63 protein-coding genes, 1 other RNA gene and 1 pseudogene (2 of these 65 only partly in view) are annotated in these 56350 nt (G+C 46.5%); 59 read left to right on the top strand and 6 right to left on the bottom strand.

Annotated elements, in window-relative coordinates; genetic code table 11:
• The 27 genes from mtrB to JNUCC22_RS10480 form a co-directional block, all read left to right on the top strand.
• Positions 1-226, top strand: partial view of a trp RNA-binding attenuation protein MtrB gene (gene mtrB / locus JNUCC22_RS10610; RefSeq protein ID WP_094031808.1) — the 3' portion only. It extends 2 nt beyond the left edge of the window; only the last 226 of its 228 coding nucleotides appear in the window; its start codon straddles the left edge of the window (only 1 of its three bases is visible, at position 1); its stop codon occupies positions 224-226.
• A gap of 156 nt (positions 227-382) precedes the next feature.
• Positions 383-1138, top strand: coding sequence for a heptaprenyl diphosphate synthase component 1 (hepS, locus tag JNUCC22_RS10605; RefSeq protein WP_007409455.1), 756 nt, complete (start codon positions 383-385; stop codon positions 1136-1138).
• 5 nt (positions 1139-1143) lie between these two features.
• Entirely contained in the window at positions 1144-1845 is a 702-nt protein-coding gene (gene menG / locus JNUCC22_RS10600; protein ID WP_003153453.1) for a demethylmenaquinone methyltransferase, read from the top strand.
• 28 nt (positions 1846-1873) lie between these two features.
• Positions 1874-2836: a heptaprenyl diphosphate synthase component II gene (hepT, locus tag JNUCC22_RS10595; RefSeq protein WP_003153454.1), complete on the top strand. Its 963-nt coding sequence runs from the start codon at positions 1874-1876 to the stop codon at positions 2834-2836.
• 120 nt (positions 2837-2956) lie between these two features.
• Positions 2957-3403 carry a nucleoside-diphosphate kinase gene (gene ndk / locus JNUCC22_RS10590; protein WP_012117865.1) on the top strand — a complete coding sequence of 149 codons (447 nt, stop codon included), beginning with the start codon at positions 2957-2959 and terminating at the stop codon, positions 3401-3403.
• A 189-nt stretch (positions 3404-3592) separates the two neighbouring features.
• Entirely contained in the window at positions 3593-4363 is a 771-nt protein-coding gene (locus JNUCC22_RS10585) for a protein-glutamate O-methyltransferase (protein WP_012117864.1), read from the top strand.
• A 71-nt stretch (positions 4364-4434) separates the two neighbouring features.
• A complete protein-coding gene (gene aroC / locus JNUCC22_RS10580; protein WP_003153459.1) occupies positions 4435-5607 on the top strand; it encodes a chorismate synthase in 1173 nt (390 codons plus the stop codon).
• Entirely contained in the window at positions 5607-6695 is a 1089-nt protein-coding gene (gene aroB / locus JNUCC22_RS10575; protein ID WP_216061706.1) for a 3-dehydroquinate synthase, read from the top strand. The genes aroC and aroB overlap by 1 nt, the downstream gene beginning before the upstream one ends.
• Positions 6692-7075: a chorismate mutase gene (aroH, locus tag JNUCC22_RS10570; protein ID WP_003153463.1), complete on the top strand. Its 384-nt coding sequence runs from the start codon at positions 6692-6694 to the stop codon at positions 7073-7075. The genes aroB and aroH overlap by 4 nt, the downstream gene beginning before the upstream one ends.
• A 223-nt stretch (positions 7076-7298) precedes the next feature.
• Positions 7299-8846, top strand: coding sequence for an anthranilate synthase component I (trpE, locus tag JNUCC22_RS10565; protein WP_216061705.1), 1548 nt, complete (start codon positions 7299-7301; stop codon positions 8844-8846).
• Positions 8818-9834 (top strand): anthranilate phosphoribosyltransferase, encoded by a 1017-nt coding sequence (trpD, locus tag JNUCC22_RS10560; protein WP_216061704.1) that lies wholly within the window; start codon positions 8818-8820, stop codon positions 9832-9834. The genes trpE and trpD overlap by 29 nt, the downstream gene beginning before the upstream one ends.
• Positions 9827-10579 (top strand): indole-3-glycerol phosphate synthase TrpC, encoded by a 753-nt coding sequence (gene trpC / locus JNUCC22_RS10555; protein WP_012117859.1) that lies wholly within the window; start codon positions 9827-9829, stop codon positions 10577-10579. Before trpD ends, trpC begins: the two co-directional genes overlap by 8 nt.
• Positions 10580-10583: 4 nt before the next feature.
• A complete protein-coding gene (locus JNUCC22_RS10550) occupies positions 10584-11237 on the top strand; it encodes a phosphoribosylanthranilate isomerase (protein ID WP_012117858.1) in 654 nt (217 codons plus the stop codon).
• On the top strand, positions 11218-12420 hold the full coding sequence (gene trpB, locus JNUCC22_RS10545; RefSeq protein WP_015240101.1) for a tryptophan synthase subunit beta: 1203 nt from the start codon (positions 11218-11220) through the stop codon (positions 12418-12420). The genes JNUCC22_RS10550 and trpB overlap by 20 nt, the downstream gene beginning before the upstream one ends.
• Complete coding sequence (trpA, locus tag JNUCC22_RS10540) at positions 12413-13210, top strand: tryptophan synthase subunit alpha (protein ID WP_007409464.1); 798 nt, start codon at positions 12413-12415, stop codon at positions 13208-13210. The genes trpB and trpA overlap by 8 nt, the downstream gene beginning before the upstream one ends.
• An 11-nt stretch (positions 13211-13221) precedes the next feature.
• On the top strand, positions 13222-14304 hold the full coding sequence (gene hisC, locus JNUCC22_RS10535; protein ID WP_043021738.1) for a histidinol-phosphate transaminase: 1083 nt from the start codon (positions 13222-13224) through the stop codon (positions 14302-14304).
• 51 nt (positions 14305-14355) lie between these two features.
• The gene (locus tag JNUCC22_RS10530) at positions 14356-15471 is read left to right on the top strand and encodes a prephenate dehydrogenase (protein ID WP_033574764.1); all 1116 of its coding nucleotides are present in this window, start codon (positions 14356-14358) and stop codon (positions 15469-15471) included.
• A gap of 11 nt (positions 15472-15482) precedes the next feature.
• A complete protein-coding gene (gene aroA, locus JNUCC22_RS10525) occupies positions 15483-16769 on the top strand; it encodes a 3-phosphoshikimate 1-carboxyvinyltransferase (protein WP_064107560.1) in 1287 nt (428 codons plus the stop codon).
• Positions 16770-17084: 315 nt separating this feature from the next.
• Complete coding sequence (locus JNUCC22_RS10520) at positions 17085-18356, top strand: tetratricopeptide repeat protein (protein ID WP_085342147.1); 1272 nt, start codon at positions 17085-17087, stop codon at positions 18354-18356.
• A 73-nt stretch (positions 18357-18429) separates the two neighbouring features.
• Positions 18430-18969 carry a ReoY family proteolytic degradation factor gene (locus tag JNUCC22_RS10515; protein WP_003153482.1) on the top strand — a complete coding sequence of 180 codons (540 nt, stop codon included), beginning with the start codon at positions 18430-18432 and terminating at the stop codon, positions 18967-18969.
• Positions 18970-19023: 54 nt separating this feature from the next.
• Complete coding sequence (locus tag JNUCC22_RS10510; protein ID WP_216061703.1) at positions 19024-19470, top strand: YpiF family protein; 447 nt, start codon at positions 19024-19026, stop codon at positions 19468-19470.
• A 137-nt stretch (positions 19471-19607) separates the two neighbouring features.
• A complete protein-coding gene (locus JNUCC22_RS10505; protein WP_003153484.1) occupies positions 19608-20111 on the top strand; it encodes a Rieske (2Fe-2S) protein in 504 nt (167 codons plus the stop codon).
• 1 nt (position 20112) lies between these two features.
• The gene (qcrB, locus tag JNUCC22_RS10500; protein ID WP_003153485.1) at positions 20113-20787 is read left to right on the top strand and encodes a menaquinol-cytochrome c reductase cytochrome b subunit; all 675 of its coding nucleotides are present in this window, start codon (positions 20113-20115) and stop codon (positions 20785-20787) included.
• 31 nt (positions 20788-20818) lie between these two features.
• The gene (locus tag JNUCC22_RS10495; RefSeq protein ID WP_007409471.1) at positions 20819-21586 is read left to right on the top strand and encodes a menaquinol-cytochrome c reductase cytochrome b/c subunit; all 768 of its coding nucleotides are present in this window, start codon (positions 20819-20821) and stop codon (positions 21584-21586) included.
• A 107-nt stretch (positions 21587-21693) separates the two neighbouring features.
• On the top strand, positions 21694-22287 hold the full coding sequence (locus JNUCC22_RS10490; protein WP_020954210.1) for a lipoprotein heptaprenylglyceryl N-acetyltransferase LhaT: 594 nt from the start codon (positions 21694-21696) through the stop codon (positions 22285-22287).
• Positions 22288-22354: 67 nt separating this feature from the next.
• A complete protein-coding gene (ypjB, locus tag JNUCC22_RS10485; protein WP_007612217.1) occupies positions 22355-23137 on the top strand; it encodes a sporulation protein YpjB in 783 nt (260 codons plus the stop codon).
• 29 nt (positions 23138-23166) lie between these two features.
• A complete protein-coding gene (locus tag JNUCC22_RS10480) occupies positions 23167-24342 on the top strand; it encodes an oxalate decarboxylase family bicupin (protein ID WP_039063261.1) in 1176 nt (391 codons plus the stop codon).
• Positions 24343-24365: 23 nt separating this feature from the next.
• Here JNUCC22_RS10480 and JNUCC22_RS10475 read toward each other — a convergent pair whose 3' ends face one another.
• Positions 24366-25238 (bottom strand): YitT family protein, encoded by an 873-nt coding sequence (locus tag JNUCC22_RS10475; RefSeq protein ID WP_003153493.1) that lies wholly within the window; start codon positions 25236-25238, stop codon positions 24366-24368.
• Positions 25239-25380: 142 nt separating this feature from the next.
• On the opposite strand from JNUCC22_RS10475, the gene JNUCC22_RS10470 reads away from it, so the two are divergent.
• The 18 genes from JNUCC22_RS10470 (at position 25381) to JNUCC22_RS10385 (ending at position 41597) form a co-directional block, all read left to right on the top strand.
• Positions 25381-25716: a nucleotide pyrophosphohydrolase gene (locus tag JNUCC22_RS10470; RefSeq protein ID WP_003153495.1), complete on the top strand. Its 336-nt coding sequence runs from the start codon at positions 25381-25383 to the stop codon at positions 25714-25716.
• 8 nt (positions 25717-25724) lie between these two features.
• Positions 25725-26528 carry a 4-hydroxy-tetrahydrodipicolinate reductase gene (gene dapB / locus JNUCC22_RS10465; RefSeq protein ID WP_003153497.1) on the top strand — a complete coding sequence of 268 codons (804 nt, stop codon included), beginning with the start codon at positions 25725-25727 and terminating at the stop codon, positions 26526-26528.
• Positions 26529-26551: 23 nt separating this feature from the next.
• Positions 26552-26965 (top strand): methylglyoxal synthase, encoded by a 414-nt coding sequence (gene mgsA, locus JNUCC22_RS10460; protein ID WP_003153499.1) that lies wholly within the window; start codon positions 26552-26554, stop codon positions 26963-26965.
• Positions 26958-27671 carry a bacillithiol biosynthesis deacetylase BshB1 gene (gene bshB1, locus JNUCC22_RS10455; RefSeq protein WP_032866298.1) on the top strand — a complete coding sequence of 238 codons (714 nt, stop codon included), beginning with the start codon at positions 26958-26960 and terminating at the stop codon, positions 27669-27671. Before mgsA ends, bshB1 begins: the two co-directional genes overlap by 8 nt.
• On the top strand, positions 27668-28801 hold the full coding sequence (bshA, locus tag JNUCC22_RS10450) for an N-acetyl-alpha-D-glucosaminyl L-malate synthase BshA (protein ID WP_015240093.1): 1134 nt from the start codon (positions 27668-27670) through the stop codon (positions 28799-28801). The genes bshB1 and bshA overlap by 4 nt, the downstream gene beginning before the upstream one ends.
• Before the next feature lie 4 nt (positions 28802-28805).
• Positions 28806-29996 carry a CCA tRNA nucleotidyltransferase gene (locus JNUCC22_RS10445; RefSeq protein ID WP_216061702.1) on the top strand — a complete coding sequence of 397 codons (1191 nt, stop codon included), beginning with the start codon at positions 28806-28808 and terminating at the stop codon, positions 29994-29996.
• Positions 29981-30958: a bifunctional biotin--[acetyl-CoA-carboxylase] synthetase/biotin operon repressor gene (locus JNUCC22_RS10440; protein ID WP_012117846.1), complete on the top strand. Its 978-nt coding sequence runs from the start codon at positions 29981-29983 to the stop codon at positions 30956-30958. The genes JNUCC22_RS10445 and JNUCC22_RS10440 overlap by 16 nt, the downstream gene beginning before the upstream one ends.
• Positions 30959-31202: 244 nt before the next feature.
• Positions 31203-32036 (top strand): 3-methyl-2-oxobutanoate hydroxymethyltransferase, encoded by an 834-nt coding sequence (panB, locus tag JNUCC22_RS10435; RefSeq protein WP_033574717.1) that lies wholly within the window; start codon positions 31203-31205, stop codon positions 32034-32036.
• Between the two features lie 3 nt (positions 32037-32039).
• Complete coding sequence (panC, locus tag JNUCC22_RS10430) at positions 32040-32900, top strand: pantoate--beta-alanine ligase (protein ID WP_216061701.1); 861 nt, start codon at positions 32040-32042, stop codon at positions 32898-32900.
• A 1-nt stretch (position 32901) separates the two neighbouring features.
• Positions 32902-33285: an aspartate 1-decarboxylase gene (panD, locus tag JNUCC22_RS10425; protein WP_216061700.1), complete on the top strand. Its 384-nt coding sequence runs from the start codon at positions 32902-32904 to the stop codon at positions 33283-33285.
• 121 nt (positions 33286-33406) lie between these two features.
• Entirely contained in the window at positions 33407-36193 is a 2787-nt protein-coding gene (gene dinG, locus JNUCC22_RS10420; RefSeq protein WP_216061699.1) for an ATP-dependent DNA helicase DinG, read from the top strand.
• Positions 36194-36340: 147 nt separating this feature from the next.
• Positions 36341-36511 (top strand): YpmA family protein, encoded by a 171-nt coding sequence (locus JNUCC22_RS10415; protein WP_003153512.1) that lies wholly within the window; start codon positions 36341-36343, stop codon positions 36509-36511.
• A 9-nt stretch (positions 36512-36520) separates the two neighbouring features.
• Positions 36521-37006, top strand: a complete 486-nt coding sequence (gene tseB / locus JNUCC22_RS10410) for a cell wall elongation/penicillin-binding protein regulator TseB (RefSeq protein WP_007409483.1) — start codon at positions 36521-36523, stop codon at positions 37004-37006.
• Between the two features lie 22 nt (positions 37007-37028).
• The gene (locus JNUCC22_RS10405; protein WP_007612190.1) at positions 37029-38210 is read left to right on the top strand and encodes a pyridoxal phosphate-dependent aminotransferase; all 1182 of its coding nucleotides are present in this window, start codon (positions 37029-37031) and stop codon (positions 38208-38210) included.
• Positions 38211-38344: 134 nt separating this feature from the next.
• The gene (gene asnS / locus JNUCC22_RS10400; protein WP_012117840.1) at positions 38345-39637 is read left to right on the top strand and encodes an asparagine--tRNA ligase; all 1293 of its coding nucleotides are present in this window, start codon (positions 38345-38347) and stop codon (positions 39635-39637) included.
• A 95-nt stretch (positions 39638-39732) separates the two neighbouring features.
• The gene (dnaD, locus tag JNUCC22_RS10395; RefSeq protein WP_003153516.1) at positions 39733-40431 is read left to right on the top strand and encodes a DNA replication protein DnaD; all 699 of its coding nucleotides are present in this window, start codon (positions 39733-39735) and stop codon (positions 40429-40431) included.
• An 18-nt stretch (positions 40432-40449) separates the two neighbouring features.
• Positions 40450-41109: an endonuclease III gene (gene nth, locus JNUCC22_RS10390; RefSeq protein ID WP_007612187.1), complete on the top strand. Its 660-nt coding sequence runs from the start codon at positions 40450-40452 to the stop codon at positions 41107-41109.
• Positions 41106-41597: a YpoC family protein gene (locus JNUCC22_RS10385; protein ID WP_007612186.1), complete on the top strand. Its 492-nt coding sequence runs from the start codon at positions 41106-41108 to the stop codon at positions 41595-41597. The genes nth and JNUCC22_RS10385 overlap by 4 nt, the downstream gene beginning before the upstream one ends.
• A gap of 75 nt (positions 41598-41672) precedes the next feature.
• Here JNUCC22_RS10385 and JNUCC22_RS10380 read toward each other — a convergent pair whose 3' ends face one another.
• Both JNUCC22_RS10380 and recU read right to left on the bottom strand, forming a co-directional pair.
• Positions 41673-44456: a PBP1A family penicillin-binding protein gene (locus JNUCC22_RS10380; protein WP_216061698.1), complete on the bottom strand. Its 2784-nt coding sequence runs from the start codon at positions 44454-44456 to the stop codon at positions 41673-41675.
• A gap of 38 nt (positions 44457-44494) precedes the next feature.
• Positions 44495-45103, bottom strand: a complete 609-nt coding sequence (gene recU / locus JNUCC22_RS10375) for a Holliday junction resolvase RecU (protein WP_216061697.1) — start codon at positions 45101-45103, stop codon at positions 44495-44497.
• A gap of 41 nt (positions 45104-45144) precedes the next feature.
• On the opposite strand from recU, the gene JNUCC22_RS10370 reads away from it, so the two are divergent.
• The gene (locus JNUCC22_RS10370) at positions 45145-46107 is read left to right on the top strand and encodes a DUF2515 domain-containing protein (RefSeq protein WP_014418234.1); all 963 of its coding nucleotides are present in this window, start codon (positions 45145-45147) and stop codon (positions 46105-46107) included.
• A 43-nt stretch (positions 46108-46150) separates the two neighbouring features.
• Here JNUCC22_RS10370 and sspM read toward each other — a convergent pair whose 3' ends face one another.
• Positions 46151-46255: an acid-soluble spore protein SspM gene (gene sspM, locus JNUCC22_RS10365; RefSeq protein ID WP_003153525.1), complete on the bottom strand. Its 105-nt coding sequence runs from the start codon at positions 46253-46255 to the stop codon at positions 46151-46153.
• 205 nt (positions 46256-46460) lie between these two features.
• Here sspM and JNUCC22_RS10360 point away from each other — a divergent pair, with 205 nt between their 5' ends.
• Both JNUCC22_RS10360 and JNUCC22_RS10355 read left to right on the top strand, forming a co-directional pair.
• Positions 46461-46706, top strand: coding sequence for a DUF5446 family protein (locus JNUCC22_RS10360; protein ID WP_012117836.1), 246 nt, complete (start codon positions 46461-46463; stop codon positions 46704-46706).
• Positions 46707-46751: 45 nt separating this feature from the next.
• A complete protein-coding gene (locus tag JNUCC22_RS10355; protein WP_007409492.1) occupies positions 46752-47120 on the top strand; it encodes a YppE family protein in 369 nt (122 codons plus the stop codon).
• Between the two features lie 38 nt (positions 47121-47158).
• Here JNUCC22_RS10355 and JNUCC22_RS10350 read toward each other — a convergent pair whose 3' ends face one another.
• Positions 47159-47341 carry a YppF family protein gene (locus JNUCC22_RS10350; protein ID WP_003153532.1) on the bottom strand — a complete coding sequence of 61 codons (183 nt, stop codon included), beginning with the start codon at positions 47339-47341 and terminating at the stop codon, positions 47159-47161.
• Between the two features lie 186 nt (positions 47342-47527).
• Between JNUCC22_RS10350 and JNUCC22_RS10345 the strand changes: the two genes are divergently transcribed.
• Entirely contained in the window at positions 47528-48061 is a 534-nt protein-coding gene (locus JNUCC22_RS10345) for a YppG family protein (RefSeq protein ID WP_216061696.1), read from the top strand.
• Positions 48062-48090: 29 nt separating this feature from the next.
• On the opposite strand, the gene JNUCC22_RS10340 is transcribed toward JNUCC22_RS10345, so the two are convergent.
• Entirely contained in the window at positions 48091-48504 is a 414-nt protein-coding gene (locus tag JNUCC22_RS10340; RefSeq protein WP_017418017.1) for an Hsp20/alpha crystallin family protein, read from the bottom strand.
• A 138-nt stretch (positions 48505-48642) separates the two neighbouring features.
• On the opposite strand from JNUCC22_RS10340, the gene JNUCC22_RS10335 reads away from it, so the two are divergent.
• The 10 genes and pseudogenes from JNUCC22_RS10335 to JNUCC22_RS10290 all read left to right on the top strand — a co-directional run.
• On the top strand, positions 48643-49149 hold the full coding sequence (locus tag JNUCC22_RS10335; protein WP_088461041.1) for a PTS sugar transporter subunit IIA: 507 nt from the start codon (positions 48643-48645) through the stop codon (positions 49147-49149).
• A 98-nt stretch (positions 49150-49247) separates the two neighbouring features.
• The gene (locus JNUCC22_RS10330; RefSeq protein WP_216061695.1) at positions 49248-51494 is read left to right on the top strand and encodes a DEAD/DEAH box helicase; all 2247 of its coding nucleotides are present in this window, start codon (positions 49248-49250) and stop codon (positions 51492-51494) included.
• A gap of 19 nt (positions 51495-51513) precedes the next feature.
• Entirely contained in the window at positions 51514-52752 is a 1239-nt protein-coding gene (locus JNUCC22_RS10325; RefSeq protein ID WP_216061694.1) for a ribonuclease H-like domain-containing protein, read from the top strand.
• A gap of 121 nt (positions 52753-52873) precedes the next feature.
• A pseudogene (locus JNUCC22_RS10320) lies at positions 52874-52981 on the top strand (hypothetical protein); the annotation flags it as partial.
• An 83-nt stretch (positions 52982-53064) separates the two neighbouring features.
• Positions 53065-53301, top strand: a complete 237-nt coding sequence (gene cotD, locus JNUCC22_RS10315) for a spore coat protein CotD (protein WP_003153539.1) — start codon at positions 53065-53067, stop codon at positions 53299-53301.
• 88 nt (positions 53302-53389) lie between these two features.
• Positions 53390-53938, top strand: a complete 549-nt coding sequence (locus JNUCC22_RS10310) for an SLOG family protein (RefSeq protein ID WP_038458945.1) — start codon at positions 53390-53392, stop codon at positions 53936-53938.
• A gap of 79 nt (positions 53939-54017) precedes the next feature.
• Positions 54018-54317: a cell division regulator GpsB gene (gene gpsB, locus JNUCC22_RS10305; protein ID WP_003153541.1), complete on the top strand. Its 300-nt coding sequence runs from the start codon at positions 54018-54020 to the stop codon at positions 54315-54317.
• A gap of 55 nt (positions 54318-54372) precedes the next feature.
• Positions 54373-54754, top strand: an RNA gene (gene rnpB, locus JNUCC22_RS10300) — RNase P RNA component class B.
• A 97-nt stretch (positions 54755-54851) separates the two neighbouring features.
• Positions 54852-56000 carry a THUMP domain-containing class I SAM-dependent RNA methyltransferase gene (locus tag JNUCC22_RS10295; protein ID WP_012117829.1) on the top strand — a complete coding sequence of 383 codons (1149 nt, stop codon included), beginning with the start codon at positions 54852-54854 and terminating at the stop codon, positions 55998-56000.
• Between the two features lie 345 nt (positions 56001-56345).
• Positions 56346-56350: the 5' end (the start) of a hypothetical protein gene (locus JNUCC22_RS10290; RefSeq protein ID WP_041482202.1), read on the top strand. It continues 442 nt past the right edge of the window; 5 of the gene's 447 nt are visible here — the first part of the coding sequence; the start codon lies at positions 56346-56348; its stop codon lies off the right edge, out of view.

Below are 56350 nucleotides of genomic sequence, written 5' to 3'. Positions count from 1 at the left end.
GAATTCAAAGCATTCAAGTGATTTTGTCGTCATTAAAGCGGTCGAGGACGGCGTGAACGTTATCGGTTTAACGAGAGGAACGGATACGAAATTTCACCATTCCGAAAAACTGGACAAAGGCGAAGTGATTATCGCTCAGTTTACTGAGCATACCTCTGCCATCAAAGTGAGAGGCAACGCCCTCATCCAGACCGCTTACGGAGAAATAAACAGCGAAAAAAAATAAGCCGGCTGTTTCCCGCTTTTGCCAAATGCCCGCAAACGGCGGGAGAATACAGCCAATTTCTTTTTTTTATGCTATAATGATACCTGCGTATAATAATGGCGAGTAAATCTCATACATATTAGAATAAATGTGAATTTGGGGACAAGGGTGATATTTTTGCAAGACATCTACGGAACTTTAGCGAATCTAAATACGAAATTAAAACAAAAGCTGTCTCATCCTTATTTAGCGAAACATATTTCTGCGCCTAAAATCGATGAGGATAAGCTTCTTCTTTTTCACGCTTTGTTTGAAGAGGCGGACATTAAGAACAACGACAGAGAAAATTACATAGTAACTGCGATGCTTGTCCAAAGCGCCCTTGATACCCACGATGAAGTGACAACAGCCAGAGCGTTAAAGCGAGACGAAAATAAAAACCGGCAGCTCACCGTGCTTGCCGGCGACTATTTCAGCGGACTGTATTATTCGCTTTTATCTGAAATGAAGGATATCTATATGATTCGGACGCTCGCTACGGCAATTAAAGAAATCAATGAGCATAAAATCCGTCTGTACGATCGGTCTGTCAATGACTTGAATCAATTGATCGAAAGCATGGCGATTGTGGAAGCGGCCCTGTTTCACAGAGTGTCAGACCACTTTAATCTTCCGCGCTGGAAAGAGCTGGCGAGTGATTTTTTTGTATATAAGCGGCTGATGAACGGCAATGCTATATTTCTCGATGTCATCGGCAATATTGTAAAGTCAGGGAAATCAAAGGCTGACATAATGGAAGATAGCTTCCGAAAGGCAAAGCAAAGCATTGAAACGCTGCTGCCGCTCAATTCACCAATCCAAAACCTAATGCTGAACCGGCTTAAAGCGATCAGCCAGGACAAAACATATCATCAGAAAGTGGAAGAAGGGTAATCAACATGCAGGAGTCAAAAGAACAGCGCGTACACGGCGTGTTTGAAAAAATCTATAAAAATTATGACCAAATGAACTCTGTTATCAGTTTTCAGCAGCATAAAAAATGGCGCGATAAAACGATGCAGATCATGAATGTAAAAGAAGGCGCAAAAGCGCTGGATGTCTGCTGCGGAACTGCTGACTGGACGATTGCCCTCGCAGAAGCGGCCGGAAAAAGCGGCGAAATCAAAGGACTGGATTTCAGCAAAAATATGCTGAGCATCGGTGAGAAAAAAGTGAAAGAGGGCGGTTACAGCCAAATTGAGCTTTTGCACGGAAATGCGATGGAGCTTCCTTTCGCTGATGATTCTTTTGATTTTGTCACCATCGGCTTCGGGCTGCGGAACGTTCCCGACTATCTGACCGTGCTGAAAGAAATGCGGCGGGTCGTCAAACCGGGCGGACAGGTCGTATGTCTGGAAACATCCCAGCCGGAAATGTTCGGATTCAGACAGGCATATTTTCTTTATTTTAAATACATCATGCCTTTCTTCGGAAAAATGTTTGCGAAGAGCTATAAAGAATATTCTTGGCTTCAAGAATCGGCAAGAGAATTTCCCGGTATGAAAGAACTTGCCCGTCTGTTTGAAGAAGCGGGCCTGACGAATGTCAAATACCATTCGTTTACCGGCGGAGTGGCTGCTACGCATATCGGTTGGAAATAATGAATATACAGATGTTTGGGTGAATGATATGAAATTTAAAATGGCCTATTCTTTTTTAAATGACGATATTGATGTGATCGAAAGGGAGCTTGAGCAAACGGTGCGGTCAGACTATCCCTTGCTGAGTGAAGCCGGGCTCCACCTGCTCCAGGCGGGCGGCAAGCGGATCCGCCCTGTTTTCGTATTGCTTTCCGGCATGTTCGGCGACTATGACATTAATAAAATAAAATATGTTGCGGTGACGCTGGAAATGATTCATATGGCGTCCCTCGTGCATGACGACGTCATTGATGACGCCGAGCTGCGGAGGGGAAAACCGACCATCAAAGCCAAGTGGGACAACCGCATCGCCATGTATACCGGTGATTATATGCTTGCGGGCTCACTTGAGATGATGACGAGATTGGATGAGCCGAAAGCCCACCGGATCCTGTCCAAAACCATCGTAGAAGTATGCCTCGGAGAAATTGAACAGATCAGAGATAAATACAATATGGAACAAAACCTCAGAACCTATTTGCGCCGCATCAAACGGAAAACGGCTCTTCTCATTGCCGTCAGCTGCCAGCTCGGCGCCATCGCTTCGGGAGCTGATGAGAAGATTCACAAAGCATTATATTGGTTCGGTTATTACGTGGGCATGTCCTATCAGATTATTGACGACATTCTTGATTTCACTTCAACGGAAGAGGAACTGGGAAAACCGGTCGGAGGGGATCTGCTGCAAGGAAATGTCACTCTGCCCGTTTTGTACGCGCTCCGTCAGCCTGAATTGAAAAATCAGCTGAAATTAATTAACAGTGAAACAACACAGGAGCAGCTCGCCCCCATTATTGAAAATATTAAACGCACAGACGCGATTGAAAAATCAATGGCCGTCAGTGACAGGTACTTAAAAAAAGCGTTTGAAAAACTGAATACACTGCCGAGAGGACGTGCGCGCTCATCATTGGCCGCCATCGCCAAATATATCGGCAAACGGAAATTTTAAATTCCTTTTACGAACAAGATGTGAACATTCTCCGCCCTGGATTGATTAATTGTCAGAAAGATGTTACGATTTCGGTGTGCAACTTGAAAGCCTATACATAATGATGGGGTGGAGAATCTTATGGAAAAAACTTTTATCATGGTAAAACCGGACGGCGTACAGCGCCAGCTGATCGGAGAGATTTTATCCAGATTTGAGCGTAAGGGCTTACAATTGGCAGGAGCCAAGCTAATGCAAGTTTCAGAACAGATGGCTGAAACCCATTATGCTGAACATAAAGGGAAGCCGTTTTTCGGCGAGCTTGTGGAATTCATTACATCAGGACCCGTATTTGCAATGGTATGGGAAGGGGAAAATGTAGTAGAGATCACAAGACAGCTGATCGGAAAAACGAACCCGAAAGATGCACTGCCGGGCACAATCCGCGGTGACTATGGCATGTTTGTCGGCAAAAATATCATTCACGGTTCAGACTCCTTAGAAAGCGCTGAGCGGGAAATTCACATTTTCTTTAAACAGGAAGAGCTTGTACCGTATCAAAAATTAATGGCCGACTGGGTGTACTAAGCCGTCAGCCTTTCTTTTTCTCGTATTATGAAAAGGTTTACATCATTTATGAAAGACAGAGGCTGCGCTGCCCTGTCTTTTCGTTTCTTACAAATCAGCCCGCGGGCTGATTTTTTTATTGAAATCGTACAATTTCGACAGAAAACAGGCTATACTAGGACAAAAGACAGCGAGATTGGGAGAGAAGCAATGGAGCCTTACGACATTTTTATCACCAAGTGGAAACAAATAACCGGCGTTGATTTATCTTTATACAAAGAAGCACAGATGAAAAGGCGGCTGACGTCCCTTTATGAAAAGAAGGGGTTCAGAGATTTTCAGGAATTTGCCGCCGCTTTGGAAAAGGACAAGCTTTTATTAAACGAAACATTGGACAGAATGACGATCAATGTTTCTGAATTTTACCGAAATTATAAACGGTGGGAAGTTCTTGAAACCTCAATTCTCCCATTAATAAAGCATAACAAACCGTTAAAAATATGGAGTGCGGCCTGTTCAACGGGAGAGGAGCCCTATACTTTGGCGATGATTCTCAATCAGCAGACGGGACTGGCCGGATTTGATATATTGGCGACAGATATTGATGAAAAGGCGCTAAGCAAAGCCAAGCGGGGCATCTATCAGGAACGCTCGCTGCAAGAGGTGCCGGCTTCCGTGAAAAGCCGTTATTTCACTAAGCAGGCTGACAACAGTTATCAAGTAAAACAAGAGATTCAGAACAACATCCGGTTTAAGCGGCACAACCTGCTTGCCGACAGCTATGAACAGGATTTTGATCTGATCGTCTGCCGCAACGTCTTTATTTATTTTACTGAAAAAGCAAAAGAAGAGCTGTATGTGAAAATGGCGGGCAGTCTGAAAAAGAACGGAATTCTGTTTGTCGGCAGTACAGAACAAATTTTCAGCCCGGAAAAATTCGGCCTTGAGAGCACTGATACATTTTTTTATCAAAAAAGATAGAAGACATTTAATGAAAACTTGTGGTATAGTTTTACTTAAAAGCGTTAATGCGATGAAGGGAGAAGAAAGAAATGAGATACTTAACAGCCGGAGAATCACACGGTCCGCAGCTGACGACAATTATAGAAGGTGTGCCTGCGGGGCTTTATATAACTGAAGAAGACATTAATTTTGAGCTTGCCAGACGTCAAAAAGGGCACGGCCGCGGACGCCGCATGCAGATTGAAACGGACAGAGCGAAGATCACAAGCGGCGTGCGGCATGCCCGGACACTCGGTTCACCGATCGCGCTCGTTGTAGAAAATAAAGACTGGACCCACTGGACAAAAATTATGGGCGCCGCACCGATTACAGAAGAAGAAGAAAGTGAAATGAAACGCCAGATTTCAAGACCGAGACCGGGACACGCAGATTTGAACGGTGCTATTAAGTATAATCACCGTGATATGAGAAATGTGTTAGAACGATCTTCCGCGCGTGAGACAACGGTTCGCGTGGCTGCCGGAGCCGTCGCTAAAAAGATTTTAGCTGAGCTTGGCATTAAAGTCGCCGGACATGTCCTGCAAATCGGCAGCGTAAAAGCAGAGAAAACCGATTACACATCCATTGAGGATCTCAAACGGGTAACGGAAGAATCACCGGTCAGATGCTACGATGAAGAAGCAGGCCGTCAAATGATGGCAGCCATTGATGAAGCGAAGGCAAACGGCGACTCGATCGGCGGAATCGTTGAAGTGATCGTCGAAGGCATGCCGGTCGGTGTCGGAAGCTATGTCCACTATGACCGTAAGCTGGACAGCAAGCTCGCTGCTGCCGTTCTGTCGATTAACGCGTTTAAAGGCGTAGAGTTCGGCATCGGTTTTGAAGCGGCCGGCAAAAACGGCAGTGAAGTTCATGATGAAATCGTATGGGATGAAGAGAAAGGCTATACACGCGCCACAAACAGGCTCGGAGGATTAGAAGGCGGTATGACGACGGGAATGCCGATTGTCGTCCGCGGCGTTATGAAACCGATCCCTACTTTGTACAAGCCGCTGAAAAGCGTCGACATTGAAACGAAAGAACCGTTTACAGCGAGCATTGAACGTTCAGACAGCTGCGCGGTTCCGGCAGCAAGTGTAGTGGCTGAAGCAGCAGTGGCCTGGGAAATCGCAAATGCCGTCGTAGAACAATTCGGGCTTGACCAGATCGACCGAATTAAAGAAAATGTTGAAAACATGAAAAAATTATCGAGGGAATTCTGATGAAAGAGCTTGAGGTTCGGACAGCTTCCTCCGCATATCCCGTGTATATCGGTGAAGGTATAAGGAAACAGGCCGCTGCCCTTTTGTCTTCACTGAACAGGCCGCTGACAAAGATCCTTCTCATCATTGATGCTGAAGTTGACCGGCTTTACGGTGATGAGATATTCCGGCTTTTAAACGAAACATGGCCCGTGAAAAAAGTGATCGTTCCAAGCGGAGAAGAAGCGAAATCTCTAAAAGAGTATGAACGGATTCAAACGGAAGCGATCGCTTTCCATATGGACCGCTCCTCATGTATGATTGCCTTCGGAGGCGGCGTGACGGGTGATTTGGCCGGCTTTTGCGCAGCAACTTTTATGCGCGGAATTGATTTCATTCAAATGCCGACAACACTGCTTGCCCATGACAGCGCGGTCGGCGGCAAGGTGGCCGTCAATCATAAACTCGGAAAGAACTTAATCGGCGCGTTTTATCAGCCGAAAGCGGTGATTTACGATACGGAGCTACTGAAAACCCTGCCGGAACAAGAGCTGAGATCGGGCATGGCTGAAGTGATCAAACACGCGTTTATCGCCGATCATGCTTTTTTAGAAAAACTTCTCACGTTTGACACGTTGCAAGGACTGACAAGCGCTGAGCTGAATGAAATGATTTATAAAGGAATTTCAATCAAATCGGCCGTCGTGCGTGAGGACGAAAAGGAAGAGGGGATAAGAGCTTTTCTGAATTTCGGCCATACGCTCGGCCATGCCGTTGAGGCGGAATACGGCTACGGACGGATTACACATGGAGATGCGGTCGCCCTCGGCATGCAGTTTGCCCTTTACGTGAGTGAACAGGTTGCGGGTTGCAAGATGAACAGGAAAGAACTTACACAATGGCTGATTGGGCTCGGCTACCCGGGAAGCATCAGACAAGATATTGAAACGCCGGTTCTCTCCGCCCGGATGATGAATGATAAAAAAACGCGCGGAGGCATGACACAGTTTATCGTGTTAAAGGAATTAGGCGAAGCGCGGGACTGCATGCTTTCAAAAGATGAGCTCGAAAATTTGCTGAACAAATGGCGAATGGAGGAAACAGCATGATGATACGCGGCATTCGCGGAGCAACAACGGTGGAACAAGACACCGAACAAGAAATTTTAGAAAAAACACAGCAGCTGCTTGAAAAAATCATTGAACAAAATGGATGCAAGCCGGAAGACGTTGTACAGATCCTGTTATCCGCCACGCCTGATATCCATTCCGTATTTCCGGCAAAAGCGGTCCGCCGCCTTTCCGGGTGGCAGTACGTCCCGGTGACGTGCATGCAGGAAATGGATGTTACCGGCGCTCTGCAAAAGTGTATCCGTGTCCTGATGACGGTTCAGACGGATACGCCTCAGGATGAAATCAAGCATGTCTATTTAGAAAAAGCCGTTGTGTTAAGGCCGGATTTATCATTGACAAAAAATACTGACATGTAATACGATAAACAAAGCTTAGAAATACACAAGAGTGTGTATAGAGCTGGTAAGTAAGATATTGAACAGTTGAGTTTAGAATAGGGTAGCAGAGAATGAGTTTAGCTGAGCTGAGATAAACACGTTTTTATTCTGCCCAAAAGAAGCCTTTCTTTTGGGTTTATTTCTTATACGCAAGACTCCTCTCACTCTTCATCTCATTCTCCTTACCGTAAGGAGGAGAATCATGAATTTACAATCGGATGTTTCTTTATTTTTAAAGGACAGTCTGACACACCGCACCATTCCAATCGCAGAGACTTTTACGGTCGACACGATCACACCCATTCAGATGGTTGAAAAACTGGACAGAAACATTACGTATCTTTTAGAAAGCAAGGATGAGTCGTCAAGCTGGTCGAGATACTCTTTTATCGGCCTCGATCCTTTTATCACCATTAAAGAGAGTCATAACACATTCACTGCCGCTGATCCAAACGGGCATACGCTGTTTAAAGCCGGAGAATTAAAAGCCGTGCTTGACTGGATGAATGAGAGCTTCCGCATTAAAACACCCGAGCTTGATATCCCATTTTCGGGAGGGGCGGTCGGTTATCTGAGCTATGACATGATTCCTTTGATTGAGCCTTCCGTGCCAAGCCACGCGAAAGTAACAGATTTCGAAAAATGTATGCTGTTTGTCTGTCGGAAAATCATCGCGTACGACCACGAAATGAAACAAGTGCATTTCATTCAATATGCGGCGCTTAACGGCCGGGAGACGGAGGAAGAAAAGCGGGCCGTTTTTAAAGAAAATTGCGCGGAGCTTCGTAAGCTTATCGGTATTTTGACAGAATCGAAAGATATGAAAGAGCCGTTTTTTTCTAAAGAAACGTTTGACACGCCAAGTTTTGCCGCTGTGACATCCAATTATACGAAAGAAGAGTTTATGGCCGGCGTCAATAAACTGAAAGAATATATAAAAGCGGGAGACATTTTTCAAGGGGTGCTTTCGCAAAAGTTTGACATTCCGGTATCCAGACATTCATTTGAACTGTACAGGGTGCTCCGCATCGTCAATCCTTCACCTTATATGTACTATATCAAACTGCCTGACAGAGACATTGTCGGGAGTTCGCCTGAACGTCTGATCCGCGTGCATGACAGGCACCTGGAAATTCATCCGATTGCCGGAACGAGAAGAAGGGGCGCCGGAAAAGAAGAGGATGAACGCCTGAAAAAAGAGCTGATGAATGACGAAAAAGAAAAAGCTGAACATTACATGCTCGTCGATCTTGCGCGCAATGACATCGGCAGAGTTGCGGAGTACGGTTCCGTAGCCGTTCCGGAATTCACAAAGGTCGTTTCTTTTTCACATGTGATGCACATCATCTCTGTTGTAACCGGCCGTTTAAAACAGGGCGTCCATCCCGTTGACGCGCTGATGTCAGCATTCCCGGCAGGAACACTCACGGGCGCTCCGAAAATCCGCGCGATGCAGCTTTTAAATGAATTAGAACCGACTTCCAGAGAAACCTACGGCGGATGTATCGCTTATATCGGATTTGACGGGTCGATTGATTCGTGTATTACCATCCGCACCATGAGTGTCAAAAACGGTACGGCGTCGGTGCAGGCGGGCGCGGGAATAGTCGCCGATTCCGTCCCGGAAGCCGAATATGAAGAAAGCTGTAACAAAGCGGGGGCGCTTTTAAAAACGATTCAAATCGCAGAAGACATCTTTTCTGGCGGGGAGGAGAAGACGGATGAACAAATTTCTGCAATCGTGCGTTAATGGCCGTACGCTGAAAACCGGAGAAGCCGAAAAGCTGATGGAGATGATGATGAACGGGGACATGTCGCAGTCTGAGATCGGCGGGATTTTATCGGTGTTAGCCCACCGAGGTGAAACGGCGGAGGAGCTTGCCGGATTTGTAAAAGTGATGCGGGCGCGGGCACAGACATCAGGTGGCTTGGCGGATGTCGTTGATACGTGCGGAACAGGCGGAGACGGGATTTCTACGTTTAACATATCCACGGCAGCGGCAATTACAGCTTCTGCCGCCGGAGCTAAAGTTGCCAAGCACGGAAATCGCTCCGTTTCGTCTAAAAGCGGCAGCGCGGATGTGCTGGAAAAGCTGGGGGTTTCCATTCAAGCCACTCCAGAAAGCGTTAAACGCAGCATTGAAATGAAACAAATGGGGTTTTTGTTTGCGCCGCTGTTTCATTCGTCAATGAAGCACGTCGCCGCCGCAAGAAAAGAGCTTGGCTTCCGAACCGTATTTAATCTGCTGGGCCCGCTCAGCAACCCGCTGCAGGTGAAGCGGCAGGTGATCGGCGTCTATTCATTAGATAAAGCGCGCCTGATGGCAAGCGCGTTGGAACAATTTGATGTCAGACACGTCATGCTTGTGTCGGCCCGTGACGGATTAGATGAACTGTCCATCTCAGCACCGACCGATATCATTGAACTGAAAAACGGTGAACGTCTGGAATATTCCGTTTCACCTGAACAATTCGGTTTTACAGAAGGTTCACTAAAGGATATTCAAGTGAGTTCATCGGAAGAAAGCGCGCTCCTCATTCAGAATATTTTTGCAAATAAAGCTCCGTCATCCGCTCTGCATATTACCGCCTTAAATGCGGGCGCGGCCATTTATACGGCAGGTCTTGCAAACGATCTGAAAGAAGGAACGAAAACCGCCTTAGAAGCGATTCAAAACGGAGATGCCAAAAGGCAGCTCGAACGTCTGAAACAGAAAGAGGAAGAAATGTATGCTTGATCAAATCATTCAGCAGAAAAAAGAAGAAATCAAATCCATCGTGCTGCCGGAAACCTGTCAAATTGAACGGAGATCCTTTAAAAAAGCGCTCCAGAACCCGAACCGTTTTATCGGGCTGATTGCCGAAGTGAAAAAAGCTTCGCCGTCTAAAGGATTGATTAAAGAGCATTTTGTTCCGGAAACGATTGCGGCGGATTATGAAGCGGCTAAAGCCGACGCCCTTTCAGTTCTCACGGATACCCGTTTTTTTCAGGGGAGAAATCAATTTCTGACAGATGTTAAACAAACCGTGTCTCTTCCCGTGCTGAGAAAAGATTTTATTATTGATTCCCTTCAGGTGGAGGAATCGTTCAGGATCGGCGCCGATGCCATTTTGCTGATCGGGGAAGCGCTGGAACCTTCAGAGCTTCATGAGCTTTATCTGGAAGCCCGCGAGAAGGGCATGGACGTTCTCGTTGAAGTCCATGATGAAACTGTGCTTGAACGGATTTTACAAGTGTTTCAGCCGGACATTCTCGGCATAAACAACCGGGACTTAAAAACGTTCCGTACTTCTGTTTCGCAAACGGAAAAAATAGCGCAGCTTGTACCGGACGGCTGTCTGCTGGTCAGCGAAAGCGGCATCGGTTCTTTGGCTGACCTGCAATTCGTCAACAAGCACGGGGCGCAGGCTGTATTGGTCGGAGAATCCTTAATGAGAGAGGATTCGCAGCAAAAGGCGATCCGCGGACTGTTCGGGGAGTGACGATATGAAAAAGCCTGAGGTAAAGTACTGCGGAATACGATCGAAGCGTGATTACGAACTTGCGGCAGCTTCAGGAGCGGATTATCTGGGATTTATTTTTGCCGCAAGCAAACGGAGAGTAACGCCGGGTGAGGTCAGGAAATGGAAAGAGAAGGTCCTGACAGACAAGAAACATGTCGGTGTATTTGTAAATGAAACGATAGAAAACATCGCGCAAATCGCCTCTGATCTGGCACTTGACGTCATCCAGCTTCACGGTGATGAATCGCCTGAGGATGCCCGCCGCCTCCGTCCGCTTGTGCGCTCGGAAATATGGAAAGCGCTCCATCACGGGGAAGGGACGCTTCGTCAGATGGCTCAATTTGCACCTGCTGTCGACGGCTATGTCATTGATTCTTCAGTAAAAGGAATGAGAGGCGGCACGGGAATCGCGTTTTCATGGGCTCGTGTCCCCTTGTACCGAAAGCAGGCTCAAAATGCAAACAAGCGCTGTTTTATCGCGGGCGGCGTTAATCCTGAAACGATTACCGGCTTACTGAGATCGCGTCCGTGCGGTATAGATCTTGCCAGCGGAATTGAAAAAAACGGACAAAAGGATCAAACACTGATCCGGCTTTTAGAAGAAAGGATGAACCACTATGTATCCATATCCAAATGAAATCGGAAGATACGGCGAATTCGGCGGCAAATTTGTCCCTGAAACATTGATGCGGCCCCTTGAGGAAATCGAAACGGCTTTCAAAGAATTAAAGAATGATCCCGTTTTTCATGCCGAATATAAAAAGCTATTGTTTGATTACTCCGGAAGACCGACCGCATTAACGTTCGCAGACAGGGTGTCAGAGTATTTGGGAGGGGCGAAAATCTATCTGAAAAGAGAAGATTTAAACCATACCGGCTCTCATAAAATTAACAACGCGTTAGGCCAGATTCTGCTTGCCAAAAAGATGGGCAAAACGAAAATCATCGCCGAAACCGGTGCGGGACAGCACGGTGTGGCTGCCGCAACAGCCGCTGCAAAATTCGGTTTTAAGTGTACGGTTTTTATGGGTGAAGAAGACGTTGCGCGCCAGTCGCTGAACGTATTCCGGATGAAACTGCTCGGCGCGGAAGTGGTGCCGGTCACAAGCGGCAACGGCACGCTGAAAGATGCGACGAATGAGGCGATCAGGTATTGGGTCCAGCATTGTGAAGATCATTTCTACCTTATCGGTTCTGTAGTGGGGCCGCATCCGTATCCGTATATCGTTCGCGAATTTCAGAAAATCATCGGCGAGGAAGCGAAAGAACAGCTCCGCCGGGTTGAAGGAACACTCCCGGACAAGGTTGTTGCATGTGTCGGCGGCGGAAGCAATGCGATGGGCATATTTCAGGCCTTTTTAGACGAAGATATTGAGCTGATCGGCGCCGAGGCGGCGGGAAAAGGAATTGATACGCCGCTGCATGCGGCAACGATCGCAAAAGGGACGCTCGGGGTGATTCACGGTTCAATGACCTATTTAATACAAGATGAATACGGGCAGATTATCGAACCGTATTCCATTTCAGCCGGCCTTGATTACCCGGGGATCGGCCCTGAGCACGCCTATCTGCATAAAAGCGGCCGTGTAACGTACGAAAGCGTGACAGACGATGAAGCGATTGCCGCGTTACGTCTGCTTTCTGAAACAGAAGGTATTCTTCCGGCTATTGAATCTGCCCACGCCCTGGCAAAAGCGTTTAAAATGGCAAAAGACATGGATAAAGACAAAATCATTCTCGTCAGTTTATCAGGAAGAGGAGATAAAGATGTTCATACGCTGATGAATGTTTTGGAAAACGGGGTGGAGACACATGTTTAATCTGCGAGATTCTGAAAAATTATTTATCCCTTTTATTACGGCTGGCGATCCGCTTCCTGACATTTCTGTTGAGCTGGCAATATCATTGCAGAATGCAGGCGCTTCTGCCCTTGAAATCGGCGTTCCTTACACAGATCCGCTTGCGGACGGACCCGTCATACAACGGGCTTCAAAACGGGCTCTGGAAAACGGAATGAATATCGTAAAAGCAATTGAACTTGGCGGCAAAATGAAAAAAAACGGCGTTCATATTCCAATTATCCTCTTTACGTATTATAATCCTGTGTTACAATTAGAAAAAGAATACTTTTTCGCTTTACTGCGGGAAAACGACATAGACGGTCTGCTTGTACCCGACCTTCCATTAGAGGAAAGCGCCCTTTTGCAAATGACATGCAAAAAGGAGAACATCGCTTATATCTCACTGGTTGCGCCGACAAGTGAAGACCGTTTGAAAATAATTACTGAACAGGCCTGCGGCTTTGTGTATTGTGTATCCTCTTTAGGAGTGACGGGCGTACGCAGCGAATTCGATCCGTCTGTATACTCTTTCATACGTAAGGTGAAAGAATTCAGCCCCGTTCCGGTGGCGGTCGGTTTTGGCATTTCAAACCGCAAACAGGTTGACGGGATGAATGAAATATCTGACGGTGTTGTTGTCGGCAGCGCGCTTGTCAAAAAAGTTGAAGAGCTTAAAACAAAGCTTGTGAATCCCGGAACAAGAGCTGATGCGCTTCTTGAATTTGAAGAATACGCAAAGACGTTCGGACGACTGTACAGTGTAAAATGAGGTGACTGGATTTGCAGATTAAAGAACAGCTGCGGCAGCTGAAACCGTATCAGCCGGGCAAACCAATAGAAGAAGTGAAAATGGAATACGGGCTTGAGAAAGTAGTAAAACTCGCTTCTAACGAAAATCCGTTCGGCTGTTCACAGGCCGCTAAAGATGCGCTGCATCAGGAGATTGAGCAGCTTGCGCTGTATCCCGACGGTTACAGTGCCGCTTTGAGAACACGGCTCAGTGAGCATCTGCAGGTCAGTGAATCTTCGATCATTTTCGGCAACGGCTCTGATGAGCTTGTGCAGATTATCTGCCGTTCTTTATTAAATGATCAGGCAAACACGATTACCGCCGCCCCGACTTTCCCGCAATACAGACACAATGCGGTGATTGAAGGCGCTGAGGTGCGCGAGGTTCCGCTCCGCAGTGACGGCGCTCATGATTTGGACCGGATGCTGGAAGCAATTGACGGCGAGACGAAAGTCATATGGGTATGCAACCCCAATAATCCGACGGGGACATATACTTCTGAGCAAGAGCTAATTGCCTTTTTAAACAGAGTTCCCGAGCATATACTCGTTGTACTTGATGAAGCTTACTACGAGTATGTTACGGCGGAAGATTACCCAGAAAGCATTCCGCTTTTAAAGCAATATCCGAATGTTATGATCCTCCGCACCTTCTCTAAAGCGTACGGACTTGCCGCGCTGCGCGTCGGATACGGCATTGCGGACGAAGCACTGATCCGCCAGATTGAACCGGCGAGAGAGCCGTTCAATACGAGCAGAATCGGTCAGGCTTCGGCACTGGCAGCGCTTGATGACCAGACATTTATTCAGGAATGCGTCGAGAAAAATAAAGCAGGCCTTAAGCAGTATTATGATTTTGCAGAAACTCACGGATTAACTTGTTATCCTTCACAAACCAACTTTGTGCTCATTGATTTTAACCGCCCGGCGGATGAACTGTTCCAAGCCCTGTTGGAAAAAGGATATATCGTCCGCTCAGGACAGGCGCTCGGATTTCCGACAGCGTTAAGGATTACGGTCGGTACGAAAGAGCAGAATGAGGAAATTCTCACAATTTTAGCTGAAATATTATAAGAGGTGATCAGGCATCACCTCTTTGCTCTATTAAAATAGTTGAAAAAGGAAATGAGTGAAATGAAGGATACTATATTGCTTGCGGGGATCGGGCTGATTGGCGGATCGATCGCATTGGCCATCAAAAAGGAGCATCCGCATAAACGGATTATCGGTGTGGATATTTCGGAAGAACAGCTCACTGCCGCGCTGAAGCTCGGAATTATTGACGAGCGGGCCGGCTCATTTACGGAAGGGGCGCAGCAAGCGTCTGTTGTCATTATCGCCACGCCTGTCGCCCAAACGCTGAAAATGCTCGATGTGCTGGCCGCATCAGACATCACCCATGAACTCCTGATTACGGATGTGGGCAGCACGAAACAGAAAGTCGTCAGCTACGCCGACAAAGTGCTTCCGGCTCACTATCAATTTGTCGGCGGCCATCCGATGGCGGGATCTCATAAATCCGGGGCCGCTGCCGCGAAAGAATTTTTATTCGAAAATGCGTTTTATATTTTAACACCCGGAAAATCAACTTCTAAAGAGTCAGTAACGCATCTGAAGGAACTTTTGAAAGCGGCAAACGCCCACTTTGTGGAGATGACCCCCGAGGAGCATGACGGCGTAACGAGCGTCATCAGCCATTTCCCTCATATCGTTGCTGCAAGCCTCGTACATCAGGCTCATCATGCTGAAGAAGATTATCCGTTTTTGACACGTTTCGCAGCCGGCGGTTTTCGGGACATCACCAGGATCGCCTCAAGCAGTCCGGCGATGTGGAGGGACATACTTCTTCATAACAAAGATAAACTGCTTGACCGCTTCAAAGAATGGAAACGGGAGATTGACACGATCGAGTCTTATGTAGAAAATGAAGATGCGGACAGCCTGTTCGGATATTTTAAAAAAGCGAAAGATTATCGCGACGGTCTGCCGCTCCGTCAAAAAGGAGCGATCCCGTCCTTTTATGACCTTTATGTCGATGTTCCCGATCATCCGGGGGTCATTTCGGAAATTACGGCGATATTGGCAGAAGAAAAAATCAGTATCACCAACATCCGCATTATCGAAACAAGAGAAGATATTAACGGAATTCTCAGAATCAGTTTCCAGACTGATGATGACCGGAAGCGTGCGGAAACCTGCATTCAATCCCGCGCCAAATATGACACATTTTACGCTGACTGAGGTGGAAAACATTGAAAAGAGAAAAAGTGACGTCTTTAAACGGTGAAATTCATATTCCGGGGGATAAATCCATCTCCCACCGTTCTGTTATGTTCGGAGCGCTTGCGGAAGGAACCACAACGGTAAAAAACTTTTTGCCCGGAGCCGATTGTCTGAGCACCATTGCCTGCTTCAGAAAAATGGGTGTCTCCATTGAACAAAACGGAAGTGATGTAACGATATACGGGAAGGGCATTGACGCACTTTGTGAGCCTGACAGCCTTCTTGATGTCGGAAATTCCGGCACGACCATCCGCCTGATGCTCGGCATTTTAGCCGGACGCCCATTTCACAGTACGGTAGCGGGCGACGAAAGTATTGCAAAGCGCCCGATGAAGAGGGTGACGGAGCCTTTAAAACAGATGGGAGCCGCGATTGACGGAAGAGCGGACGGAGGATTTACGCCTTTATCCGTAAGAGGCGGACAATTGAAAGGCATTGATTACGTCTCCCCTGTTGCAAGCGCGCAGATCAAATCCGCCGTGCTGCTTGCCGGATTGCAGGCTGAAGGAACGACGACCGTCACTGAGCCTCATAAATCAAGAGACCATACGGAACGGATGCTGAACGCTTTTGGCGCCGAGCTTGCGGAAACGGAGACGAGCGCCTCCGTAACGGGCGGTCAGAAGCTTCGGGGGGCTGATATTTTCGTGCCCGGCGATATTTCTTCAGCAGCCTTTTTCCTCGCGGCAGGCGCTGTCGTTCCCGGAAGCCGGATTGTGCTGAAAAACGTCGGCCTGAACCCGACACGCACGGGAATGATTGATGTCTTAAAGCAAATGGGGGCTTCACTTGAAGTGATTCCTTCAGAAGCGGACAGCGCAGAGCCTTACGGAGACCTGGTTATTGAAACTTCAGATCTGAAAGCGGCAGAAATCGGCGGAGAAATCATTCCCCGTTTAATTGACGAGATCCCGATTATCGCCCTTTTGGCAACGCAGGCTGAAGGCACAACTGTCATTAAAGACGCTGCGGAGCTGAAGGTGAAGGAAACGAACCGGATCGACACCGTCGTATCAGAGCTCCGGAAAATCGGCGCAGACATTGAACCGACTGAAGACGGCATGAAAATACACGGCAAAAAAACGCTTGCGGGCGGAGCCGATGTGTCAAGCCACGGTGACCACCGCATCGGCATGATGCTCGGTGTCGCTTCATGCCTGACAGAAGAGCCGATTGACATCCGTGATACTGAGGCAATCCATGTCTCATATCCGACATTTTTTGAGCATTTAGATCAATTAGCCAAAAAAGCCTGAAGAGATTCTTCGGGCTTTTTTCTTCATGTGTCATAAAACTTTGGGCTTTGACATAGCTTGTCTTAAACAGAAAATAACAGAAAGGGGGAATGCGTTTTCGTTACAGAAACAGCCGGAACAAATTGCGCTGTTTGCGTATAAAGATGCCGTCCCCTTTTTTGCCGTTTTCCTCTTAAGCATTTTCTGATAAACTATAATGCCGGGTGAAGCATCTTATTTGCGGGCAGGCCCTGTCTGAATTATGATAAGAATAACCCGAATAAAAACCCTTTTCATTGGTTGATGAGGTATAGGAAAAGAAAGGACCGGTCTGATTTGAATACATTGATCCAAGAAGCCATAAAATTAGTTGAAGCAGGTGAAACCGAAAAGGGACTCAAAGCGCTTTCAAAAGCTGAAACGCAGCTTCATGACGAAGACAAAGCCATTGCAGCCCAGCTCTACTATGAATGGGGAAACGCCGAAAAAGCGTTAGCGCTGATCAGTGATCTGCATGACCTTTATCCGGATGAGTCTGAGCTGACGAATTTTTACGCCGAATTGTTAATAGATATTGATGAAGAAGAAAAAGCTCTAGAGGTGCTGGAGACGATTTCTCCGGAAGACCCGTCTTACGCGGAAAGCCTTCTTTTAATGGCTGATCTGTATCAGATGCAGGGCTTATTTGAAGTAAGTGAGCAAAAGCTGTTACAGGCGAAAGCGATGTTACAAGATGAACCTGTTATTGATTTCGCTCTGGGGGAATTATACTTCACTCAGGGATCATACGCAAAAGCCGTTCCTTACTATGAAGAGACGGCAAAAGAACGGCACGAAATCGGCGGCGTAAATGTTCATCAGAGGCTGGCTGAGTCATTGAGCGCGGCGGGTGAATTTGAGGAAGCGATTTCATGGTATGAAAAAGCGGCGGCAGAACATACAGAACCGAATACGATTTTCGGGTACGGGTTCACAGCCTATCAGGCGGGAATGGTCAAAACAGCCATCAAGCAGCTGTCTGATTTAAAAGGGCTTGATCCTTCCTATTCATCGCTTTATATGCCGCTTGCAAAAAGCTACGAGGCAGAAGGCATGTATGAAGATGCATTAAAAACCGCTAAAGAAGGTATTACTTACGATGAATACAATAAAGAGCTTTTTCTCTATGCGGCGAAAATGGCGTTAAAGCTCGGCAGCGAAGAGGAAGGCAAAAAGCTTCTTCAGGAAGCGCTGGCGCTCGATCCGGGTTACGTGGAAGCGCTCCATACGCTTTTAGCCGTCTATCATAAAGAAGAAAGCTTTGAAGAGATTATTGATCTGATTCAGGAAGTCCGCGGCTACGGAGAAGAAGATCCGAAATACAATTGGTATTTGGCGGGTGCTTATACAGGCCTTGAGCAATACGCTGAAGCGAAAAAAAGCTTCGAAGCTGCGTATCTCCATTATCAGGATGATCGGGATTTCTTATATGAATACGCTCACTTCTTATTGGAAGAGGGTCTCCAGAAAGAAGCGCTGCCGCTTTTAAAACAAGTGCTTTCAATGGATGGAACAAACGAAGAGCTTGAAGAAACAATCTTACGGATAGAGGATGAATTTTTAAGATAAGCAGGATTTTGGACCATGCTTGCTGAATGTATAAGTGATGTCAGATTATACGATCGATAGAGGAGGGAATTACATGCAGACCCCTGTTTCTGTCAATGAAAAAAAGGATTTTATCCGTTGGTTTTTAAATCATTATCAGCTTAAACGCCGGGAGTGCGTCTGGATTTTAAATTATTTAATGAGTCATGATTCATTAATGGAAAAAGTCCATTTTGTAGAACAAGCCGAATTTTGCCCGAGAGGCATTATCATGTCTACTCATTGCGTTGATGAGGTGCCGTTTAGGTTTTACAAAGAAAATGTCATGACTACGGACGCTGAAAAATCTTTTCACGACATCCGGTTAAATAAACAGCAGGATTTATTTATCCAGCTGAATTTCCGTTCGGCCTACAGCTCACCGGAATATGCCGCTGTTCTTGAATCAAATCCGCATCTGCCGAAAGACCTGTTTGAAAATAAACAGGATCAGGGGATGGCCGAAAAAATATTAGAACATGCCATTTCCACTTTCCAGCGGGAAAAGCTGCTTAAAGATATCGACGAGGCGCTGGACCGCCACGACAAAGAAACATTTGAAAAGCTTTCCCGCCAATTGAATCAGCTCACATAAATGACAGCCTTGCAGAATATGCAAGGCTTGTTGCGTAAAGAGGAGGAACGAGACATGAGATGGAGGGCCGCTGATGCCGATGCCTATTTACAATCTGCGGATTACATTGATACCGCTGTCATTCCGTTAATTTCCATAAAATCTTCAGGAGGCTTAAAAGAGGCCGTTGAACAGGGGGAAAGCACCCAATTGCTTTCTGAAGAGCTTGAGCGCCAATTGAAGGGACGGGTATATTTATTCCCCTCTTATACATATGTTGATATAGACCAATCACAAATCGCCCTGCTTCAAAAACTCAAAGACGAAGTGATGACCAACTTTCGGCACGTCTTGTTCCTGACGGCAGACGAAAAATGGAAGGATTCTGAAATAGGGTCTGATGTCATATACATACCTGCCGTTCCGTTTGAACATATGAAAGACTCTTTAAAGAGAAAAATAGCGGATGACAAGTGCGGAGAAATTTTGAACGTTTTGTTACAGAAGTGGAACAATTCTTAAAAACACCAGGCATCCCGCAAAACACCCGTTTTGCCTCTGTTGACCTTGCTGAAAGATTCATATATTATGAGGGTGTCAAATCTCAGAATTATTTTCTATTTTAGTTAATTTTTGGTCAATCTTTAGGGGGGGAAGAGATGGGCGGAAAACAAGATATATCAAGAAGACAATTTTTAAACTATGCGCTCACCGGCGTGGGGGGATTTATGGCCGCCAGTGCGCTTATGCCCATGGTCCGTTTTGCGCTGGACCCGGTATTAAAACCGACGGGAGATCAAAAAATGGTGCAGGTTGTCAGTGTGGATGAGCTGACGAAGGAGCCGAAGCGGTTTGACTTTAAAATTCATCAAGTCGACGCCTGGTACGAATCGGAAGAATCCAGGTCAGCCTGGGTTTACAAGCATGGGGATGAAATTATAGCGCTTTCTCCGATCTGTAAGCATTTGGGCTGCACCGTAAACTGGAACAATGATCCTAAAAATCCGAACAAGTTCTTTTGTCCCTGCCATTACGGGCTGTATGAAAAAGACGGCACGAACGTTCCGGGCACGCCGCCGCTCGCGCCTCTTGACCGTTATGAGCAAAAAGTAAAGGACGGCTTTTTGTATCTTGGAAAAGCAAAGCCTAGGGGGGAAGGGTGACATGCTGAACAAAATTTATGACTGGGTGGATGAACGTCTCGATATTACGCCGATGTGGCGGGATATCGCCGACCATGAAGTGCCGGAACATGTAAATCCCGCTCACCATTTCTCGGCTTTTGTCTATTGTTTCGGCGGTTTGACGTTTTTTGTAACCGTTATCCAAGTGTTGTCCGGGATGTTTTTAACGATGTATTATGTGCCGGATATAAAAAACGCGTGGGAATCTGTGTATTATTTGCAGAATGAAGTCGCTTTCGGGCAGATTGTAAGGGGTATGCACCATTGGGGTGCAAGTTTAGTCATTGTGATGATGTTTTTACATACGCTGCGGGTTTTCTTTCAGGGAGCTTATAAAAAGCCTCGGGAATTGAACTGGATCGTCGGTGTTCTGATCTTTTTTGTGATGCTCGGTCTCGGTTTTACAGGGTATCTGCTTCCATGGGATATGAAGGCGCTGTTTGCGACAAAGGTAGGTCTTCAGATTGCGGAGGCGACGCCATTGATCGGAGCGCAGGTGAAAACTCTTCTTGCCGGCCACCACGATATTGTCGGCGCCCAAACGCTGACGAGATTTTTTGCGATTCACGTATTTTTTCTCCCTGCCGCTTTGTTTGCGCTCATGGGCGCCCACTTTGTCATGATCCGCAAGCAGGGAATTTCAGGACCGCTTTAATACAAATCTGATATAAAAGGGAGGGGATGACATGCACCGGGGGAAAGGAATGAAGTTTGTAGGAGATTCAAGGATACCGGCTGAAAAAAAACCGAATATACCGAAAGACTATTCAGAGTATCCTGGAAAGACAGAGGCGTTTTGGCCGAACTTCCTGCTGAAAGAATGGATGGTCGGGGCCGTTTTCCTCGTCGGATTTCTCGTTTTAACGATTGTGCACGAGCCGCCTTTGGAACGGGTGGCGGACCCGACGGATACAGGGTATATTCCGCTGCCGGATTGGTATTTTCTATTTTTATACCAGCTATTAAAATATGAATATGCCGCAGGGAGCTACACCGTTATCGGCGCGATGATTATACCGGGTCTTGCCTTCGGGTCGCTGCTTTTGGCTCCGTTTCTCGACAGGGGGTCTGAAAGAAGGCCGTGGAAGCGTCCGGTTGCGGTCGGCATGATGCTTTTGGCGCTTTGCGCTACGGTCTTTTTAACGTGGCAGTCAGTCGCGACGCATGACTGGGCGAAGGCGGAGGAGCAAGGGAAAATCAAAAAAGAAGCCGCCATTGATACTGAATCAGACGGTTATAAGGTATTTAAAGAACAAGGCTGTATTTCCTGTCACGGGGATAATCTTCAAGGCGGAAGCGCCGGTCCGTCCCTGGTCGATAACGGGCTGAGCCCGGAAGAAATTAAAAAAATCGCCGTCAAAGGGAAAGGGCAGATGCCAGCCGGTATTTTTAAAGGGAATGACAAACAGCTTGATCAGCTGGCGAAGTTCATTTCTGAAACGACAGCGAAATAACGTATTGTGAAGTAGACAATAGCAGGATATACTTTTATGAAAAGAGCTGACCGGATGTCAGCTTTTTTTGCATGATACATACTTTTTACGGACTGAGAGTTGATGGTATGAGGTGGATTTCTTATCTTTTAGGGTTGCGCGGCATGCTTCTGCTTGTTCTTGCCGTTAATTTTATCGGTACGGTGTACGGCTATTATTGGTATGTGCCTCAGCTTGCGGACACGCCGTTCCGATTTCTGATATTTGTGCCTGACAGCCCGACGGCGACGTTTTTCTTCCTGTTCGTGCTTCTGGCATTTCTCATGGGAAGAAACGCGCCGCTGTTTGAAGCGCTGGCTCTTGTAACCCTTGTAAAATACGGGCTGTGGGCGGTCGGAATGAATGTCTTTGTGCTGGTCAAAATGGGGCAGATGCCTTTGGAAGGGTACATGCTGATTGCTTCACATTTTGCCATGGCCGTTCAAGGCGTTTTATACAGCCCGTATTTTCGGTTCCGGTTATGGCATCTTGCCGTTGCCGCTGTTTGGACGCTTCATAATGATGTCATTGATTATCTTTTCGGCATGATGCCCCGCTACTCAATGCTCAATGACTATATGCAAGAGATCGGCTATGCTACATTCTGGCTGAGCATATTTTCACTCGGCCTTGCATACTATTTGGTGATTTCTAAAAGACGGATAAAGCTTGACTTACACTGATAGAATCTTGGTCTAACCTTGTCCCGCTCCTCATATTCTGTAAAGAGAAGGAGTGGGAGGGACCTCTATGAAACGAAAGCTGACGATCTGTCTTTTACTTGCTCTTATGTGTTTCATCACAACTGCCAAAGCTGAAGATGAGGGCGGTCTCAAGGAACTGAACGACCTTTCGGATACCGTTTTCCAAATGACGCGGCATTCGCAGTATGATGAGGCTCTGCAAGTGCTTGGCTACTTTAAGAAAAAAATGACACACGTAAACTCACTGAGCGGCGCCGAAGTCAGGCAGGTGACTCTGGGTTTCAATGATTTAGTGCGCGTTCTGAAACAGGCAGACGCCTCAGATACCGAAAAAATCCGGGCAGCCGCCCAGTTCAGGTTGGTAATGGATGCGATGGAAGACCACTCCGATCCGCTGTGGGGTTCGCTTGAAAGACCGATTATGGCGACATTCAGCGCCTTAAAAGAAGATGTCAGCGGAAACGGAAGTGAAAATTTCAATGAAAAGTGGAATGAATTTATATCATTATATGATTTAATTTATCCCAGCCTGACAATGGATGTGTCGGCCGGCCAGCTTGATACGGTGGCGAAACATATCGAGGTGATTGAGCAGGACGGGTTTCAGCAGATGACAAAAGGAACAAAGCTTGAGCGTCTGACGCTCCTGCAGCAGGATTTAAAGCGGGTTTTTGACAAGGTGGAGCGGGATGACGCTGACCCTTCGCTGCTCTGGGTCATTCTGACGACAGGCGGTATCATTATTACTGCGCTGACATATGTCGGCTACCGAAAATACAGAGCGGAAAAAAAGAAAGAGAAAAAGCGTGAGTATCCTAAGTCTAAATAAACACAAATTGCTGTAAAGGAGCTAAGCCAGTGAAAAAACTCATCCAGCAATTGGCTTCAAAACACCTCCCGCAGCCGATCAGAGGCAGAAAAGGGGCGACTGACGAAGGACCGCGAAACCTCGCGCGTGACTTCCAGAATCCTGACATGCTCGTTCCGCCTTCAACGGATGCAGGAACGGTTCAAAACTTGAAATTCTCATTTTCTGATACGCATATGAGGCTTGAAGACGGCGGATGGTCCAGAGAGGTGACGGTCAGGGAACTGCCGGTATCCAAAAACATCGCGGCGGTGAACATGAGACTGAAGCCGGGAGCTGTGCGGGAGCTTCATTGGCATAAAGAAGCCGAATGGGGATATGTGATTAACGGAGGAGTCCGTTTAACTGCGGTCGATCAAAATGGAAGGAATTTTATTGACAACGTAAGTGAAGGGGATCTGTGGTATTTTCCTTCCGGCATTCCTCATTCCATTCAAGGATTAGAGCAGGGCAGTGAGTTTTTGCTCGTCTTTGATGACGGCTCTTTTTCAGAAAACAGCACCTTTTCAGTAACGGACTGGTTTGCCCATACCCCGCGCAGCGTGCTGGAGGCGAACTTCGGTGTTCCCGGATATGATTTGGCTTACATCCATAAAAAAGAGCGTTACATGTTCCAGCTGGAACCGCCTCCCCCGATTGAAAAGGCAGCAGTTTCTTCCCCGGAAGGCACCGTTTTGGAGCCGTTCAGCTACAAGCTTTCCCGGCAGGAGCCTCTTGTTACCAGCGGGGGAAGAGTAAAGATTGTCGATTCAAAAACGTTTAAGGTGTCAAAAACGATTGCCGCAGCTCTCGTGGAAGTCGAACCCGGAGGCATGAGAGAATTGCATTGGCATCCGAATACGGACGAGTGGCAGTACTATCTTTCAGGAGAAGCGAAAATGACGGTGTTTGCGGCGGAGGGAAGAGCGCGGACATTTAACTATCAAGCAGGTGACGTAGGATATGTTCCTTTTGCAATGGGACATTATGTTCAGAATACCGGTGACACCGTGCTTCGCTTTCTGGAAATTTTCAAAAGCAACCGTTTTGAAGATGTCTCTTTAAACCAATGGCTGGCACTGACGCCGCAGCGCTTCGTCGAACAGACGCTCAATGTCAGTCCGGCATTCGCCCGCCGATTGAAAAAGAAAAAATCACCGGTTGTCAAATGGAAACACAAACAGTAAAGGCGGCAAAAGCCGCCTTTTTATTATCGTCTGATCGGATTTTTATTTTCATCAAGCGTAAATCCTTCGCCGAGCACATCATGAACGTCGCTTACTGCAACAAAGGCGTGCGGGTCAACGGAAGTGATGACGCTTTTCAAAAGCACAATTTCGTTTTTCGGAACGACGCAGTAAAGAACGTCCCTGTCTTCTTTTGTATAGGATCCCTGTCCTTTTAAAACGGTGACGCCGCGCTCCATCTCTTCAATGATTTTTTGCTGGATCAAATCGTTTTTCGAAGAAATAATCGTTGCCCCTTTTGCGGCATAGCCGCCTTCCTGGATAAAATCAATCAATCTCGCAGCGACAAAAACGGCTACAAGCGTGTACATCGCTTCCTTGTAAGAAAGATACGTAAACAAAGAAAGCAGAATGACACAGGCGTCAAAGGCAAACATCGTCCGGCCCATCGGGATTCCGAAAAACTTGTTGATCAGCCTGGCGATGATATCGACCCCGCCCGTCGTGCCGCCGTATTTAAAAATAATGCCGAGACCCGCGCCGATAAAAACACCGGCGAACAAGGCGGCCAGCGCTAAATCATGCGACAGCGGCATATGAATTTCGTAGCGCTGAAAAACACTCAGAAAAACGGAAAGAGAGACGGTGCCGATCAGGGTATAGACAAACATCGTCCGGCCGAGCATACGCCAGCCGATGAAAAAGATAGGAATGTTTAATACCAGGTTGGAAATAGAAGGGCTGATGTGGAATAACGCATATAAAAGCAGCGTAATGCCGGTAAATCCGCCTTCCGCCAAATTGTTCTGCATATTAAAGTGAACCAGTCCGAATGAAAAAACAGCGGCGCCGATTAAAATAAAGCAAATGTTTTTGATTCTGATTTCTCCAAGCATTGCATCAAACCCCTTTTCCTTCCATAAGATTGCGTAAATATTATAGTGGATACAAAAGAAAACAGCAAACTGCCGTTTTTAACATTTGTCAAATGTACTTGAATTAGCTAACATGGAAGAGATGACAGGAGGTATTCGCACAGTGAGTGACAAAACGATGAAAGACTTACAAGCTGAGGTCGATGAATATATCGGCCAATTCAAAGAAGGCTATTTCAGCCCGCTTGCCATGATGGCCCGTCTCACGGAAGAACTGGGCGAACTTGCAAGAGAAGTCAACCATTATTATGGGGAAAAGCCGAAGAAAACGACGGAAAATGAGAAAAGCATGGAAGAGGAAATGGGCGATGTGCTGTTCGTTCTGATCTGCCTCGCCAACTCCCTTGATATTTCATTGGAGGAAGCTCATAACCGCGTCATGCATAAATTTAATACACGTGATAAAGACCGCTGGACTAGAAAAGAAGAAGGAAAGTAGGAGAAACCATGTCAAATGAAACCATTAAAGTCGTCATTGCCGGACCGAGAGGCAGAATGGGCCAGGAGGCCGTAAAACTTGCCGTCCGCACGCCTCATTTTGAGCTTGTCGGCGCCATTGACCATACATACGATCAGCAAACATTGCGGGAAGTGATGTCAGCTGATTCAGACGCTCTTATTTATACGGATATCCGCGCATGTTTCCAAGAAACAAAACCGGATGTGCTGATCGATTTGACAACGCCTGAAATCGGCAAAAAACATACGAAAGCCGCTCTTGAACACGGCGTCCGCCCCGTTGTGGGAACGACCGGATTTTCTGAAGCGGATTTAGAGGAGCTTCAAGCCTTGACTGAAGAAAAAGGAATCGGCGCCATCATCGCTCCGAACTTTGCATTGGGCGCGGTGCTGATGATGAAGTTCTCACAAATGGCCGCCAACTATTTTGAAGATGTAGAAATCATTGAGCTTCATCATGATCAAAAGCTGGATGCCCCGAGCGGAACGGCGCTGAAAACAGCGGAAATGATCTCAAGCGTCCGTACAGAAAAGCAGCAGGGCCATCCTGATGAAAAAGAAATTCTGCCGGGCGCCCGCGGTGCTGAATTAAACGGCATCCGCCTTCACAGCGTGCGTCTGCCGGGCCTTATCGCCCACCAGGAAGTCATGTTCGGCATGGACGGCCAGACGCTGAAACTGCGCCATGACTCCTATAACCGGGCTTCCTTTATGTCAGGAGTGAAGCTGTCAGTGGAGCAAGTGATGAAAATCGACCAGCTTGTATACGGACTCGAAAATATTATCGACTGAATCGGCAAGGGGGAGAACATCAAATGAAAATCGCTTTGATTGCTCACGATAAGAAAAAGCAGGATATGGTTCAGTTTACGACCGCATATAAAGATATACTGAGCCATCATGAGTTATACGCGACAGGTACGACAGGCCTGAAAATCCAGGAAGCGACCGGATTGTCCGTTGAACGTTTTCAATCCGGCCCGCTCGGCGGAGATCAGCAAATCGGCGCATTGATTGCGGCAAATGCCCTGGATCTCGTCATTTTTCTGCGCGATCCGTTAACTGCGCAGCCTCACGAACCAGATGTCTCGGCGCTGATCCGGCTGTGTGACGTATACGCGATCCCGCTCGCCACAAATATGGGAACAGCGGAAATCCTCGTCCGGACGCTGGACGGCGGGGCATTTGATTTCCGCAATCTTGTGCGCGGAGGAGAGCCGAATGTCTGAACACGTTGATATTCTGGCGTTCGGCGCCCATAGTGATGATGTCGAGATCGGTATGGGCGGCACGATCGCAAAATTTACGGCTCAAGGAAAAACCGCGGTGATATGCGATTTGACCGAGGCCGAACTATCATCCAACGGAACGGTAGGGATAAGAAAAGAAGAAGCGGCAGAGGCGGCACGAATTCTCGGCGTAAAAGAGAGAATCCAGCTTACGTTTCCCGACCGCGGGCTTTTGAAAAGTGAGGACGGCATCCGCCGGATTGTCAGTGTCATCAGAGCCTGCCGGCCGAAAACCGTTTTCATGCCTTATCCGAAAGACCGCCATCCTGACCACGGCAATGCGGCGGCTTTGGTCGAAGAAGCGGTGTTCTCGGCGGGAATTCATAAATACAGAGATCACCAGGAACTGCCGGCTCATAAGGCTCAGCGCGTATACTATTATATGATCAACGGGTTTCACCGTCCGGACTTTGTAATCGACATAACGGAAACCATCGATCTGAAAAAAGAAAGCCTGCACGCCTATCAAAGCCAGTTTATTCCTACGGCGCAGTCAGTGAACACACCGCTGACCAACGGTTATATCGAAATGGTGGAAGCGCGGGAAAGACTGTATGGCAAAGAAGCCGGGACGGGGTATGCCGAAGGCTTCTTTTCAAAACAGCTTCCCGTTTTGAATGATGATGTTTTTGGGGGCGGACAATGAGACCATTAAAAATAGGGATTACATGCTACCCGAGTGTCGGAGGCTCGGGTATTATTGCGACGGAACTCGGCAAGCTGCTTGCAGAAAAAGGGCACCAGGTTCATTTCATCACATCAAGCATCCCGTTCAGATTAAATACATATCATCCGAATATTCATTTTCATGAGGTGGAAGTCAACCAATACGCGGTATTTAAATATCCGCCTTATGACCTTACGCTGGCGAGCAAAATCGCCGAGGTTGCCGCAAGGGAAAATCTTGATATCATCCACGCGCATTATGCGCTGCCGCATGCGGTATGCGCTTATCTTGCCAAGCAGATGCTCAAGCGCGACATCGGCATCGTGACGACGCTTCACGGTACGGACATCACCGTTTTAGGATATGATCCGTCATTAAAAGATTTAATCCGTTTTGCCATCGAAGCGTCCGACAGAGTGACGGCGGTATCAACCGCGCTTGCCGGAGAAACATATGACTTAATCAAGCCGGATAAAAAAATTGAGACCATCTACAACTTTATTGATGAACGTGTTTATCTTAAGAAAAATACAGAAAGTATAAAAGAGAAACATGGCATTTTGCCGGATGAAAAAGTCGTCATCCATGTCTCGAACTTCAGAAAAGTAAAACGTGTTAAAGATGTCATCCGCGTTTTCCGTAATATCGCAGCCAAAACAAAGGCGAAGCTCTTGCTTGTCGGCGACGGACCGGAAAAGTGCGTCGCTTGGCAGCTTGTCGAAAAATACGGACTGCAGGATCAAGTGCTGCTCCTCGGAAATCAGGACAGGGTGGAAGAGCTGTATTCCATTAGCGATCTTAAGCTTCTTCTGTCTGAAAAAGAAAGTTTCGGACTCGTCCTCCTTGAGGCGATGGCCTGCGGCGTGCCGTGCATCGGAACAAATATCGGCGGAATCCCGGAAGTGATTAAAGATCAAGTAAGCGGTTTTCTGGTGGAAGTCGGCGATATTCAGGCGGCATCTGAAAAAGCGCTTGCCGTTTTAGAAGATAAACAGCTCAGCAAACGATTGACTGATCATGCGCTGAAAATGGTGGAGACCGCCTTTTCTTCGCAAAGAATCGTCAGTCAGTATGAACGGATTTATGACGAATTGGCAGGACCGGAGTGATCTTATGGAACAAGAATTTGTCAAAGCCCTCCCCATCCTTCGTCATCTGATGAAGGCGGGCCATCAGGCGTACTTTGTCGGGGGAGCCGTCAGAGACAGCTATATGGGACGGAAAATAGGTGATGTGGACATCGCAACCAGCGCTTCGCCGAATGAGGTGGAGCGTCTCTTTAAGCGGACTGTCGATGTAGGAAAAGAGCACGGCACCGTCATCGTCCTGTGGGAAGATGAAACCTATGAAGTCACCACTTTTCGTGCCGAATCAGAATATAAGGATTACCGGCGCCCTGAAGCTGTGCGGTTCATCACTTCTTTATCAGAAGACTTAAAGCGGAGAGACTTAACGATTAATGCGATGGCGATGTCTGCCGAAGGAGAGCTGCTTGATTATTTCGGAGGCGCACATGATATCGGACAAAAGCTGATCCGAACGGTAGGTAACCCTGCAGACCGTTTTCGGGAAGACGCTCTGCGGATGATGAGAGCCGTCCGCTTTATGAGTCAGCTCGGCTTTCTGTTAGAAAAAGAAACAAGAGAGGCCATCATAAAAGACAGGGAGCTTTTGGCACATGTATCAGTAGAACGAAAGACCGTCGAGTTTGAAAAGCTGCTGCAGGGCGCTTCCTCACAAGAAGCGATTCAAACGATGGTGCATACAGGTTTGATACAAGAGCTGCCCGGCCTTTCCGGTTATGAGCAGCAAATGCTTGAAGCGAGCGGATTTCCGTTTTCTTCTTTAGATGCACGCGAAGAACGCTGGGCAGCGCTGTTATTGTTTCTCGGTCTTTGTCCGAAAAGCGCCGAGGCGTTTTTAAAACAATGGAAACTGCCGGGAAAAGTCATAAAAAAAGCGGTGCAGATCATAAGCGTTTATCCGGTGCAGCTGGAAGCAGAAGCGATGTACCGGGCGGGAGAGGCGCTGTTATCAGCCGTTAAAATCGGGATGCTGAAAAAGCATAAGACGATTGATGAACAAAAGCTGAAAGAGGTTCAGAGCCTGTATGAGAAGCTGCCGATCAAAAGCCTTCGAGACCTCGACATTTCAGGCGCTGATCTGATGGAGCTCAGAAACCGCCGCGCGGGTAAATGGGTGGCCGAAGAACTTCGCCGGATTGAAGAAGCGGTATTGGCAGGGAAGCTCCCTAACCGAAAACATGACATAAAGGAGTGGCTCGCATCATGGGATCAACATTAAGAACCCGATTAATTGATTTATTTTCTGAGGCGGGTGACGGCTTTATCTCCGGGCAGAAAATAAGTGACGCGCTCGGCTGCTCGAGAACCGCCGTTTGGAAACATATAGAGGAGCTCCGCAAAGAGGGCTATGAGGTTGAGGCGGTCAGACGAAAAGGGTACAGGCTCATTAAAAAACCGGGGAAACTCAGTGAATCCGAAATCCGTTTCGGGCTGAAAACAGAGGTTTTGGGCAAACAGCTTCATTACCGGGACGTCCTGCCGTCCACCCAAAAAACCGCTCATGAACTTGCCAATGACGGCGCGCCGGAAGGAACGCTCGTAGTCGCCGATAAACAAACGGCAGGCAGAGGAAGAATGGCCAGAGTATGGCATTCACAGGAGGGAAACGGGATTTGGATGAGCCTCATTCTGAGACCCGACGTTCCTTTGCAAAAAACGCCGCAGCTCACCCTGTTATCTGCCGTTGCGGTCGTACAGGCCATCGAGGCTTTTACAGGTGTACAGCCCGCCATTAAATGGCCGAATGATTTAATGATTCACGGCAAAAAAGCCGTCGGGATTTTAACTGAGCTGCAGGCAGAAGAAGACCGTGTCCGTTCGGTTATTCTCGGGATCGGGATCAACGTGAACCAGCAGGAAACCGATTTTCCCGGCGAGCTTCAGGACATTGCGACGAGCCTGAGCATGGAAGCCGGCGAGAAAATTGACAGAGCGGGTCTGATACAAGAGATTCTGCTGACTTTTGAAAAACGCTATCAGGATTACTTGAACCACGGCTTTACACCGATCAAGCTGCTATGGGAAAGCTATGCGGTCGGACTGGGGAACGAGCTCAGAGCGAGAACGCTGCAAGGGACGTTTTACGGGAAATCGCTCGGCATTGATGATGAGGGAGTTCTTCTCTTGGAAACGAGAGACGGTATAAAGAAGATCTATTCTGCCGATATTGAGCTCAATTAATCTTAGTTGGTACAAGCCTCGTGAATTTGGTATACTTCCTATGGGCAGTATCATAATGAACTGCACCTGATCAGCAGAACAGAGATTACGAAAAGTCTGCCTTGATCCAAAAAAGGACTGGGACAGAGGGATGACATTCGCCGAACGTTAAACAAGTGGGGGTCCTTCTTATTTTACAGAAGGCTTTTTTGCTTGCGAAGAATTGGCGGCTCATCTCCTCACCGTTTAGAGGAGGAGAAACAGAATGAAAACAAAACTGGATTTCATGAAAATGAAGGAAAACGGAGAGCCGATCGTGATGCTGACCGCTTACGATTATCCGCAGGCAAAGCTTGCGGAACAGGCGGGAGTCGACATGATTTTAGTCGGGGATTCGCTCGGAATGGTCGTGCTCGGACTCGATTCAACAGTCGGCGTAACGGTCAGTGACATGATTCACCATACAAAAGCGGTAAAACGCGGTGCGAAAAATACGTTTATCGTAACTGACATGCCGTTTATGTCTTACCATCTTTCAAAAGAGGATACATTGAAAAACGCCGCGGCCATTATTCAGGAAAGCGGCGCGGACGCGTTAAAGCTGGAAGGCGGAGACGGCGTTTTCGAATCCATCCGCGCGCTGACTCTCGGCGGAATTCCCGTCGTCAGCCATTTAGGCCTCACACCGCAGTCTGTCGGCGTATTAGGCGGATATAAAGTGCAGGGGAGAGATGAGCAAAGCGCGAAAAAGCTCATTGAAGACAGCATCAAATGCGAGCAGGCGGGAGCGATGATGCTCGTGCTTGAATGTGTGCCTGCTGAACTGACTGCTAAAATAATAGAAGAAGTATCCATTCCCGTCATCGGAATCGGAGCCGGTTCAAAAGCGGACGGCCAAGTCCTTGTCTATCATGACGTCGTCGGCCACGGCGTGGACAGAACACCGAAGTTCGTGAAGCAATACGCCAAAATCGACGGCACGATTGAGTCGGCCCTCAGCGATTATGTCCGTGATGTGAAAGAACGGGTTTTCCCGGAAGAAAAGCATTCCTTTCAGATAAACCAAACTGTGCTGCAAGGCTTGTACGGAGGAAAGTAAGCGATGAAACAACTGACAGAAACTCAACAGCTGAAAGAATTGATTGCACAATACCGCTCAGAAGGCCGGACGATCGGATTCGTCCCGACAATGGGTTTTCTTCATGAAGGACATCTGACGCTGGTTGAAAAAGCTAGCAAAGAAAACGATATTGTCGTGATGAGCATCTTTGTCAATCCGACTCAATTCGGACCGGGCGAGGATTACGAGGCATATCCGCGAGATTTAAAGCGCGATGCCCGGCTTGCAGAACAGGCGGGGGCAGATGTTTTGTTTATGCCGTCTCCAAGTGATATGTATAAAGGTGAGCAAAATGTTGCCGTGCAAGTGAAAAGGAGAACTGACGTGTTGTGCGGCGCCTCCCGCGTCGGCCATTTTGACGGAGTGGCCACTGTGCTGACGAAGTTTTTCAATCTCGTTAAACCGACCCGCGCCTACTTCGGCCTGAAAGATGCCCAGCAGGCAGCGGTTGTGGACGGATTGATTGAGGATTTCTTTATGGATATCGAATTGGTTGCAGTGGACACGGTCAGAGAAGAAGACGGACTTGCCAAAAGCTCTCGCAACGTCTATCTGACTGAGCAGGAACGCAAAGAAGCGCCGATGATCTATAAAGCATTGCAGCAAGGTGCCGAACTGATCAGAGACGGTGAAAGAAATCCGGAAACCGTTATAAAAACCGTCACCGATATCATCGAAAACACAAGCGGTGTCATTGATTATGCCGAACTGTACGCTTATCCGGAGCTGACTCCGCTTAAAACATTAAACGGCAAGGTCATTCTGGCCTGCGCCGTCCAATTTTCTAAAGCCAGACTGATTGATAATATCATTATTGATATTGATGAATGGGAGAGATCATAATATGTACCGCACTATGATGGCCGGAAAACTGCACCGCGCTACCGTGACGGAAGCCAATTTAAACTATGTCGGCAGCATTACGATTGATGAAGATCTTTTAGATGCCGTCGGAATGCTCGCTAATGAAAAAGTTCAGATTGTGAATAATAACAACGGAGCGAGACTTGAAACGTATATTATTCCCGGTAAGCGGGGGAGCGGCGTCATCTGTTTAAACGGAGCAGCCGCCCGTCTCGTCCAAGAAGGAGATAAAGTCATTATTATTTCTTATCAAGTGATGTCTGATCAGGAAGCAAAAAGCCATCAGCCGAAGGTGGCTGTTCTGGATGATCAGAATAAAATCGAGCAGATGCTGGGCCAGGAGCCGGCACACACGATTTTGTAAAAGAGCCCCCTTCATGGGGGTTTTCTTTTAAGATTTAGGGGCAAAAGCTGTTTTTCCGCTCCATTTCTCAACAAAACGTGTTACACTTTTCTCGTATGCAGGAATTGAGGTGTCCATTTTAATGAACAAACAACGGTTCGTTGTCATAGATGTCGAAACAACAGGAAATTCGCCGAAAAAGGGCGATAAAATCATTCAAATCGCAGCGGTTGTCATTGAAAATGGACAAATAACTGAGCGGTTTTCAAAATATATCAATCCGAATCAGGTCATTCCGCCGTTTATTGAACAGCTGACCGGAATTTCGTCCGGAATGGTTGAAAATGAACTGCCGTTTGAAGCGGTCGCAGAGGAGATTTTTCATCTGCTTGACGGCGCGTATTTTGTTGCCCACAATATTCATTTCGACCTCGGATTTGTCCGGCATGAACTGAGCGAAGCGGGCTATGAGCTGCCGGATTGTGAAGTGCTTGATACGGTTGAGCTTTCGCGTATTGTTTTCCCGGGGTTTGAAGGATATAAGCTCGGTGAGTTGTGCGCGGAGCTGAATATTGTTCATGACCGCCCTCACCGCGCAGACAGCGATGCGGAGGTTACGGGACTGGTCTTTTTAGACATTTTACATAAACTGAAACATTTGCCTTTACCGACATTAAAGCAGCTTAGAAGGCTTTCACAGCATTTTATCAGCGATTTGACGCTGCTTTTGGATTCTTTTATACATGAAAGCAGGCCGGCGGAAGAAAAGAGCTGCATTCCATACGCCTCTTTTTCAATTAAAGAGCCCGATCACATTCCGGTTTCCCGTCCGGTGAATGCGGCCATTGACCTTGAAAAGTGGAACGAAGAAAAAGAACAGATCTTATCCGATATCATCCCCCGCTATGAAAAGCGGAAAGGGCAGCTTTCGATGATGGATGAAGTGCTAGGCGCCTTCCGCAATCGGGAGCATGCGCTGATTGAAGCGGCACCCGGCATCGGAAAAACGATCGGTTATCTCGTTCCGGCTGTTTTATTTGCCAAAGCGGAGCAAACTCCCGTGATTATCAGCACGTACTCTACTCTTTTGCAGCAGCAGATCATGTCTAAAGATCTTCCGCTTTTGGAGCGTATATTTCCTTGGCCGGTCAAAGCCGCTATTTTAAAAGGGAAATCACATTATCTGTGCCTGCCTAAGTTTGAACATATTCTGCATGAGGAAGATGACAACTATGATGCGGTTTTGACGAAAGCGCAGCTTCTCGTCTGGCTGACGGAGACTGAAACGGGCGACGCCGCTGAGCTGAATCTTCCATCAGGCGGCAGATTGCTGTGGGAGCGCATGGCTTACGATGAGAATTCTTTTTTTAAAAAAGGGAAGGACTCGGCTGCCGGGTTTTATGAACGGGCTAAAGAAAAGGCGCAGGCCGCAGATCTGATTATCACAAACCATGCTTTGCTGTTTTCAGATCAAAGCAGTGAAACGAAAAAACTGCCTGCAAGCGGAACGGTCATCATTGATGAAGCGCATCATTTCGAACGCGCTGCCAGCGAGCACCTGGGGAAGAGAGCTTCATACATCGGACTGCACACAAAGCTCAGCCGAATCGGAACCTTAAAGGAACACGGACTGTTAAAGCGGATGAGAAAACTGTTTTATACGTATGAACTGCCGGCGGAAAGTTTTTTTGACGCCGATGAGTGGATGAAGCATATTCAATCGGAAAGCGACGCATTTTTCAGTTCGGTGCATTCTTTTGTCAAACGAAGAAAACCTAAAGACGATCTGAACCGTCTCGTTTATAGTCTCAATCATAAAAGCCAGGATAAAGGGTTTCACATGATAACGGACGGAGCGGAGCGGCTTTGTGCGATGCTGGATCAGCTGCTTGACATGTTTTCAGTACAGGAGAAACTGTTACATCAAAAGCTTGATCAGATGAAAAGCGGAGCGGCTTTTTTAGCGGCCGAATATGTAAAGTGTATCAGGGGGCTGAAAGAATATCGCGATACGTTCAGCAGGCTGCTGTTTGAAAATGATGAGAAAGAAGCCGTTTGGGTTGAAATTGACGCGAAGGGCGCAAAAAATGCCGTCAGCATCTATGCGCAGCCTTTGGAGCCCGGTGAAATGCTGGCAGACCAGTTTTTCGCCCGCAAAAAAAGCGTTGTGCTCACATCAGCGACCTTAATGGTGGAGCATTCTTTTCAATTTATGATTGAAAGGCTCGGACTTGCGGATTTTTATCCGCGCACCAAAAGCATCCCGTCTCCTTTTTCTTACGATGATCAGATGAACGTCATCATTCCGAAAGAGATGAAATCCGTTAAATATGACGGAGAGCGGGAAGTCATTGAGCATATTGCCAAGTATGCAGAAATCATGTCAAAGGGAAAACAGCCGAAGATCCTTGTCCTGTTTACGTCTCATGATATGCTGAAAAAAGTGTATCAGGAACTGAAACTCAGTATGGAGATATCAGGCATTCAGCTTCTCGCCCAAGGTATTTCGGGCGGGAGTCCCGGTAAATTAATGAAAACCTTTAAAACGGCAAGCCGGGCGATTTTACTCGGGACAAATCATTTCTGGGAAGGCGTTGATTTTCCGGGGGATGAATTGTCAACCGTCATGATCGCAAGACTTCCTTTCAGGGCGCCTGACAATCCGCTTCATGCCGCAAAATGCGAATTTGCCAAGAAGCAGGGGAAAAATCCGTTTCAGACGATTTCCCTGCCTGAGGCCGTGTTAACGTTCAGACAGGGGATCGGGCGCCTGCTCCGTACGGCGGGAGACAAAGGAACAATCGTTCTTTTAGATCAGCGTGTAAAGACGGCGGGATACGGACGGCTGTTTCTTGAAGCGCTCCCGACTTCATCCCTTTTGGAGCTGACGGATGCCGAACTCGGGGCTTATGTCAGCCAAACGGAATAAAAGCCGCATAATCGCGGCTTTCGTGGTGTGGGATGAGGAATTGTTTTTATAGTAAAAGCGGGTTCATGTCGCCTTGTGATTTTATTATGCCGCGGGCGCATCCCGTTATGACTAACAAAATTTGTTCGACCGATGGAGGGTATAAAAATGGAAAGCAAAATTGAAATTCTGTCAACGATTAATGTGGAGCATTCAGATGATTTATATAAAATCGTCGATACATTAAACCGGACTTTGAAACGGGACAATCTGATGTTCGGCCTTGCGCTCGACGAAGAAAATCAAAATGAAGCGGTCTTCACCATTTATCGCACATAGGTGAAAAAGATGAGAAAAAAAGCATTAATATTTACAGCCGTATTTGGTATTATTTTTTTAGCAGTTCTTTTATTTTCGGCCAGCATTTTTAAATCTGCAATGGCCCAAAAAGAAGAAGGCCACGAAACAGCTGCCGCAGCCGCTAAAGAAAAAACGGATCTGACAGATGCTGAGAAAGTGGAGACCTTTGTCGGCAAACAGAAATATTATGTTGTTACCGGAACGGATAAACATGGAAAAGATATGTATGTATGGGTTCCGGCCGACAAAAAAGCAAAAATTCTCTCAAAAAAAGCCAGTGACGGCATTTCAAGCGGCAAGGCTGCCAAGATCGTTCGGGACGAAGGGCTTGTTTCCAAGCTGAATGGTGTTCACCCGGCGAGAGAAAACAATGTTCCGTTATGGGAAGTGACCTATATCAACAAAAGCGGGCAGTATAGCTTTAGCTATGTGGACTTTACAAGCGGCAAGATTCTCAAAAACATCACACCGTGAGACGTATTAGGGGGAGTTCAAGTTGAAATTGGCAAAAAGAGTATCCGCATTAACACCGTCTGCAACACTTGCAATTACTGCAAAAGCGAAAGAGCTGAAAGCAGAAGGCCATGATGTCATCGGCCTCGGAGCAGGAGAACCGGATTTTAATACGCCTCAGCACATTATAGATGCCGCGGTGCGTTCCATGAATGAAGGCCATACGAAATATACGCCATCAGGCGGTCTGCCGGCGCTGAAAGACAGTATCGCAAAAAAATTCAAAAACGACCAGGGGATTGAATATAAGCCGTCAGAAATCATTGTCTGCACCGGAGCGAAACACGCTCTGTATACATTATTTCAGGTTATTCTCGATGAAGGGGACGAAGTGATTATACCGACTCCTTACTGGGTCAGCTACCCTGAGCAGGTGAAACTGGCAGGGGGGCGTCCCGTCTATGCAGAAGGGCTGGAATCCAATCAGTTTAAAATTTCACCGGAGCAGCTGAAGCAGGCTATCACTGAGAAAACAAAAGCGCTCATTATCAATTCACCGAGCAACCCGACAGGTGTTATGTATACGAAAGAAGAGCTTGCGGAACTCGGAAAAGTGTGTCTGGAGCATGGCATTCTGATCGTTTCCGACGAGATTTATGAGAAGCTTACATACGGAGGAAAAAAACACGTCTCAATCGCACAGCTTTCAGATGAATTGAAAGAGCAGACGATCATCATTAACGGCGTGTCGAAATCTCACAGCATGACGGGCTGGAGGATCGGCTATGCGGCGGGTTCGGAGACGATTATTAAAGCGATGACGAGCCTTGCGAGCCACAGCACATCAAATCCGACGTCTATCGCTCAATACGGCGCTATTGCGGCCTATAACGGTCCGGCTGAGCCGCTGGAAGAGATGAGACAGGCATTTGAGCACAGACTGAACACCATTTACGCTCAGCTCAGTGAGATTCCCGGATTCACCTGTGTCAAACCTGAAGGGGCGTTTTACTTGTTCCCTAACGCCAAAGCGGCCGCAGAAAACTGTGGATTCAAAGATGTCGATGAATACGTCAAGGCGCTTCTGGAAGAAGAAAAAGTCGCCATCGTGCCGGGCTCGGGTTTCGGTTCACCGGACAACGTCCGCTTATCTTACGCAACGTCACTCGATCTTTTAGAAGAAGCGGTCGAAAGAATCCGCCGCTTCACGGAAAAACACAGCTGATTCTGAAAAAGCGGCTTTTAAAGCCGCTTTTCACTTGCATTGACCCCGTTAGAGTAGAACGGGTATAATAAAGTGATGAAAAAAGAGATTCAGGCAGATTCCTGAATGTCTTTCTTGTTCTGGAGGGAAAGAGTTTGAAAACAACAATCAACCAAGTGTATAAACACACAGGCGAGGAAGTAATGATTGGAGCTTGGGTCGCTAATAAACGCTCAAGCGGTAAAATCGCATTTTTACAGCTGAGAGACGGTACCGGCTTCATTCAGGGAGTTGTCGTCAAAGCTGAAGTAGAAGAAGACATCTTCCAAATCGCGAAATCAGTGACGCAGGAAACGTCACTTTATGTAAAAGGAATTGTGAAAGAGGACGAGCGTTCACCGCTTGGCTATGAGCTTGCTGTTACATCCATTGAAGTCATTCACGAAGCGACTGATTATCCGATTACGCCTAAAGAGCACGGTACGGAATTCTTAATGGATCACAGACATTTATGGCTCCGTTCGAAACGCCAGCACGCAATTATGAAAATCCGCAACGAAATCATCCGTGCGACTTATGAATTTTTCAACAAAGAAGGCTTCGTGAAAGTTGATCCGCCGATTTTGACGGGAAGCGCTCCGGAAGGCACGACTGAGCTGTTCGCGACGAAATATTTTGATGAAGACGCCTTCTTGTCTCAAAGCGGCCAGCTGTATATGGAAGCAGCTGCAATGGCGCTCGGAAAAGTATTCTCTTTCGGACCGACGTTCAGAGCGGAAAAATCGAAAACGAAACGCCATCTCATCGAATTCTGGATGATTGAGCCTGAAATGGCATTTGTTGAATTTGAAGAAAACCTTGAAGTTCAGGAGAATTATGTTGCATACATCGTACAAAGTGTGCTGGAACATTGTAAGATCGAGCTGAACACATTAGGTAGAGACACATCCAAGCTTGAACAAATCAAAGCGCCATTCCCGCGCATTACGTACGATAAAGCGATCGAATTCCTGAAAGAAAAAGGCTTTGACGATATTGAGTGGGGAGATGACTTCGGTGCGCCGCATGAAACAGCGATCGCAGAAAGCTATGACAAACCGGTGTTTATCACTCATTACCCGACGTCATTAAAACCGTTTTATATGCAGCCTGCCAAAGATCGTGACGATGTCGTGTTATGTGCCGACTTAATCGCTCCGGAAGGCTACGGGGAAATCATCGGCGGTTCAGAACGCGTTCATGATATGGATTTATTGGAAGAAAGATTAAAAGAACACGGTCTGGATTCAGATGCTTACAAATGGTATGCTGAACTCAGACAATACGGTTCTGTTCCGCACTCCGGCTTCGGCCTCGGACTTGAGCGGACAGTGGCTTGGATCAGCGGAGCGCCTCACGTGCGTGAAACGATTCCGTTCCCGAGACTTCTGAACCGTCTGTATCCGTAATAGTTATGAAAAACGAAGTCTCCTGCAAGGGAGACTTTTTCTAAGTAAAGGGGAAAGCTCCCGGAGATAACCTTTTTACAGTAAGAGGTGTAAGGATGAAAAAACAGCAATTTATAGATATGCAGGAACTCGGCATTTCAAGCATTCCCAACCTGCTGCTGACACATTACCGGCAGCTCGGGCTGAATGAAACCGAATTGATCCTGCTTTTGAAGATTAAAATGCATTTGGAAAAGGGCTCTTATTTTCCGACGCCGTTTGAACTTCAGTCAGGCATGTCCATCTCTGCTGAAGAATGTACAAGCTGCCTGAGAATGTTTATTCAAAAAGGTTTTCTGTTTATTGAAGAATGTGAAGACCATAACGGCATAAAGTTTGAAAAATATTCTCTGCAGCCGCTATGGGCGAAGCTGTATGATTACATGCAGCATTCTCAAAATGAAACGCAGGAAAGAACGTCAGAAAGAGAACAAAAAAGCCTGTATACCATCTTTGAAGAAGAGTTCGGAAGACCGCTGTCGCCCCTTGAATGCGAGACGCTGGCCATATGGCAGGATCAGGATCAGCATGATGCGATTCTGATTAAACACGCCTTAAAAGAAGCCGTTTTATCGGGAAAACTCAGTTTTCGCTATATTGACCGGATTTTATTTGAATGGAAAAAGAACGGCTTCAAAACGGTTGAGCAGGCGAAGGCGCACAGCCAAAAATTCCGTCGTGTTCAAACGAAACAAAATGATCCGCAAAAAGAGTATACGAGGCAGGTGCCTTTTTACAATTGGCTGGAACAATAACATGAGAAGGGGAGAAACGTGTTAAATTTAAAGCAGATTGAATATTGTCTTGAAAAAATCGGCGATATGTTTCCGCACGCAGAATGTGAACTTGTCCATTCAAATCCTTTCGAATTGGTTGTGGCAGTCGCATTATCCGCGCAATGTACGGACGCTCTCGTCAACAGAGTGACAAAAACGCTATTTCAAAAATATAAACGGCCCGAAGATTATCTTGCCGTATCGCTGGAAGAACTCCAGCAGGATATTAAATCAATCGGCCTGTACCGTAATAAAGCCAAAAATATTCAAAAGCTGAGCAAAATGATCATCGAAGAGTACGGCGGAGAAGTGCCGAAAGACCGGGATGAGCTTGTGAATCTGCCGGGTGTCGGACGGAAAACGGCAAATGTAGTCGTGTCTGTTGCTTTCGGCGTACCTGCGATTGCAGTAGACACTCATGTGGAGCGGGTCTCTAAACGGCTCGGTATCTGCCGCTGGAAGGACTCTGTTTTGGAGGTAGAGAAAACATTAATGAAAAAAGTGCCGAAAGAGGATTGGTCTGTTACGCATCACAGATTAATATTTTTCGGCAGGTATCATTGTAAAGCGCAATCTCCCCGCTGTGCGGAATGTCCTTTGCTTCCGCTATGCAGAGAAGGGCAGAAGCGTGACAAAAAAGGGCTGGTGAAACGGTGACGGCGATTGACATTCTGGCAGGCTATGAAACATACCTGCGCAGCCTTACGGATTTGGAAAGCCTTGAGATCAAAACGGCGCTGCGCCGCCATCCGCTGTATATGGATTTCAGCGGTCAGCCAACCGTGCAGCCATGGAGGGAAAGGGGCGAATATGTCCCGTTTCTATTTCAGATTTGGAACGAAACGAAAGAAACGCTGCTTCCCGTTTTTCAAACAAGAAAATCGAGATGTGATCAAAATGACATGCTGAAGGGAATTGCCTGTCTGATTGCCGCTTTTCACTGGACGGCAGGGGAGCGGGTCACATCACTCGATTGGTCTGTGCTTGAAACAAAGCATTTTCCCGCCGAACCGATCAATTGGGCGGAGCGAATGGCGTTTATTTTAACAAAACCGACTCAATATCACTCGTTTATTCAGCTTGATGAATTGATGACGGAGATGAAGAAACAATATCATAAATATGAAGCCATGAACAAATGTTAAAAACCTCCTTTTCTCATAAGGAGGTTTTTTGTATAAAAAAATCCTTCACCTGTTTGAGGTGAAGGATTTCGTCCGCTAATGAGCGGAATTTGACTGGATGGTTGACGAATTGGACTGCCCGTTGATATTTGAAGATGAGTCTTTGTTTTTGTCCGTTTGACCGCTGTCAGGTTTATTTGAGCCGTCTGAACCGGAATCAGAATCATTATCAGAGCCGTTATCTTGCTGTCCGTTGTTATCCGTCCCGTTACCGGGCTGATTCTGATTGTTGTTATCTGTTTGATCCTTATCGGATTGGTCCTGATTTTTATCCGGGTCATCAGTTGGTGTTTGATCCGATCCGTCAGACGTATCTGTTTGATTGTCATCTGTGTTTGAATCATCGGTTTGCGTCTTGTCCTTATCTTTATCTTCATCAGACTTCTGTTCATCGTCAGTCGCTTTATCTTTATCTGCATCGTCTTCTTCATCTTTCGGGACTTTGAAAGATGCTGATGCCGTATCGCTTTTTCCGTCATCGTTTTCCGCTGTCACCTGGAAGCTGTATGTGGAGCCTGGTGTGACATCTGAGACGACGGCTTCTTTTGCCGAACTGTTTTGAATGTCACTGTAGCTTCCGCCATCAACGGATTGTTTGACATTGAATGTTGCATCACCGTCATAATTCCAGCTTAAGGTTAATGATTTTTTATCTTTGTCGTATTTCACTTGCAATCCTGTCGGTTTATCGGCTTTTTCTTTCGTGTACGTTTTAGAAACGGCAGTTGGTTGCGTTCCTTTCACAAAGTACTCCGTCACTTTTTTATCATCCGGTGTATTCGGTCCGGCTAAAGCGGCAGGATTCGAGCCTTTCTCAACTGTTTCTTTGACGACGCTGTCAGGCTGCTTGAAGCTTCCTTTACCGTCATCAACGTATGAGATCAGCTTTTGGAAAATCCGTTTTGCGACTTGCTGGTCTGCATAAGATAATGATTTTTTACCTGCTTTGTTGCCAGATTCTACACCAGTCCAAACCGCCGCAGTATATTGAGGGGTGTATCCGACAAACCATGAGTCTGGGACTCCGCCTTGTGCGATATTATATTTTTGAATATCACCTTTAGTAAAGTTGGTCGTACCCGTTTTACCGGCCACTTCCACGTTCGGTACTTGGGCCAGTTTACCTGTTCCTGATTCGACAGCTGATTTGAGCATATCTGTAACCATGAACGCCGTGTAGTCGCTCATAGCACTTTTCGGCTTTGGTGTTAAATCAAGCTTAGTGCCGTCATTAAATTCAATCGATGTGACCGCGTGCGGTTCATTGTACGTACCGTTATTTCCGAAAGCACTGTAGGCGCCCGCCATTGTCATTGGAGAAACCCCCGGATTATCAGCTCCAAAACCGCCGATCGAATAAGATTCCGTTACACTATCTTTGTTTAATCCCAATCCTAAGTCATTTGCGAAGTCGACGGCATTATCTTTCCCTGCTGCTTGGTATGCTTTTAAAGCAGGAATATTACGTGAGTCCGCGAGGGCCTCTCGCATTGATATCATATTTCTGTATTTATTGTCCCAATCATGTATCGGAGTGCCATCAGAGTACGTGTAAGCCGAATCGTCAATCTGCTCATACGTCGACCATTTTTTGTTTTCAATGACAGGCCCGTAATCAAGAATCGGTTTAATCGTCGAACCTGGCTGGCGTTGAGTATCTGTCGCGTAGTTAAACCCGCCTGCAGTTCTATTCCTTCCCGGTCCGATGGCGCGGATTTCTCCGTTTGTCGTATCAAGGAGCGTGACGCCTCCCTGCATGCCTTCCGAAAAGCCAACCGTGTCTCCGTTCATCAATTGATCAAGATAATCTTGTGCCTTTGTATCAAGAGTCGTGTAAATTTTCAGTCCGTCAGTTGAAATATTGACGTCTTTCTTTTCTTTTGTCTCGATTTCTTTCATAACTTCTTCGACAAAAGCGCTGTATTTATTTGTGTCCTTTTTATCGTATTCCTTTTGGCTGACGACGCCTTCATCTTTCATGGACACTTTCTTTGCTTTTTGGTATTCAGAATTTGAAATAAATCCTTGTTTTTCCATTAAGCTGAGAACAATGTTTCGGCGTTTCTCGGAAGCCTTCGGGTTTTTAACCGGGTTATATCCGGTCGGGCTTTGCGGCATTCCGGCAAGCGTTGCCGCCTGTTCAACCGTAAGCTTACTCAAATCTTTTACGCCGAAGAATTCTTCAGCCGCTTTACCGACGCCGTAGGCGCGCGGTGAGAAATAGATTCTGTTTAAATACATTTCTAAGATTTCATCTTTAGAATAATGGCGCTCCAGCTGCAGTGAAAGCCACACTTCCTGTGCTTTCCGTTTAATCGTTTTCTGATGGGTCAAAAGCGAGTTTTTCACAACCTGCTGGGTGATTGTGCTTCCTCCCTCTGAACCGAACCCATCCGTAAAGTTGGCGACCAAGGCGCCTCCGATCCGGATCGGGTCTATACCGTGGTGCTTATAAAAACGGGCGTCTTCAGTTGCGATAAATGCTTCTTTCACAACATCGGGTATATCCTTAATCGGGACGTAGGTTCGTTTTTCACCGCCCACTTCCGCGATTTCTTTTCCGTTTTTATCGTAAATCGTTGAAGAGTAAGGCGTTTTCAGCTTGGCTTCGTCCAAAGACGGCGCGCCGGAAACCAAAACGGCAAATGCCGCCGCTCCGCCGACTATGCCAAGGACAAACAGAATAACCAAGGACAGCACAATTTTTTTGAATAAACCGCCTTTACGCTGTTTCTTGCCTTTTTTCGGTGAAGAGGGCTTAGTGCTTTTCGTCTGCCTTGCCTTACGGCGTTCTTCACGACTCGTAAATTGATCTGACATAACATCTCAACCTTTCGTTTATCAACCTTTCGCTCAGTCTACTGTTCCTGCGAAAAATAAAGCTGTTCAATAATACTAATATAATCAATTCTCGGTGAGTATCCAAGGGAAATCGGAAAGGAAGCATCTTCTAATTCGTCTTTGCGAATTGATTTTCTGCCATTGTTCTCCTTTCTCTCCCAAAAGACAAACAGCTTGTCGGCTTCGAGGAAATAAACCTTTCCGAAAGCGGATATAATAACAAAACAAATGCCGTCTTGCCTGACCACCTGCTTCATATGCTCAATCTGATGAGCATGAAAATTCTGCAGGGGAAATGCCGTTTTGTTTTTTGTTTCTTTTGCCTCGAAATCAATGTAGCGTCCTTTATAAATGCCGTTGTAGTCAGTTGTTGAAGACTGTTTAAAATAAGCTTCCTTAATGACTGCGGCGCTTCTTTTCGGATAGTGGACGTTTACAATCTGGACGGGTGTCGGCTTTTTGTGAATGACAGCAATTTGGTTAGCCAGATAATACTTATTCGTTTCATTCAGGTCGTCTTCGAGGGTCATGCCGCGATTACTGTATGAATGAGACCGTTTCTGGCTGTTTTGGGATGAAACCGTTTTGTTCGGCTGAAAAGTTTTTCCATTCGGGTACCGAATCACTTTTTCCATCCTCCTTATCAAACTAATAGTGACGGAAGTGAATGAACGTGCATAAACGACAGACCGTAACCGCCATTCTTCGCCTGATCGAAAAAGAGACGAAAATAAAAAATGCCGATAATATTTCCCGGACGAATGCCTATAAAGCATATTATGACCGCCATCCTGAGATCAAGTGGCCGCTTTTGGCATCGTTTGTGTCCCGCAATGCGGGCTGGTCGATGACTGATTTAAGAGGCGTCCTTTATCAGGAGGGCCTTGACAGCAGTCAGAAAAACTGGTTTTTCCTTTCGTATGAAAGGGCGAATTGGCTGATTTTTTCTGATGCCTATCCTCAGCTTCTGGTCTACCAGTGGTCAAAACAAATCGGCGAACCTCTTTTCCGTCATCTTCCTCATTTCCGCGTCTCGGCTTTTATGCAGGAAGAATGGTTCCGCTTTTGGCGTGACGGAGATACGGAACGGCTCATGTATGCTCTTATTATAAATGAACAAAACACTATCCAAGCACCTATTATACAAAATCCTTCGTTTAAAAAGAATGTTTTTGGCACGATTCCTTTTTATTTAAGTGATTGGTTTCACTTTAATACGGTGATATTCCCTTCATTTGACGGACATTTATACGGAATCTCCGTCAAACGGTTTTCGAAAACCGAAGAAAGAATTACGCTCGGAAAACAGCTGGCCCGTCTTCTGTTCAGCCCTGATCTGCACGCTTCTTTTTACCGTTTTCTTGATACCGTTCCTCATACCGGTTCACGCTTTGATATGGAGAAAATGATCGGCATCAAAAAAAGAACATCACCGATGCTGAGGACAACCTATCCCATTGTTGCCCACCCATTAGACGGCGAAAGGGCGGATTGGTTTCAAAAAAGGTTAAGAAAAGGGGCTTTCTTACAGGAGAAAATGCCGAAACAGCTTGAACTGACGGACTGGTACTTCCAGAAAAGACGGGAGCTCCATGCGCTCTTCGCGGTTAAAGAGTGGCTGAAGAAATGAAAAAGCCCGAAACCGTTCGCTGGGGTTTCGGGCTGCTGATGTGTTACGTGGAAGGGCGGTTTGGGCCGCCTAATTTTTTATCAAGCGTATCAGTCGTTTTTGCTTCGGTTTTTTGCTGTTTACCTGCATTTTTCGGTCTCGTTTTCATACGGCACCTCCTCAACTGTATCGTTTGCATTAACGTGCCGGTTCATACAAAGTTTGCGGCACTTTTTTGTCGAAAGGCACGCCTTTTAGGATAATCTCTGTTTGTTTGCCGAACTGCTTCTAGTTTTGTCATGTGCAGAGGAGAGCGGTATGAAAACGAGAATTATATTCTAAAGAGACGCAAGTGATAAAAGGGAGGAACATGAATGTCTGTTTACACGAGCAAGGCTGATATTCTCCGTCTGCTTTCTGATATCGAATTCCGGATTTCTGCTGCTGAAAAGACGCTTACCCAAGCAGTCAGATCCTGTCAGGCGGAAGCTGAAGAAATCAGACAGGAGAAACTTTCCCGCCTTGAGGAAGAGGCGCGGGAGCTTCATGTTTGTATTGATGACCTGTTTTTGACTGACCGGCGTAAAAAGGATTTGCCGAGAGCCTGCCGGATCAGCTGATTTTATGCAAAAACTTTGGTACCATATGTACTGAGGTGAGTCCGTTTGCAGACACAGTCGTTATTGGAGCTGACAGAACAAATGATAGAGGCGGTTCTGGAAGCCGAAAAAAGGTATCAGGATGGAAAAGAGTCAGGCCGTTCATATGATTTTTTTGAGATTATTAAACCCGATGTTGAAAAAAGAGACCGGCTTTGCGCGCTTTGGACAGAAGCAGCGCTTGCGTTTATTCAGGAAAACCGTCCGAAATACGTTCATCACGCACAAATTCAGGCCGTTACAGAAAATTTCGGAGAGCTGATGCTCCAATCATATGTTCATCATATTCATAAAAAAAGATACAGGGATTTAACTGAATCTGTTTTATATACGCTTCGTATATTAAGGGATGAAATTGAAAAAGAAGGCAGCTGAAAACGGCTGCCTTCTTTTATATAAAGGGGTCGGGTATGTTATTCATACGCCGGGTTTTCTGCTCCACTTGCTTCGAGAACCTTCATACTGTTTCGAAATTCGGTTGCGGTGAGATGGCCTTGAATATAGAGGAATTTTGCAAAGTCCATCAGTTTATCTGCACAATCTGTTTCATATTTTTTTACTTCAGCAAAACGCTTTCTTAAGTATGATACGTTCATAATGGTGCATCCCCTCTCATGTATGTTGAGATTATGGTAACATAACGATTCGACTTTTTTCTGTTTTTAAAAAATTAAGACTTTCGACAGCATTTGACAAAGATCAGAATCTCCGAAAGCACATAACCAAGGCGGAATTCATACATATATAGCAGAAACTTAGTGAGAGACAAGGGGGAATGTCATATGCAATGGAGAGCGCAGCCATATCAAAATATGTACCAGCAGCCGGCGGGATATTTCTACCCGCAGCAGATACAGCCGCTGCAGCAGCCGAGTCCGCAGCAGATACAGCCGCTGCAGCAGCCGAGTCCGCAGCAGATACAGCCATTACAGCCGCCGTATCCGCAGCAGATACAGCCATTACAGCCGCCGTATCCGCAGCAGATACAGCCATTGCAGCCGCCGCCATATCATCAGCAAGGGCAGTACCCGCAGCAATTTTATCTGAATCAGGAATACGGTCATGTGCAGCAGCCGTTTGCTCCCCCTCCTCCTCAGGCAGGCATGCCCGGGGGCCAGCCGGGGTTTGTGAATCCTTACCCCGTTCCCAGACCGAATCAGCAGCAGTCTTCCCAATTCTCAGGCATACTCTCCCAGTTTAAAAAAACGAACGGACAATTTGACTTTAATAAAATGATGGATACAACGGGGCAGATGGTAAGCGCCGTAAATCAGGTCGGATCGCTGGTGAAAGGCCTCACCAGTATCTTCAAATAAAAAGCATGAATGATATCCATCATTCATGCTTATTTTTTAGGGAAAAAGAGGGTAAGCGTCTGTTCATTCCAGGATGTTTCCATATCTTCTTCACTCACCTTATACGGGAGGACAACGGTTCTTGTCATGCTTGAAGACACATGGGATGAATGAGCCTGTTTATGATCGTAGCGGATTGTAACGTGAAGGTAGCACCCTTTCGTTTCCACCAGCATATCCCCGTCACGGAACGTCTCGGGAACGCTGATATCAACCGCGAGGCCCGTCGGCTCTTCTCTGACGTCAATCGTCACTTGCGCTTCAGTAAAAGCCGAATTGACAAGGTGCTGAAAACCCTGCATCAATTCTGCAAAGGGACCTGAGTGAAAAAATTGGTCCATCGCATGGCTGATGATGTCCTCATTTCTTTGCGGATCAAGTTTATCGTTTTGTGATTGATCCATATGACCACCGCCTTTTTACAAACAGACTATGCGATGTTAAGCCGTATGGTTAAGAATTGAAGGAAAAAAGAAAGTATGGTTAAATAGTGGAGAATAAACTGGTAACGGATTCACATTTAGGAAGGGGAGCACAACACATTGCTGAAAAAATTATTCGGATTGGGAGACAGCCGGAAAAAGCCGGCCGAGGAAGTGATTTTTTCTCCGGCTGACGGAATGGTGATGGATTTGGCTTCAGTGCCGGATCCCGTATTTTCACAAAAAATGATGGGGGACGGGATCGCCGTCGAGCCTGCAAACGGAGACATTGTTTCACCGGTTGAGGGAGAAGTGATTCAGCTGTTCCATACAAAACATGCTGTCGGCATCCGCACCCTTTCCGGAGCGGAACTTTTGATACATGTCGGTTTGGATACCGTCAATATGAACGGTGAAGGCTTTGAAGCGCATGTAAAAGAAGGAGACAAAGTGAAAACAGGCGATCTGCTTTTAACGTGCCGGCTGGATTTAATAAAAGAAAAAGCAAGCAGCACCGTCATCCCTATGGTGATTATGAATGGCGATGCCGCAGAACCTTTGCAATTTGCAGGCGCAATTGAAGCGAAAAAAGGACAAACAGAGCTTTTTACGATAAAAATGAAGTAGGCAGGGGCTGATTCCCTGCTTTTTTTCTTGTGCAGGATTTTCATCTAGCCAGGCAAACAAATATTCGGTAAACTGTACCTCATAAAGAGGTGTGAACGATGAAGAAAAAATCACTGAGCGAACTGATTCAGGAATTAAAAAATCATGAAAATATTGTGCATTGGCATGAAGAGGAACCGCGGGAGGCGAAAACCATGCCGATGCCGGAGCAAGTAGATCCGAACATTCGGGCGGCTCTCGAAAAGAGGGGGATCGAGCGGCTCTTTACACATCAATACTCCGCTTTTCAGACGGTTCAAAACGGAGAAAGCATTGTGGCTGTCACACCGACGGCCTCCGGAAAAACACTGTGCTATAATCTTCCGGTTCTTCAGTCTATCGCGGAAGATGCCTCAAGCCGCGCGCTTTATTTATTTCCGACAAAGGCGCTCGCGCAGGATCAAAAAAGCGAGCTGAATGAAATCATAGACGAGACGGGCATGGAAATTAAAAGCTTCACCTATGACGGAGATACGTCTCCGGCCATCAGGCAGAAAGTCAGAAAGGCCGGGCATATTGTGATTACAAACCCTGATATGCTTCATTCAGCCATTCTTCCCCACCATACAAAATGGGTGAGTCTGTTTGAAAACCTGAAATATATCGTCATTGATGAATTACATACGTACCGGGGCGTATTCGGCAGCCATGTGGCGAATGTCATCCGCCGTTTAATGAGAATCTGCGCTTTTTACGGAAGCACGCCGTCATTTATCTGCACATCCGCCACAATCGCCAATCCGAGGGAATTGGCGGAGCAGCTGACGGGAAAATCAGTGCGCCTGATTGACGACAACGGCGCCCCGGCCGGAAGAAAGCACTTTGCTTTTTACAATCCTCCGATTGTAAATAAACCGCTGCATATTCGAAAAAGCGCCACCGTGGAAGTGAACGAGCTTGCCAAAACTTTTTTAAAAAATAAGATCCAGACGATTGTTTTTGCCAGAAGCCGTGTCCGGGTTGAAATTATTTTAAGCCACATTCAGGAGATCGTAAAAAAAGAAATCGGCGCGAAGTCTGTCAGAGGCTATCGCGGCGGATATCTTCCGAAAGAAAGAAGAGAAATAGAGCGGGGGTTAAGAGACGGCAGCATTCTCGGGGTTGTCAGCACAAACGCGCTGGAGCTCGGCGTTGATATCGGCCAGCTTCAGGTCTGCGTGATGACGGGGTACCCGGGCAGTGTCGCGAGCGCATGGCAGCAGGCGGGCCGGGCCGGACGGCGGCAGGGAGAGGCGCTTATCGTGATGGTGGCGAACTCTGATCCGATTGACCAATATATTGTGCGCCATCCTGATTATTTCTTTAAACGCTCGCCTGAATCTGCAAGGATTAATCCCGATAATCTCATTATACTGGTCGATCACCTGAAATGCGCCGCGTATGAGCTGCCTTTCAGAGCCGATGAAACATTCGGAGAAAATGATGCAAGAGACATTCTTGAGTATTTAGAGGAAGAAGGGGTGCTTCACGAAAACCGCGAACGCTATCACTGGGCGAGCGAATCTTTTCCCGCCTCCAACATCAGTCTCCGTTCGGCGTCACAGGAAAACGTGGTCATCGTTGACCGGTCAGAGACGGCTGATGTAAAAATCATCGGAGAAATGGACCGTTTCAGCGCGATGACACTTCTTCATGATGAAGCGATTTATCTTCATGAAGGGGTGCAGTACCAGGTTGAAAAGCTTGATTGGGACCATAAAAAAGCATACGTGCGAAAGGTCGATGTCGAATATTATACAGATGCCAATTTAGCGGTGCAGCTGAAAGTGCTGGACATTGACAGAACGGACAGCAGAAAGAAAACGGCTTTACATTTCGGCGATGTAACCGTGAACGCACTTCCGACAATATTTAAAAAAATTAAAATGACGACATTTGAAAATATAGGATCAGGGCCGATTCATCTTCCAGAAGAAGAACTGCATACCAGTGCTGCCTGGCTTGAATTGAAAGAGCCGGATTCGGAGATCGGCGAAAAAACGCTTGAACAGCTGCTTTTAGGCATTGCCCACGTCCTGCAGCATATCGTGCCTGTATACGTCATGTGCGACCGAAATGACGTGCATGTCGTGCCGCAAATCAAAGCTGCACATACCGGACTTCCGACAATCTTTCTGTATGATCATTATCCGGGCGGAATCGGACTTGCTGATGAAGTATATAAGCGATTTGATGAAATCACTGAAGGGGCTGAGCGCCTGATCAGACAATGTCCATGTCAAGACGGGTGTCCTTCCTGCATCGGTTCCGAAATAGAAGGAATAGATGCAAAGAAAGCGATACTCCGGCTCTTGAATTACGTGTAAAAGAAAAGGGGGACGAAAGATGTCCTTGAAAAATAAATTAAAGCGGATGAAAAACCACCTGAATGTGCCGGAAGCTGAAAAAAAGCCGGCAGCTTCACAACTTTCGGTCCCGGATATTCAAGTCCCATTTAGAGAAGAATGGGAGGCATTCGGAGTGAAGCCTTTCTTTTTTGAGGATGAATACTGTCTTATCCGCGAAACCGTCTATCCGCTTTCGCACCGCCACGGACGGTACAGCTTCAGTGAACTTGATGACGTCATGGCATTATGGAATAAAGGCGGTTTGACACATACTTTATCAGCAGAAGGATACGAAAAAAGCCAGCTGTTCTTCTTTGATACTGAAACGACCGGCCTCGGCGGCGGGGCCGGCAATATGATCTTTTTGCTCGGCCATGCAAGAGTGTATGAAGACCGTGTCGCGGTTAAACAGCATCTGCTTCCTAAACCGGGAAACGAGACGGCTCTTTACAAAAGCTTTTTAAGTGAGGTTGACATTACGTCGCTTGTTACGTATAACGGAAAAGCCTTTGACTGGCCGCAGGTAAAAACTAGGCATACATTGCTGCGGGACAGGCTTCCGAAACTTCCTGACTTCGGTCACTTTGATCTTCTGCATGGGGCGAGACGGCTTTGGAAACATAAATTAGAGCGTGTATCGCTTTCGGCGGTTGAAAATGAAGAGCTTGCTTTTAAAAGGGACGAAGACACACCTGGTTATTTGGCGCCGATGCTGTATTTTCAATTTTTAAAGGCAGAGGACCCGGCTCTTTTAAAGGGAGTGCTCTCGCATAATGAACAAGATGTGCTTTCCCTCATCGCTCTTTACATCCATATGTCAAAAAAGATTTTTGCATCTTCTGATCAGACGTCAGAACATCAGGAAGCATACGCCATGGCGAAATGGTTTATCGCTCATAAAGAAACCGATCGGGCTGTTTCACAGCTGGAAGCGCTGCAAGGCAAAGCCTTTGAAGATTCGGATCGGGCCCTTTTTGACTTAGCAATGCTTTATAAAAAACAAAACCGCAGGCAAGACGCCATGCCCCTTTGGGAGAAACTGACGGGCTCTGCTCTTCACATATGCAGACACCAATCAGCGGTAGAGCTGGCGATCTATTTTGAGCATCACGCAAAAGATTACAAAAAAGCGCTGCAGGCCGCGCAGCAGGCGGCAGAAGACGGGGAAATATCGAAAAAAGAAGCCGAGAAGCTCCATGTGAGAATTGCCCGGCTCAAGAGGAAATATTCCTCTTGAAATATTGCCCGGGAAAGCGCAAAAGCCGAGTTGTTTCGCCAAAAATATTTTTTTCTGAATCCGCATCGATTTTGTTGTAGAATGGTGCCGCATCTTGTAAAATAGCGTTAGTTATTTATAGGGGAGAGTTGGTATGTATAAAGGTGTTTTTTACTTGTTCTTTGTCGTGGTTTTTTTGATTGCGTTTGTATTTTCGAATTTTAAAGACAGTTTGCTGACGCACTTTTAAATTGGGTGATTGAATTAGAACATGTACCCTCTTTTCTTCATAACCTAACAGTGTAATAAAAGTTAATGGAGAGGGGATTTAGCATGTTTCATCATCATTGTTGCAGACCAAACGTGATGCCGCCGATTGTCCATCCGACTCATTGCTGTGAACACCATTGCTTTTCTAACACGGTTGTGCCGCATATTCATCCGCAACATACAACTAACGTAAATCACCACAACTTTGAGCACGTTCATTACTATCCGCACACTTTTTCAAATGTTGACCCGACAACTCACCAGCATTTTCAGTGCGGAAGCCCTTGCTGCGATCATTAGTATTGAACGCTTAAGCAAGATCGGTTAGGATATCAGCAAATCAAAATGGGGCCCGATGGGGAGCCCCATTTTTTAAGCAGGTGATCAATTGAAAGTATTAGCCGTAACAGGATACAAGCCGTTTGAACTCGGGATTTTTAAACAGGATGACCGGGCGCTTGTTTATATAAAAAAGGCGATAGAAACGAGACTCAGAAGCTTTATTGACGAAGGCTTGGAATGGATTCTCATATCCGGACAGCTGGGGACTGAGCTTTGGGCGGCAGAAACGGCGTACGATCTCAGAGAAGAGTATCCGGAATTAAAGGTTGCCGTTATCACGCCTTTCTACGGCCAGGAGGAAAAGTGGAAGGATCCGAATAAAGAAATGTATGAAGCGGTGCTTGCTCAGGCAGATTATGAGGAGAGCCTGACGCATCGGCCGTACGAAAGTCCGCTCCAATTCCGGCAGAAAAACGCGTTCTTTATTGAAAAGTCAGATGCGCTTTTGCTTTTATATGACCCTGAAATGGAAGGATCGCCGAAATATATGCTGCAGCAGGCAGAAAAACGCCGTGAAACAGACGGATATCCGATTTATTCAATTACGATGGATGATCTCCGTGCTGCCGTTGAAGAAGAAGATTTCTTTACATAACACGTCAGAGAATATTTGACAACGGGACGTGTTTCTGAATAAAATATAACATGATGATTCACGATATGAGGTGAAAAAGATGCTTGCTGATAAAGTAAAGCTTTCTGCGAAAGACATTTTGGAAAAAGAATTTAAAACAGGCGTTAGAGGTTACAGACAAGAAGACGTTGACAAATTTTTAGATATGATTATTAAGGATTATGAAACCTTTCATCAAGAAATTGAAGAACTGCAGCAAGAAAATCTGCAGCTGAAAAAACAGCTTGAAGAAGCAAGCAAAAAACAGCCGGTGCAGTCCAATACAACCAACTTTGACATTCTGAAAAGGCTGTCCAACCTTGAGAAACATGTATTCGGCAGCAAACTTTATGACGAATAAGGCAGAAGCACTTGTCAAATGAGACAAGTTGCTTTATAATGAACAAGTGTTCTTAACGTTCGGGTAATCGCTGCAGATCTTTGAATCTGTAGAGGAAAGTCCATGCTCGCACGGTGCTGAGATGCCCGTAGTGTTCGTGCCTAGCGAAGAAATAAGCTAGGGCAGCCTTGATAGGCTGACGGCAGGAAAAAAGCCTACGTCTCCGGATATGGCTGAGTATCCTTGAAAGTGCCACAGTGACGAAGTCTCATCAGAAATGGTGAGAGTGGAACGCGGTAAACCCCTCGAGCGAGAAACCCAAATTTTGGTAGGGGAACCTTCTTGAAGGAACTGAACAGATAGAAGGACAGAATGCTTTCTGTAGATAGATGATTGCCGCCTGAGTACGAGGTGATGAGCCGATTGCAGTACGACGGAACAAAACATGGCTTACAGAACGTTAAACATTATTGATATGACAAATTAGAGCTCTCCTTTAAAGGGGAGCTTTTATCTTGGATGAAACGAAAGCTTAAAAAGAGACAGGGTGATACGATGAAGAAGTACACACTAATAGCGACGGCGCCGATGGGAATCGAAGCGATCGTCGCCAAAGAAGTGCGTGATTTAGGTTATGAATGCAAAGTAGACAACGGAAAAGTCATTTTTGAAGGAGATGCGCTTGCGATCTGCCGGGCTAACTTATGGCTGCGGACGGCTGACCGCATTAAAGTACAGGTCGCCGAGTTTCAGGCGAAAACGTTTGATGAGCTGTTTGAAAAAACAAAAGCGATTGACTGGCGCGCGTACATTCCGGAAAACGCTAAGTTCCCCGTTATCGGAAAGTCCGTGAAATCAGTGCTTGCCAGTGTGCCTGACTGCCAGCGGATCGTCAAAAAGGCGATAGCGGAAAAGCTGAAACTTCAATCAGGAAAACAAAATGAATGGATTGAAGAAACGGGACCCGAGTACAAGGTGGAGATTTCCCTTTTAAAAGATAAAGCCGTACTTACACTGGATTCATCAGGAACAGGCCTTCACAAAAGAGGATACAGGGTTGATCAGGGAGGAGCTCCGATTAAAGAGACGCTCGCTGCCGCGTTAATTCAGTTAACCAACTGGACGCCTGACCGTCCGTTCGTCGATCCGTTCTGCGGTTCCGGCACGATCGCCATTGAAGCCGCTTTAATCGGACAAAACATTGCTCCCGGTTTTAACCGTGATTTTGTTTCAGAAGACTGGGAATGGATCGGAAAAGAACTGTGGGACAAGGCGCGTCTTGAAGTGGAAGAAAAGGCGAACTATGATCAGCCGCTGCAGATCTTTGCCAGTGACGTGGATCACCGGATGGTAAACATCGCCAAAGAAAACGCAGAAGAAGCAGGACTTGGTGACCTGATCGAATGCAAACAAATGCGGGTGCAGGATTTTACGACGAAACTCGAATACGGCGTAATCGTCGGAAACCCTCCGTACGGCGAACGGCTCGGCGAAAAAAGGGAAGTCGAGCAGATGTATAAAGAAATGGGCCGGGCATTTGAATCTCTTGATACATGGTCTGTCTACATGTTAACGTCAAATGAACAATTTGAAGAGGTCTACGGAAGAAAAGCAACCAAAAAACGGAAGCTCTTTAACGGTTTTATCAAAACGGATTATTATCAGTACTGGGCTAAAAAGAAAAAAACAATTTCAAAAATATAGTACCTTTTATAGTGGATTTTTGTGGTAATATTGATTTTGAAAATAGGCTATGAATAGATTTTCAAGTTGGAGCCGAAAAACAGGGACTTAAGTTCCTGTTTTTCGGCTATTTAGTATAAATATCTTTGGAGTATATTGGGGAATAAAGTTTTTATGAACGATTTATTATACATACGTAAAATAACTTATAAAATTTCTCTTAATAAATGCAAATTCTTAACGAATTCGCCTTTTATATTAAGTAGCCATAGTTTAATAATTTTATAAAATTTACCTACTAGTCTTGATATATATATTATATCGATTTATAATATTTTATGTAAAAATATGAAGGAGTTGGAATTAATGAA

The organism is Bacillus sp. JNUCC-22, from assembly GCF_018861275.1.
GTDB classification, from domain to species: domain Bacteria; phylum Bacillota; class Bacilli; order Bacillales; family Bacillaceae; genus Bacillus; species Bacillus velezensis.
This window is presented reverse-complemented; position numbering and strand designations above follow the sequence as displayed.

Bases quoted from the DNA above. Each gene is read 5' to 3' on its own strand.
- menG (WP_003153453.1), top strand. From the start codon at position 1,144: ATGCAGGAGTCAAAAGAACAGCGCGTACACGGCGTGTTTGAAAAAATC.
- hepT (WP_003153454.1), top strand. From the start codon at position 1,874: ATGAAATTTAAAATGGCCTATTCTTTTTTAAATGACGATATTGATGTG.
- ndk (WP_012117865.1), top strand. From the start codon at position 2,957: ATGGAAAAAACTTTTATCATGGTAAAACCGGACGGCGTACAGCGCCAG.
- JNUCC22_RS10585 (WP_012117864.1), top strand. From the start codon at position 3,593: ATGGAGCCTTACGACATTTTTATCACCAAGTGGAAACAAATAACCGGC.
- aroC (WP_003153459.1), top strand. From the start codon at position 4,435: ATGAGATACTTAACAGCCGGAGAATCACACGGTCCGCAGCTGACGACA.
- aroB (WP_216061706.1), top strand. From the start codon at position 5,607: ATGAAAGAGCTTGAGGTTCGGACAGCTTCCTCCGCATATCCCGTGTAT.
- aroH (WP_003153463.1), top strand. From the start codon at position 6,692: ATGATGATACGCGGCATTCGCGGAGCAACAACGGTGGAACAAGACACC.
- trpE (WP_216061705.1), top strand. From the start codon at position 7,299: ATGAATTTACAATCGGATGTTTCTTTATTTTTAAAGGACAGTCTGACA.
- trpD (WP_216061704.1), top strand. From the start codon at position 8,818: ATGAACAAATTTCTGCAATCGTGCGTTAATGGCCGTACGCTGAAAACC.
- trpC (WP_012117859.1), top strand. From the start codon at position 9,827: ATGCTTGATCAAATCATTCAGCAGAAAAAAGAAGAAATCAAATCCATC.
- JNUCC22_RS10550 (WP_012117858.1), top strand. From the start codon at position 10,584: ATGAAAAAGCCTGAGGTAAAGTACTGCGGAATACGATCGAAGCGTGAT.
- trpB (WP_015240101.1), top strand. From the start codon at position 11,218: ATGTATCCATATCCAAATGAAATCGGAAGATACGGCGAATTCGGCGGC.
- trpA (WP_007409464.1), top strand. From the start codon at position 12,413: ATGTTTAATCTGCGAGATTCTGAAAAATTATTTATCCCTTTTATTACG.
- JNUCC22_RS10530 (WP_033574764.1), top strand. From the start codon at position 14,356: ATGAGTGAAATGAAGGATACTATATTGCTTGCGGGGATCGGGCTGATT.
- JNUCC22_RS10515 (WP_003153482.1), top strand. From the start codon at position 18,430: ATGCAGACCCCTGTTTCTGTCAATGAAAAAAAGGATTTTATCCGTTGG.
- JNUCC22_RS10510 (WP_216061703.1), top strand. From the start codon at position 19,024: ATGAGATGGAGGGCCGCTGATGCCGATGCCTATTTACAATCTGCGGAT.
- JNUCC22_RS10505 (WP_003153484.1), top strand. From the start codon at position 19,608: ATGGGCGGAAAACAAGATATATCAAGAAGACAATTTTTAAACTATGCG.
- qcrB (WP_003153485.1), top strand. From the start codon at position 20,113: ATGCTGAACAAAATTTATGACTGGGTGGATGAACGTCTCGATATTACG.
- JNUCC22_RS10495 (WP_007409471.1), top strand. From the start codon at position 20,819: ATGCACCGGGGGAAAGGAATGAAGTTTGTAGGAGATTCAAGGATACCG.
- JNUCC22_RS10490 (WP_020954210.1), top strand. From the start codon at position 21,694: ATGAGGTGGATTTCTTATCTTTTAGGGTTGCGCGGCATGCTTCTGCTT.
- ypjB (WP_007612217.1), top strand. From the start codon at position 22,355: ATGAAACGAAAGCTGACGATCTGTCTTTTACTTGCTCTTATGTGTTTC.
- JNUCC22_RS10475 (WP_003153493.1), bottom strand. From the start codon at position 25,238: ATGCTTGGAGAAATCAGAATCAAAAACATTTGCTTTATTTTAATCGGC.
- dapB (WP_003153497.1), top strand. From the start codon at position 25,725: ATGTCAAATGAAACCATTAAAGTCGTCATTGCCGGACCGAGAGGCAGA.
- mgsA (WP_003153499.1), top strand. From the start codon at position 26,552: ATGAAAATCGCTTTGATTGCTCACGATAAGAAAAAGCAGGATATGGTT.
- bshB1 (WP_032866298.1), top strand. From the start codon at position 26,958: ATGTCTGAACACGTTGATATTCTGGCGTTCGGCGCCCATAGTGATGAT.
- bshA (WP_015240093.1), top strand. From the start codon at position 27,668: ATGAGACCATTAAAAATAGGGATTACATGCTACCCGAGTGTCGGAGGC.
- JNUCC22_RS10445 (WP_216061702.1), top strand. From the start codon at position 28,806: ATGGAACAAGAATTTGTCAAAGCCCTCCCCATCCTTCGTCATCTGATG.
- JNUCC22_RS10440 (WP_012117846.1), top strand. From the start codon at position 29,981: ATGGGATCAACATTAAGAACCCGATTAATTGATTTATTTTCTGAGGCG.
- panB (WP_033574717.1), top strand. From the start codon at position 31,203: ATGAAAACAAAACTGGATTTCATGAAAATGAAGGAAAACGGAGAGCCG.
- panC (WP_216061701.1), top strand. From the start codon at position 32,040: ATGAAACAACTGACAGAAACTCAACAGCTGAAAGAATTGATTGCACAA.
- panD (WP_216061700.1), top strand. From the start codon at position 32,902: ATGTACCGCACTATGATGGCCGGAAAACTGCACCGCGCTACCGTGACG.
- dinG (WP_216061699.1), top strand. From the start codon at position 33,407: ATGAACAAACAACGGTTCGTTGTCATAGATGTCGAAACAACAGGAAAT.
- JNUCC22_RS10415 (WP_003153512.1), top strand. From the start codon at position 36,341: ATGGAAAGCAAAATTGAAATTCTGTCAACGATTAATGTGGAGCATTCA.
- tseB (WP_007409483.1), top strand. From the start codon at position 36,521: ATGAGAAAAAAAGCATTAATATTTACAGCCGTATTTGGTATTATTTTT.
- dnaD (WP_003153516.1), top strand. From the start codon at position 39,733: ATGAAAAAACAGCAATTTATAGATATGCAGGAACTCGGCATTTCAAGC.
- JNUCC22_RS10380 (WP_216061698.1), bottom strand. From the start codon at position 44,456: ATGTCAGATCAATTTACGAGTCGTGAAGAACGCCGTAAGGCAAGGCAG.
- JNUCC22_RS10370 (WP_014418234.1), top strand. From the start codon at position 45,145: ATGAACGTGCATAAACGACAGACCGTAACCGCCATTCTTCGCCTGATC.
- sspM (WP_003153525.1), bottom strand. From the start codon at position 46,255: ATGAAAACGAGACCGAAAAATGCAGGTAAACAGCAAAAAACCGAAGCA.
- JNUCC22_RS10360 (WP_012117836.1), top strand. From the start codon at position 46,461: ATGTCTGTTTACACGAGCAAGGCTGATATTCTCCGTCTGCTTTCTGAT.
- JNUCC22_RS10350 (WP_003153532.1), bottom strand. From the start codon at position 47,341: ATGAACGTATCATACTTAAGAAAGCGTTTTGCTGAAGTAAAAAAATAT.
- JNUCC22_RS10345 (WP_216061696.1), top strand. From the start codon at position 47,528: ATGCAATGGAGAGCGCAGCCATATCAAAATATGTACCAGCAGCCGGCG.
- JNUCC22_RS10340 (WP_017418017.1), bottom strand. From the start codon at position 48,504: ATGGATCAATCACAAAACGATAAACTTGATCCGCAAAGAAATGAGGAC.
- JNUCC22_RS10330 (WP_216061695.1), top strand. From the start codon at position 49,248: ATGAAGAAAAAATCACTGAGCGAACTGATTCAGGAATTAAAAAATCAT.
- JNUCC22_RS10325 (WP_216061694.1), top strand. From the start codon at position 51,514: ATGTCCTTGAAAAATAAATTAAAGCGGATGAAAAACCACCTGAATGTG.
- cotD (WP_003153539.1), top strand. From the start codon at position 53,065: ATGTTTCATCATCATTGTTGCAGACCAAACGTGATGCCGCCGATTGTC.
- gpsB (WP_003153541.1), top strand. From the start codon at position 54,018: ATGCTTGCTGATAAAGTAAAGCTTTCTGCGAAAGACATTTTGGAAAAA.
- JNUCC22_RS10295 (WP_012117829.1), top strand. From the start codon at position 54,852: ATGAAGAAGTACACACTAATAGCGACGGCGCCGATGGGAATCGAAGCG.